We start from the raw sequence: 57,089 nt of genomic DNA, 5'->3' as shown, positions 1-57,089 counted from the left end.
TGAGACCAAGAATCGATGAATACCAGCTTGGTTATCTTTGACAGGAATAATTACAGAAATATTCTGAGGAATAATGGTGCGGGGCTCAGTCAAAAATAAATCGCTTACTGTTGTTTTTGTCTACCTGCTTATAAAAGGCTTATTGACGAATTATACATAACGTCTAGAACAAATTGTACGCATACGGAATCTACCTTTTGAATTATCCATAAGCCCAATAATCGAGTAATAATATGAAGAAGATACTTAGGGTAAAACTATTTTGGTACTAAATACAAACAAGTCTATCGAAAGTAACGAAAAACCTCTTGGCTCATGAAAAAAAGGAGATGTGGATAGAATATTATTTTAGAGGTAAGATCTTTACAGAATTATAAGGCATGAAGCTCACCGAGTGATGACTCAATAGAATTGGTCTATTTGATGTAGCTATGTTGTACCGGCAATCTTAACACCTTATCGTCAATAAAGAAATTGGGCACACAATTATATGATTTTCAGTTTACCAAAGATGGTACTTGAATCCATACGATAAGAAGAGAACAAGATTTTAAGTCAAATATTTAGTTGTTTGAAACACTTGATACCAAACAAGCATATGTCAGTAAATGGAATACCTTCAACAACGACAAAAAGCTTTGCTTAAAAAAGACTCAGACTTGTTTAGAATTGAGGTCAATTTTCCAATCCATTTCCCATCTTTTCAAAAGATGGGAAGCAATACTCAAGGGAGAACTGAGAAGCATCGGTGAATTCTATACAGATATCCAGAACAGTATTCGCCAGCCAGCCTACACATTGGTTAATGCCCGGCTAGGCATCAGTAATAACAAGTTTACCCTTCATTTCTGGGTACAGAATATTACGGATGAGGCCTACCGGCTTTCGGAAATCCGGACAATAGTTTCGGACTCGATCATGTAAATCGTACTATTTGGCAAAGGGCGAGTAAGAGGTAATGCTAGAATATTGTTTTCAGTATATAGTCATATAGATCCTATTAAGTTGGCCTAAGTAATTTACAGGTGGATAATTGAGTGAAAGCTAACAGGAGTATTGATCGGCCAAACATTCTTATCAGTATCAGTGAGGTTTATTTTAAGATAGTACTATTACATTTTTGTTGATTGAGGTGATAGCTGAACCTTATGTTTTACGAACTGTCATGTAAGACATTGCTTTATGGTTTTAATTAATATGCTTTGTTCTCGGTCATCAAGAAGTTGGGAGCACTAACTAATGTAAATTACTTATGAGGCTTTGGACATTGTAAATACCCTTGTGATATCAAGCAAAAAACTTAATAAGTTCTACTTGAAGCTTACTCTATTTTTGATTATTTCGTTCTCATTCTCGTATAGTACAAACGAGATTTCCGATTCTTCCAAATTCAAAAGGGCGATAGTGTCTTTTACCTTTATAATTAGTCATATCTTGTCAATTGAGTTAAGGTAAAACCAAGAGTCCAAAAAATATAGATTTTTGTCTAACGAAAGTGGAGGTTATTAAGGAGGGGTAAAATGAAAAACCCCTATAAGTTAATGACTTACAAGGGTTTTTATTTAATTGTAGTAGCGGGAACAGGACTCGAACCTGTGACCTTTGGGTTATGAGCCCAACGAGCTACCAACTGCTCCATCCCGCGATGTATCAACTTCAGTTGTTTTCCTGAAGTGGGATACAAATGTAGGGACAAATCAATTGTAAACAAGTACCTTTGCGACTTAATTTTTAGAAAAATGAGCAGTCAACCACATAAGGCTGGTTTTGTGAGTATTATAGGTAAACCCAATGTGGGAAAATCCACTTTAATGAATGCCCTAGTGGGTGAGCGTTTATCAATTATCACTTCAAAGGCACAAACAACTCGCCATAGAATAATGGGAGTGCTAAGTGGGGAGAATTTTCAGATTATTTATTCTGATACACCTGGAATTTTAAAGCCGGAATATAAGCTGCATGATTCTATGATGAGCTTTGTGAATAGCTCGTTTGAAGATGCTGATGTAATTCTTTTTGTGGCAGACCTTTACGAGAAATTCGAAGAGGAAAAGCAGATCAATTTTCTAAAAGAAAAGAAAGTCCCTGTTATTCTAGTCATGAATAAGATTGACCTTTCTAAAGGGAGTCAAGCAGAGGATAAAGCGGCCTATTGGCAAGAGATGTTTGATTTCGATGCGGTGATCATGGTCTCAGCATTAGAAAAGCAGAACATTGAGTTACTCTTTGAGAAAATAGTAGACCTTTTACCTGAACATCCAGAGTATTTCCCGAAAGATACGTTGACTGATAAGCCAGAACGGTTTTTCGTTGATGAGATTATCAGAGAGAAGATTTTCTTAAACTATAAGAAAGAAGTGCCTTACAGTTGTCAGGTAGTGACGGGTGAATTTAAGGAGGACGAAAAGATTATAAGGATTAGAGCTGAAATATACGTTGAACGTAAAAGTCAGAAAGGCATAATTATCGGTCACAAAGGTGAAGCGATCAAAAAAGTTGGTATCGAAGCACGAAAAGATTTAGAGACATTTTTCGGAAAGCAAGTGCATTTGGAGACCTTTGTAAAAGTAGAACAGGACTGGAGAAAGAAGGAGTTAAAACTCAAGGGCTTCGGATACTCGAATTAGAATTTCAATTATATGGCAAATATTGTAGCGATTGTAGGTAGACCTAATGTAGGTAAATCGACTTTTTTTAACCGTTTGGTGGAAAAAAGACAGGCCATTATGGATAATGAAAGTGGTGTTACCCGAGATCGGCATTATGGCTATGCGGAATGGATTGGCAAGCACTTTACTGTTATTGATACCGGCGGGTATGTTACCGGTTCTGAAGATGTTTTCGAAGGTGCAATTCGAGAGCAGGTGGAAGAAGCTATGAATGAGGCTTCCGTTGTTGTATTTATGGCGGACTGCCATGATGGAATGACGGGTATGGATAATGACTTCGCCAAAATTGTAAGAGGGTTGAAAAAACCTGTGGTAATTGCTGCAAATAAGGCAGATACTGCAGAGTGGTCGTACCAATCGAGTGAGTTTTATGGACTTGGTTTAGGAGAAGTATTCCCAATTTCGTCTTCTAGCGGATCTGGTACTGGCGAACTGTTGGACGAGGTGGTTAAACATTTTGAAGATGACGGCGCTGAAAATCCTGATGATGGTATACCGAGAATTGCGATTTTAGGAAGACCTAATGCCGGAAAATCTTCCTTCATGAATGCCTTGTTGGGTAAAGAAAGAACCATTGTAACCGACGTAGCGGGAACGACAAGAGATTCTATCAATTCGCGATACAAACTTTACGGTCAAGACTTTATTTTGACAGACACGGCTGGTGTTCGGAAGAAGTCTAAAGTTCATGAAGACATAGAGTTTTACTCTGTTATGAGGGCGCTACAAGCACTTCAAGATTCTGATGTATGTATTATTATGGTAGATGCGATTCGAGGACTTGAAGCCCAAGATATGAACTTGATTAGTTTGGCGCTGAAATACAAAAAAGGCCTAATGCTAATGATGAATAAATGGGATTTGATAGAGAAAGATTCAAACACCATGAACAAGGCCAAGGCTCAGCTGGAAGAAAAGCTCGGTCATATGAACTGGATTCCGCAGATTTTTACTTCAGTAACGCATAAACAAAGGATTTTTCAGTCGATAGAATTAGCGGTTAAAGTCTATGAAAATAGAATTAGAAAGATTTCGACTTCGGCACTTAATGATGCCATTTTGCCACAAATTGATCGTTTTCCACCGCCAGCTTTAAAAGGAAAGCACATTAAGATCAAGTACATTACACAGTTACCAACACATTCACCAACCATTGCTTTTTTCTGTAATCTACCACAGTACATTAAGGCGCCATATGAGCGTTATCTTGAGAATAAGATTAGGGAGAGTTTCGAATTTGAAGGTGTACCGATCAAATTAGTATTTAGAAAGAAATAGTGATTGCCGTAGAAGAAGCATTAAAGGAAAAAGTGCCTCAAGAGGCCTTGTCTTATTGTGTACAGCTTTGGGTGGACGATCCTTTTCAATTCAAACTGTCCAGAGCACGAACTTCAAAATTAGGTGATTATAGGTTCGACCCGAAAACATCAAATCATACGGTTACGGTTAATAGGGACCTAAACCCGTATCAGTTTTTAATTACTTATGTACATGAAGTGGCGCATAGAAAAGTCCACAGACTCAATGCTCTGCAAAAGCCTCATGGGCAAGAATGGAAGCAGAGGTTTCAGCAATTGATGCTTCCTTTATTAAGACCTGAAGTCTTTCCTGACGATATTTTAAGAGCCTTGGCAAGACATATGAAGAACCCAAAGGCAAGTACCGCGGCAGACCCAAAACTGCTTCAAATAGTGTCGGGATATGATGAAAATAAGGACCAAGGACCAACACTTGCAAGCCTTGCAGTGGGAGATGAATTCGTATTTAGAAAAAGGTCATTCAGAAAGATTGAGACTAAAAGAACGAGAGCCCTGTGCCTGGATCTGGGCAATAAAAGAAATTACCTAATTCCAATGCTTGTAGAAGTAGAGCCGCTGAATTAGCCTGTACTAGACTCCCAACCTTCGGCTTATAACGGCATTAACTTGCTCGAAAAGTAACAGTGGCTTCAAAGTTCTCCAGTTCACAATATCTAATTGTCCTCCAAAGTTTACGTAGCTATCAATATTGAAGACTTTCATTTCGCCTTGAATGAATTCAGGAAAATTCATGCCGGTAATCCAGCCTTCTTCAACATCCTCAAACCACTCTTCATAATAGCTGTCGTCCGAGCCATGAAAATTCAAAATATTCTCGCCTATCAGTAAATACTTGTTGATACCATATCCATTGAAATGATCAATGATATTCCTCTTTAGGTACATGATGTCATTGTTCAAAGTATCATTCCATTCACCGATAAACTCAATTATGATAAACCCACGATCGTAATCAGTATATAGAATTTTGATATAGAGCGTTTCTGAGCCCATAAAGTCCCAGTGCGGATCTATATAGTAGCCATAGATATTTTCTGAATATAGATCGAAGTTATATTCCTTTCCATCGTATGGTGAATTGGGGTCTTCCGCTACATTATAGTATTTAAGCCAATTATAATAAGGCTCAATATTATGCATTTGAGTCCTTTATAAAATCGATGACTTTACGAACCGACCCATGTTCTTTCAATAGGCCTGATGCGATTTTATAATTCACTTGAAGCATTTCCATGATCATTTTTGCACCCCGATCGACTAATTTATTGTTCGATAGCTGCATATCAACCATCCGGTTACCTTTTACACGTCCTAGCTGGATCATTACAGAGGTAGAAATCATGTTGAGCACCAACTTTTGCGCTGTACCGGCCTTCATTCGAGTGCTGCCTGTAACAAATTCAGGCCCTACAATTGGTTCTATCGGAAACTCCGCTTCCCAAGCCAAAGGACTATCCGGATTGCAAGTAATACAACCCGTAAGAATACCATGTTCCTTGGCCTTTTTCAATCCATTAATCACATACGGAGTGGTTCCTGATGCTGCTATACCAATGACAATGTCCTTGTGATTAATCAGGTATTCTTGAAGATCTTCCCAAGCCTGCTCAGTACTATCTTCAGCGAATTCTACGCTATTTCTAATTGCCGAATCTCCACCAGCAATAATGCCCACTACCATCCCTTGTTCTACACCATATGTAGGGGGGCATTCAGAAGCATCTACAACACCTAGTCGACCACTAGTGCCCGCACCGATATAAAAGATTCGTCCACCAATTTGCATCCTTGGGATTATCTCCTTTACAAGGCCTTCAATTTGAGGTATAACTTTGCTTACTGATTGGGCAACCGTTTGATCTTCTTGGTTAATGTTAGTGAGTAATTCGTTCACCGACATTTTGTCTAAATCCTGATGGTTAGACTCTGATTCTGTAATATTCATGTTCGTTGTTTTGAGCTTTATGGCACCCTGTTATTGGTGAAACAATGTTAACCCTGCAATGGGCTGTTGTGTTATGTGTTTTATATGCAGCCCTTTTTCTTGAGCCACTGTTCTAAGAATGTCACCAAAGAAATAGGCAACTGATCCGGTAAAATGTATGGGCACCGTTTGGCAGTTCTTGTACTTCAATACATTTTTAGAGAGAAATATATGGAAACCATTAGCGACTAGTTGATACATATACGGATCGCTGATGTGCTTGCCTATAAATTTTGCAAAACTCGCCAAAAATCGACCTGGCATAGGTTCTTGATACATTTTATTCAGAAACCCATCTTTGGTTAGCTCAAATTCGGCTTTGAAGATTTCTCGTAAATGTTGTGGCATGTCTTCCCGATAGTAATCGGTGAGCATCGTCTTGCCCAAGTACGTTCCGCCACCTTCATCTGCCACTGCCCAACCAAGGGAAGGTATATTCTCTACAATAGTGTGGCCATCATAGTTACAAGAATTGGTACCTGTACCGATTATACATGCAATGCCTGGCTGATCGCCGCAGAGCGAACGAGCAGCGGCTAAGAGGTCATGATTAACGTCTATTTTGGCATGAGGATAATAGCGTTTTAAGAGATTGGAAATTTTATCGCGATTATGAGCAGAAGAACAGCCTGTACCATAGTAGTATATGCTGTCTATTTTTTCAGGAACTTGATTGTGTAAATTCTGTATCTCTCTTAGAATTTCTTCTTCACTTTGGTAGTATGGGTTAATCCCTTCAGTCTTTGCCTGAGCAATATCACCGTTCTCGTCAATTACTCGCCAGTCTGTTTTGGTAAAACCGCTATCAGCAATAAGTATTTTCATTCCTCTGTAGAATCGCCTTTTGTTTACTTAGATGACATAAAAACGACTTATTACAGCGAATCCATATCTCTTAGTTGCAAGATATACTTCTCCTGCTCCTAACAGAATTAGTTTATGAAAAAACAGCGATTTTAGTGTAAATGATTACCCGTATTGAGCAAAAGGGTAATTCAGAAATGATATGTACTTAAAAAATGAGGTGTGGTTTATTGTTGTTTTGGTTCGTTTTTTACCACCAACTTTCGGCCTTCTTTCATCCTTGTAAGACGATAAACCTTTTCGCCCAACTGACCTATCGGCATGAAGCCTTTTAAATTTTCAGTTGTTCTTGAAATTCTCATTTGGTCGTTATTCTCTAACTGGCCTAATAAACTGAATTTTTCTCCACTTTGTGTGGTGTAAGAGATCAGGATTTGATCTTTGTAGCGAACTATATTATGTGATTCAACACTTTTACCCCAGGCCTTAACGTTTACAGAATCTCCGTTTAATGCAAGGTCTAAAACAACGTCGAGTTCCGAAGGACTTTCGCCTGCCAATACCCACATACCAGCAAGGTTGGCAACACCATCTTTAAAGTATAATGGCTCAACTTTTGACGATGCGCACCCATTCATAAGGGCCAGCGCTACCACCGCAGCGATGAATTTTAATTTCTTCATGTCAGTTCGATTTCATCAAATCTGGTCATCTCTGACCAGACCATCAAATTCTTTCGATGAATGGAATGAATTCTTCGATAACTGGTAATAAATGTATTCCAATTACTAAAAAAAGCATTCCAAATTCGAATAAATAGATGTGAATGACTTTTGCAAAACTAAGATAAATTTGAAAAAGTTCATCGAATCATCGATAATTTTCTATTTAGCCTAAGCTGATATATGAGTTGCCCAAAAGAGGCTATTCAAATGAAGGTATTGAGAACTTATGCTATAAAATGCTTTTGGCGTATAGAAGGCCGTTGAAGAGGTAGCTGGCTAGCAAAAAAATTAGGAGGTCGCTTAGTTGGCGGCCTCCTAATTGAGTTAGTTATTCTTTTATGGCTGGTTATGATCGCAAAGAGAAGTCACTAATTGCCTAGAATAGGTCACATAAGTCGTCATTATACCGTCCTCCATAACCGTTTCAAAACAAGTGGTGCCAAAATATGTGTAGCAGATATCATGCTCATCGTCGAAGTCCCATCTTCCATAGCTTTCAACCTCAATATTACATTCTGGGCCGGCAAAAGAAGGTAGTTCCATAACTTGTCCAAATACCGTGGCTTCCTTAGGTAGCTGTAGATTTTTTTGAACTCTGTTTTCATCAATTTTGGTTTCAGACACTTTCGCTCGCCATTTGTTTTCTCCGATTTGTTCGAGCGCTATACCGTTTACTTCAATACCAAGAAGCTCAATATTCTTGTGCATTTTATTGACGGTAATACTTTGTTCAAAAGAAATCCCTGCGACCTCCATTTGCCTGTTTTCGATACTGATCTCGCTTTTTTCGGCATTGTCTAGACCAACTTCAGGCTGAATGTCATCTGAGCAGCTAAAAATTGTAATTGACATTGTTAGAATTAATAATAAGTATGTGTGTTTCATAATATTGTATTATATGGTTATAAATAATAAACTAAAATATAATAAAAAGAAACTACTACACGAAATATAATTTTTAGTTAGTATCATTCGTGTTTATTAAAAGAAGAGTATACTAAGGTTTGCGCAAAAGTTATTCGCGCAATTCACCGATAACCTTAAACTTTTTAAAGACAGTTTCGGTATGTGGAGCGTCAGGTAATTCATTAGTCAGGTCTTGACCAGCCCAGTGCTCATAGTGTTGTCCATTTCTCCAAAGCTTAGAGGTGGTTACATCGTAGATTTTTCCTTGATATGCCACCCATATTTCTTCTTTGTCTTGGCCGTTGCGCAATGCTAGTTGACTACGTGAATAAGCCTTAGTCATTGTCTAGTTTATTCATATATGCTCGAATTTGCTCATCAGAGCTGTAAAATGCGAAATCGAGCATTTGTGGACCGAGGCGATGTTGCACCGCCAATTCGTCGGCTTTCTTTTCAAAGCGAAGGCGATACTTATCGGACATTACGTATTGCAAAAGGGTGAATAATGTGCCGAAATATTTACGTTGTTCATACTGTATAAAGTGCGCCATTTCATGACCAAGTGCTGCTACCTGTTGATTTAAAGTAAGCCGCTCCATAAATGAGTTTTCTTGAATCAGGATTTTGTAAACTTTGCTTCGCCTAGGTTTTATAAAATTAAATACGCCAAAACTAGCCTCAACGGGGGCTCCTTTCATGTTCTTAATAATGATTTTTAGCTTTCTATCCTGAAGTTCAGGGTAGTGCGAAATGGCCAAAAGCGTGGCTAACTCCATCCCTTTTTTATTCTTATAAGATACCTTTTTACCGTAGACCTCTCTGAGCGAATCAATCTTAGGCAACCAATCTTCCTCGAGATAAACATCAGGATATTCCGATTGACTAAAAACAGGTCCGCTTTGAATTAGGAGTATAAGAAGAGGGCCTAATAACCTACTTGGTGACATAATAAGTATGGTCTCTTAAGAGGGTGTAAAGAAACTTAACGGTTGGCATGTCACTTTGGATATTATATTTCTCTTTGATCTTTCGTTCAACCATGGTAATCGGTTTTTGATTAGCATCATTTTTAAAGGCTCTAAGAGATTCCTTAATCAACCGAACTTCGTTATCACTGATAGAAGCGGCTTCCACAATTTGTGGTTCGTATTCCTCGTCTACCTTGTCCATTAATACTTTGTTCTGAATGTTTGTCGCGGTAATCTTTTTGATTTTCACCACTGTTGTTCCGGCCAAAAGGTCTCCTGTTCTTTGACCATTTTTAGTCAAGATGATAAAAACAACGCCTAGTCCTACGATCAAAAAATCGATTACTTCCATTAGCCACCTTAGAAAATACGCCCCGAAAGAAGGCGTGCTTCCATCTAGCTTCACCACTTTAATTCTAAGGGCCATTTTACCGGCCGTCTGACCATTCAGAAAAACTTCAGCTAAAAGCCTGTAGAGATAAGCGACTACAACAAGCGTCATGTTCAAGGCTAATCCACCACCTAATCCCGCTACATTAAGGATAAAATTGAACAGCAAGAAGAAACCAAGCATGATACAGAGGTCAATAGCAAATGCCAATAGCCTATCTGCAATACCAGCTATTGGGTATTGAAGCTGAATGTTTTGTGTGGTTTGAATGCTAACAGCTTGCATATGAACTATTATTACCTAATTTTTGAGGAAATACGAATCTAATTATGAGGGAGTCCGCCTTCGTGAAGGCAAATATAAGTAAATGGGAAGAGTTTGAAAGTCTAATTGGAGCCAAGTCCAAGAAGGACCCAGATCAATTAGCCGATCTTTTTATTCAGCTAACGGATGACCTTTCTTACGCGCAAACACATTTTCCTCAATCTGAAATTACGATTTACCTGAATAACCTTTCTACAAAGGTCCATCAGTATATCTATAGGAATAAAAAAGAACGTAAGAATCGGTTTGTTGAATTCTGGAAACTTGAATTGCCAAAGATTTTTTGGGTTCATCGGAAGGAATTCCTGTACAGCCTTCTATTTTTTCTGGGAGCTTGCCTAATTGGTGCTTTCTCTGCCGCTAACGATGATGCATTTGTTCGACTCATTTTAGGTGATCAGTATGTAAACATGACTCTGAATAACATTGAAAGAGGTGTACCGCTCGGTGTTTATGGAGAAATGGCCCAGGCCGATATGTTTGTGTACATAACCTTTAACAATGTTCGAGTCTCTTTCATTGCTTTCGCCATGGGACTTTTGGCTTCAATTGGAACGGTTTTTATGTTATTCCAGAATGGAGTTATGCTAGGGTCTTTCCAGTATTTCTTTTACTCAAAAGGTCTTTTAGTCACCTCGCTACTCACCATCTGGATACACGGTACTGTTGAAATAATATCTATCATCATCGCTGGCGGTGCAGGCCTCATAATGGGTAATTCAATACTGTTTCCTGGTACTTATACACGCATGGAATCCCTTAAAAAGGGAGCATTAACTGGGGCCAAAGTGGTTCTTGGTTTGGTGCCAATGTTTATTTTGGCAGGTTTCTTAGAATCGTTTGTCACGAGGCTTTTCGATATGTCAGATTGGATCAAAGGATTAATCATTTTTGGGTCGCTGGCGTTCATGATTTATTACATTATATTATACCCACGAAAACTTTATAAAGATGTCCTATAATCAACAGATAGAATTTTATAAAAAGCGACAATTTGGTGAAAAGTTGAACGCGACGTTCGTCTTTATTCGCGAGAATGCGCTACCATTTTTTAAGATTCAGCTGATGATTGCTGGTCCAATCCTACTATTGATTGCTATTCTTTTAGGAACCATGGTAGGAGATTTAAACTTTGATTTCCAAAGTGGCTTTACCGCTAACGATATCATCAGCATGCTTGAAGTCTATGGTTTATCACTTCTATCGACAATGGTAACCACTACCGTTATTCCAGCGGTTACGTATGGTTATATGGTGGCTTATCAGGAGAGTGCACCTAAGGACATCACTGTGGCTTCGGTAACTAAAGGTTTTGCGAGTAGATTCTTCAATATTTTAGGCTTCAACATACTGACCTATATCGTCGTGATTATAGCGTCAATGTTCTTTATATTACCTGGTATTTACGTGGCGATAACTCTTAGTTTAGGCGCAGCGATTATCGTAATAGAGTCGAGTAACCCGATTGACGCTTTTAGCCGATCCTTTAAACTGATTTCTGGTAAGTGGTGGAGTACTTTTGGCCTAATCTTAGTCATGGTAATAATAGGCTACATTATCAACCTGTTCTTCGGTATTCCTAGACTGATTATAATGGGTCTTGATGCTTTTACTAGCTTCCAAGAAGATGGTGATATTAATGGTTTGGAATTAATGTCAGGAACGAGCCAAGCCATGAATATTCTCTTTTCATTGTTTGAAACGTTCGGTCAAATCTTGCTCTATACTTTAGTCTATATTACTGTTGCATTCCAGTATTTTAATCTGGTAGAAAGAAAAGAATCTAGAGGCTTAGTTTCCAAAATCGAGCAAATGGATAAGGGCGGCAGCGAGGATGATGAGAATGAAGATTATTAATTCCCTATTTCTCTTATTATTTCTAAGTATTCCGGTCCTTGGTCAAGAAGTCCAATCGGCTGATTCTACAGTTGAAATTCGACAGTTCGATAGCGAGAAATTAGCTACCTATAGATCTGACGCTAAATTTCAGTATCAGGTGGCAAAGCCAGAGCCTCCGAATGCTTTCGAACTATTCATAGAAAGAGCGCAAGCATGGTTTATGAGAATGCTTACTTCTGGTACAACGGGTACCATTATAGAAATTCTCTGGAAATTGGCGTTAGTTGTTGGTTTTATCTTTTTTATCATCAAAATATTCGGAGTAGAGATCACCACTGTTTTTAAGCCTAATAAGGTTAAAAACCTAGATTATGAAGTAAGCGAAGAGCAGCTCGGGCTAATCAATTTTGAAGAAGAAATTGCATCTGCCATCGAACAAAAACAATGGCGGTTTGCCATAAGGCTCACGTATTTAAATGCACTGAAGCTAATGGCCGATTCTGGCTTACTTAAAGTGAAAAAAGGTAAGACAAATCGCGATTATTTGTACGAGCTTTCTGGCAACCCAGCTGAGGCGGACTTTGAAAAACTCAGTTTCATTTTTGACTATACGTGGTATGGTCATTTTGAAGCAAATGATAATATAGCTGCTCAAGCACAAGAGCATTTTTCAAACATTGTTGGTACTAAAAGTAGTGGCAAATGAAAGAAAAGAAATACGTAGTTGCGCTTGTTGTGCTAGTTGCCGTTTACGTTGCTGTAGAAATGCTGAAAGGTAGTTCTTTGGATTGGACACCTACTTACCATAACAAGCATAGTATTCCTTTTGGCACCCTGGTAACGCATGATTTAATGGCAGACATGCTAGAGGAATCTGATGTTGAATCGGCCTTTAAAACAATTTACGAACTAGGCAATGAAGATGAAGATAGAAATCTCCTACTCATTGGAGAGGCAATGGCATTAGATAAAAATGATGTCAGTCAGCTTTTAGCTTATGTAGATGAGGGCAGAACGGTGATTTTATCGGGTAAAGAGTTCAGCGGAGCGCTTTCAGATACATTGAAGTTTATTGCAGTTTTAAAAGACCCTTTAATGACTACCGATTTTGAAGCGATTCAAGAAAGTTTAGCCGGTGAGGATAGAGAGATAATATCAGTAAGCATAGGAGATAAAATAAGTACGCATTCCTTTTCAGGAATGGCTACCACTTCCTCCTTTCCTCGATATAGAAAAGAAAATTTTAATGTTATAGCAACTAACGAAAGCAATGAGCCAGTTTTAATGGAGTATAATGGCCTAAAGGGTAGACTTATTCTCTCCTCTATGCCTTTAGCGCTTACTAACTATTTTGTTCTAAATGAAGAAACCACTGATTTTGCGTCTACGCTGTTGAGTTTTTTCCCCAAAGATGAGCCGGTACTACATGTGGAATACTATCGGCTGGGCAGGTTAGAATCGCAGACCCCGCTAAGAGTGGTGTTGAGCAACCGCTCGCTCCGTTGGGCCATGTTTATATTGCTTTTCACGCTGTTGATTTTCATCTTTTTCGAATCAAAACGAAGACAAAGAATCATTCCTCTTATCGACCCTATGAAAAACTTATCAGTAGAGTTTGTTGAAACACTTGGCAGACTTTACTATCGACAAAAAGATCATAGAAAATTGGCGGTAAAACGTGTGGCTTATTGGAAGGACGTCATTCGGCGAAAATATAACCTAAAGCCATCCAGTTCGAATGAAAATTTCATGCTGGAGCTTTCTAAAAAAACGGGAAAAGCTCAGGAAGATATTGAATTACTTTTGTTATCAGTCGATCAGGTAGAAACAGGAGGCGAAATTAGCCTAGAACAATTGATGAGTCTAGAGAAACAATTAAATGCATTTTACGGAATAGAATAAATATGGAAAATCAGGAATCATTTGAAAACAGGGTAGACTTGTCTAAACTGAAAGAAGGCGTTGCACAAATCAGAGAACAGATCGGCAAGGTTATCGTAGGCCAAAAGCAAATGGTCGACCTCATGATAACAGCTGTTTTGGCTGATGGCCATATTTTACTTGAAGGTGTTCCTGGTGTGGCTAAGACTTTGGCTGCCAAACTCGTTGCTAAGAGTATGGCTGTAGATTTTTCAAGGGTGCAATTCACTCCAGATTTAATGCCTTCAGATGTTTTAGGAACAAGCGTTTTCAATATGAAAACCACTGAATTTGACTTTAAGAAAGGCCCAATCTTTTCAAACTTAGTTTTAATAGATGAGATCAACAGAGCTCCTGCAAAAACACAAGCGGCTTTGTTTGAGGTTATGGAAGAAAGGCAAATAACGGTAGATGGCAAAACTTACAAAATGGAAAGCCCGTATTTGGTGCTGGCCACACAGAACCCTGTAGAACAAGAAGGAACCTATCGCTTGCCTGAAGCACAATTAGATCGGTTTCTTTTCAAAATTGAAATTGGCTATCCAAGCGTGGCAGATGAAAAGGAAATATTACTCCGCGCGGCTAACCGAAAAGGAGATCAATTGGATGATGTTTCTCCAGTAATAAAGGCAAAAGACATAGCGGCTTATAAAGAAACACTCAAAGAAATTATTGTAGACGAAAAGCTTTTAGGGTATATCGCGGAAATCGTAGGTAACACCCGACAAGATCAGTCGATTTACTTAGGTGCTTCGCCAAGAGCATCTCTTGCGCTACTCAATGGTTCTAGGGCATTTGCAGCCATTCAAGGAAGAGATTTTGTTACGCCAGAAGACATTCAGTTTTTAGCCACTCATGTGCTGAAGCATAGAATAATTCTGACTCCTGAAAAAGAAATGGAGGGCATTGCTGCAGAAGAAGTTATACAGCAATTGGTATCAAAAACTGAGGTGCCACGTTAATGCGATTTTACCGCTCCTTTTATATCACCAATAGGTTTTTCTTTGCTGCTGGCACAGTCATATTCCTATTTATAGTAGGCTTTGCTTTACCCGCTATAAGTGCGATTGCAGAAGGGCTCTTTTTTCTTTCTCTTGCCTTTATTCTGATAGATTTATTGTTGCTCTATCGGATAAAAGAAGGTATTCAGTTAGAGCGATTATCTACTGAAAAATTTTCAAATGGAGATGATAACCCCATTCGTTTAATCATTGAAAATCAATATCCAATTAGTCTGAATTTGCAGATAATTGACGAGCTACCTGAGCAATTACAGATTCGAAATCAGGTATTTGAACTCTCACTTATTTCAGGTGAAGTAAAAGAAGTTCGCTATAACATTAGACCTACTAAAAGGGGTGAATATTCCTTCGGTGTGGTGAATGTTTATGCTTCTACTTTTCTAAGTATTGTGCGCAGAAGGTATCGGCTGGGAGAAGAAAAGGACGTTGCCGTATACCCTTCTTTCATTCAAATGAGAAAGTATGAATTGCTTGCTATTTCTAATCAACTCCAATCATTTGGGGTGAAAAAGATTCGAAGAATAGGGAACAATATGGAGTTTGAGCAAATCAAAAACTATGTTGCTGGTGATGATTACAGAAAAGTAAATTGGAAGGCTACTGCGAGGAAAAACGAGCTGATGGTTAATCAGTATCAAGACGAAAGGTCCCAACAGGTTTATTCAGTTATTGATAAAGGCCGTGTTATGAAAATGCCTTTTGAGGGATTGAGTCTGCTTGATTACGCAATAAATTCGAGCTTAGTGATTTCTAATATTGCCTTAAAAAAAGGCGATAAGGCCGGTATCATAACATTCCAACATAAAGTAAATTCAGTATTGCCTGCTTCTTCTAGAAATATGCAACTGAACTTGATTTTAGAGCACCTCTATAAGCAAAAGACAGGTTATAAAGAGACAGATTTTTCGAAGCTTTACATTACGCTTAAACGAAAAGTTACTCAGCGATCGCTTGTGCTCTTGTATACCAATTTTGAATCAGTTTCGGCACTGAAAAGACAGCTTCCCTTTCTAAGGAAAATAAGACAGCAACATTTATTGGTTTGTATCTTTTTTCAGAATACCGAGGTAGAAAAACTAATTGATTCACCAGCCCATGATATTGAGGAGGTTTATACAAAGGGTATTGCTGAGCAATTGGCATTTGAGAAGAAACTGATTGTAAAAGAGCTAAAAACCCATGGCATCCATTCAATACTTACGCCGCCAAAAGAACTCAGTGTAAATACTATCAATAAGTACTTAGAGCTAAAAGCAAGAGGTTTGATATGAGGAAATACAAACCAATGTTTATGGGGGTAGCCATTGTTATTACCTTGGCCATATTGTGGAATGCGTTTTCTCAACCAGGACTAGATGATTTTAATTCTACTTTTGAGGAGGTTCATTTAAGCAGAAACGAAAATAACACAGGACCAGTAGACCGCGTGTATATTGTAACCACGAGTGATAGTCTTTTCAGTGAGATGGAATTGTACGGCAAATTGATGCCCTATAGCAAGCAAGGAACTACCAAAGTTTACTTTTTTCATGAAGACAAACCTTATCCCAAGAAAGGTGTTCGCGGTAAAGTCAATTTCGATCAAAAGTTTGAGGAATACTGCCTAGCGCGGTATTATAAGAATAGTTACGGTGCCATTAGCTTCTCGGTGTTTCCTTTCAGGCCTTAAGCGTTTACTTAATAAATACTGAACAGCAAAAGATTATTAATCATGCCCAGTAGGGTAAAGCTATCTTCATGCGTATCATTAATGCAATCGCAATAGTTTAGATTAGTAAGAAATTAAGATCAGTTTTTATTTTAATGACCCAGTAGAAGCCCTTGGTTTGGATGGAACGAAGGGCTTTTCTTATGCCTTTAAATCAACTTTCCCTGCGCCTTAATCCACCTTTCTGGGAAGTCGCCATGTGTAGCGCCTACATAGTCTTTATAGCCACAGGGTATATAGGCGCGGTCTAAGAAATTTTCTCCATAATTAACGAGCATCCACCATTTTTCAGATAGTCGGCTTTTGTAGAAAGTCATTGTATCGTCAGTACCTTCAAAACTTACCGTGTACTTCGTGTAATTCTCGGAATTAAACTGACCAGTATCTTTTCGGTTGTAATATCCATCGATGAAATACCAAACCATTGTAGCCATTACCGAGGCCGTTTTTAAAACATCATCATCTAGCGAAGGATGATACCCATGAAAGCCGACGGAAGTCATTTTTTCATTAATTCCTGCGTACCAGGTCAGCTGACAGGCCTCTTCTCCAGAAAGGCCAAATGGTTGAGCCGATGGGTTTCCAGGGGCATCTGAAGACCTAATTGCAGAAATGTCAAAAGTCAGCATGTCGGCCATCCTAATCAGTGGTTCAGCTTGCTTAATGTCATATCTGAGTTCACCAAGCCTCAAAGATTCAAAGTAAAGCTTATCTAGTGCTTTCATCTGATTAGCATCAATCAGGTATGATTGATGCGCTAAATGGCTATAGCTGAATAAGTAATTGGGTTGGTGAGTAAGTAAGTCATTTAAAAACTGATTTGATGGCTCACCCTCTGATTCCATGTCTAAAAATGCGTCCACGTTTATGACAGAAATTAGCTTTTTCGACTGTTCGTAGCCTTTGTATTGGCCAAGCGCTAAATCTTGGTTTCCACCAATTAATATTGGAATTACACGTTGAGAAATGAGAAACTCGCAAACCTCTCTAATTCTGGCTTGTGTATCTTGAGCAGAATCGCCGGGTTGAATATTACCAAGGTCTGCCATGCGGTAATTGGCCTGACTTCTCTTTAGGTTGAATAACTTACCTCGTATTAAATCCGCGTCACCACGAGTATTTATTCCAACCAGCGCTAAGTTCATTTGCGAAATATTGAAATCGTCACTTTGAAGCTGTTTAAAGCTATGACCTATAGCATTATTGGGGCCATCAAATTCGAAAGAGGGCGGGGTGAAGAATAGTTTGAGGTTCATCTGGGGAGAAATAAAATCTTTAAATAAAGATAGAACATTTCTGAAGGCTAGAAAAGGGCAATATTACATCCATCTTGTTGTAAGCGAAAGCAGAAACTTTCGAGTAGTTCCCATAAAAAAGCCCCACCAAAACTGGAGGGGCTTATAAAATTTTTGGGAGAAGATTATCCTCCGAAATCATCAAATGCAACATTCTCATCTGGAATACCCCAGTCGTCGCACATTTTCAATACTGCAGCGTTCATCATTGGAGGACCACAGAAATAGAATTCGATTTCTTCAGGAGCATCATGCTTACTTAAGTACTGATCGATAACCGCTTGGTGAACGAAACCCAAGAAACCATCTCCTTTAGAATCATCAATGTCTTTTTTCTCAACCCAGTTATCTTCAGGAACAGGTTCAGAAAGAACTAAGTGGAATTTAAAGTTCGGAAACTCTTTTTCTATTTTCCTGAAATCGTCAAGATAGAAAAGCTCTCTTTTTGAACGTCCACCATACCAGTAAGTCACTTTTCTACCCGTTTTCAAGGTGTGGAATAAGTGGAAAAGGTGAGATCTCATAGGTGCCATTCCTGCACCACCACCAATGTATAGCATTTCCGCTTCGGTTGGTTTAATGAAGAATTCACCGTAAGGACCTGAAATAGTTACCTTATCGCCTGGTTTTCTTGTAAACACATAAGAAGAACAAATACCTGGGTTTACATCCATCCATTTGTTATTAGCCCTGTCCCAAGGTGGCGTTGCAATACGAATGTTCAGCATTACAATATTCCCTTCTGCAGGGTGATTGGCCATAGAGTATGCACGGAAGATTTCTTCCTTATTCACCATTTTTAAATCCCAAAGGCCGAATTTATCCCAGTCTTCTTTGAATTTATCATCACCAGCTGGATCGTCTGGTAGCGGTCTGATGTCCATGTCTTTGAACTCACAAACAACAGGAGGAACATCTACCTGAATATATCCACCAGCTTCAAAGTCTAGTGTTTCTCCTTCAGGAAGTTTTACCACAAATTCTTTAATGAATGAAGCCACATTGTAGTTGGACACCACTTCGCATTCCCACTTTTTAATACCGAAAATTTCTTCCGGAATGTGAATACGCATGTCTTGCTTCACTTTTACCTGACAAGAAAGTCTAACACCTTCTTTTTGCTCAGATCTGCTCAAGTGTCCTACCTCTGTTGGCAAAACGTCTCCGCCACCTTCATTGATTGTACACTTACACATAGCGCAAGTACCACCACCGCCACATGCTGATGGTAAGAATATTTTTTGTCCTGAAAGTGTATTCAAGAGCGTAGAGCCTGCTGCTGCTACAATGGGATTAGCTTCGTCTCCATTTACAACGATTTTAACATCGCCGGATTGGACTAATTTGGACTGAGCATACAGTAAAATTAGTACCAACAATAGGATGACTACTGAGAACGCTACTATTGAAGTAATAATGATAGATGACATCTATTAATCGATTTTAAATCAACAATTTGAATCTAAACTGACCCTTTCCGTCAGGGCTACAAATATATTCACTAAAAGGTTAAATCTGTAAGCGAAATGGAAAAAAGATGAGTAGCCTAAAACGAGACTAAACCGTGATTTTTTCCAGTAGCACTTGACCTTTTTTTAAGTCTTCAATTTCAGCACTTAAGGACTTTACACAAAGGTTCCCCAATTGTCTTTGATGACTATTCTCGCAGAGAACAACATTGTTATTTGGATTGTTTAGCCATTTTTCTTCTAATAGCCTTGAAATACAAATATTGCCAACAACGTAACTATGATCAAAACTGAAATATTTGTCATGAATTGAGTCAAAATCTCTTAGCTCAATGTCTTTAGGGCTGCTAAAGCTTACATATACTTTTAGCAAGGATTGGTTACTAAACGGTAATTGACCCAAGTTGTAGAACTTCTTGTATTCGTACTGATAGTTATAACTAAGGGCTGAAATGTCTGATAAAACAGCTGCTCCAGTAGGTAAACTTCCCGCGCCCTTTCCAATAAATAATTGCTCGTCGCAAAAATCACCTTTTAGGGTTACCGCATTAAATTCATTTTCGACTGTGGAAAGGCTGTCTTCGTTGAGAACAAATTGTGGTGCCACAAAAGCATAAATTTTGTTTTCTATACGTCGGGCTTGCGCCACCAATTTCACTTTAAAGCCTTTTTCTCGAGCATATTCTAAGTCGGTATTTTTAAGGTGGTCAATACCAAGGTTTACTATGGCATCGGGTTTTACATAAATACCGAAGGCATGGGTTAACAAAATGCTTAGTTTGTATTTAGCATCGAATCCTTTAACATCAAGCGTAGGGTCAGACTCTGCAAAACCTAAATCTTGGGCTTGGCGCAACGCATCATTATAATCCAGGTTTTCTTCGAAGACCTTTGTCAGTATGTAGTTGGTCGAACCATTGAAAATACCCTTCACCTCTTGAAGTGGTTCATGGCCAAAATACTCTTCCAATGTTCTTATTATGGGAATACTCCCACATACGGCACCTTCATAAAGAATGGCCTTGCCTGTTTGTTGTTGAAGTTGAACTAAGTATTCTAAGTTTTCAGCAACCATTTTCTTATTAGCTGTTACTACCGATTTGCCATTTTTCAGTGCAGAAGTCACTATTTCTAGTGCTGCTTCAGCATCGTCAATCAGCTCTACAATCACATCTACACTCGGGTCAGTTAGTATTTCTTCCTTTTGGGTAGTAAACAGACCTTCCTGAAGGCTTCTAGATTTGTTGGCATTCTTAATACAGATTTTCTTAATCTCTCCCGCGAAATTTTTTGAGTTGTTTAAAGTTTCGTAGAGTCCTTGACCCACACAACCAAAACCGAAAAGGCCTATGTTGATTTTTTTCATCTGTGTTTGTTTAAAAAGTTAGCCAGAAGGCCAGTTATAGTTTTAGCTTCCACCAAGAAGCCATCATGACCGTAATCTGATTTTATAAAATGTAATTCTGATTTTTTGATGTTTTCGGCGAGCTCAACTTGCTCTTCCTTAGAAAAGAGTAAATCTTCCTCAATACCTATTATTAATGCCCTTGCATCGATTCTCTCTAGCGCTTCTGAAATGGACTTGTATCCTTTACCAACATCATGAAAATCCATGGCCTGACTCAAAGTGTAGTATGTTCTAGCATCGAAACGGTTTCTAAGTTTTTCGCCTTGGTACCGCTGATAACTTTCCGCATCACTGGCCGACTCAAAATTTGCCTGATCGACTTGTGATATGTTATAGATTTTATCAGTTCTATATGAAACCATGGCCATAGCCCTTGCTGCTTCTAGGCCTTTCCAGCCTCCTTTAGGTGAACTAGAATAGAAAGAAGGGTCTGCTTCTATCGCCATTCGTTGTGCCGATCTGATCGCAACTCCCCATGGAGAGCTCTTTGCAGAACTAGCAATAAGGGCGATATGCTTAAAAAGTTTCGGTTCCTGAACAGCCCATTCGACAATTTGTTGCCCGCCCATTGACCCACCAACACCTAAATGAATTTGATCAATTTCTAAATGAGCTAGTAGAAGCCGATGCGCCTTTACCATATCTTTAATAGTAATTGCTGGAAACGATCTCAGGTATCTTTCTCCTGTTTCAGGGTTAAAGTTTTTAGGCCCTGTACTGCCATAACATGAACCAATTATATTGGCGCAGACTATAAAATACTTTTGTGGGTTAATAACATCTTTTTGGCCGATTAACCCTGGCCACCACTGAATGGGGTTAGCATTTGCCGTGAGTGCATGACAAACCCATACTACATTATCGCGTTTGGCATTTAGTTGCCCAAATGTGTGGTAGGCAATTACCACTTCTGATAGTTTCTTGCCATTTTCCAAGATAAAGTCACCTTGGATTTTTAAATATTTAAGCGAGGGGTTTTCGATAGGCTGAGCTTCAACTGACCCCGTCTTTATTTCTATAGACATTGTCGATTTGCTTTAAGTAAGAATTGAGAGAATGATCAGATAATTGACCTAATAATAATTTTCCTATTGCAAATAATACAGGCAATAGAATGGGCTATTAGATGATGATCTTCTGAAAGATGCGAATGCTCGCTTGAAATTAGATTTTGCATAAATACCAATTTATATTCTCCTGAATGTCACTCGACACTCTCTAGGATCAGGATTTAGCACCTTTCTCTGTTTAAAGAGATGGTTGCTAGCGCTTCGAAGAGCCTGTCTCTCCACGCTTCTGTATAAATCGATTCATTTCGAAGCCCTGTTTGGGCAGAATTGAATGACTTGCACTGCAAACCTAGCAGCACTTATTGATGTTTCAAAAAAGAATTTGAAAAATTTAAAGGCTATTTCAACATTCGAAGGAGCGTTGTAAGCTTATTTTTTAAATCTCTACGATCGACGATAAAGTCTAAGAACCCATGGTCTAAAACGAATTCAGAGCTCTGAAAACCTTTTGGCAGGTCTTTTCCGACAGTATCTCGAATAATTCTTGGGCCAGCAAAGCCGATTAAAGCACCAGGTTCAGCGATATTGAAATCGCCTAGCATGGCATAAGATGCAGTGACACCACCTGTTGTTGGATCAGTTAATAGAGAAATGTATGGAATACCCTCTTCAGCTAGCAAGGCTAGTTTAGCAGAAGTCTTCGCCATTTGCATTAAAGAATAGCCTGCTTCCATCATTCTGGCGCCGCCGGACTTTGAAATCATAAGGAACGGCGTCTTTGTTTTGATGGCATAATCAATGGCACGTGCAATTTTCTCACCTACAACAGAACCCATAGAACCACCAATAAAGGCGAAATCCATACAAGACACGACAATATCTTCACCATTCATTTTACCATAGGCAGAACGAACGGCATCTGTAAGATTACTTTTGGCTTGACCAGCTTTTATTCTCTTAGGGTAAGGTTTGCTGTCAACAAATTTTAGTGGATCACCCGAACTCAATTTTTCGTCTAATTCAGTAAAATTGTTTTGGTCGAAAAGAATCTCGAAGTACTCTTTTGAGCCAATTCGAACATGAAACCCATCTTCTGGGCTCACATAGGCATTGTTTTTCAACTCGCGCGTATGAACAATTGTACCTGAAGGGGTTTTGAACCAAAGGCCATCAGGAGCATCTTTCTTCTGATTTGTTGGTGTTGTTATACCCTTAACTTTTCGCTGAAACCAAGACATATTACCTGTTAACGTCCAAAAATTTTTAGAGACAGGCAAAAATAGGCTAAAACTACTCATCGGCCAAAAGAATAATTGAAACAGCGAGGAGCGAAAAACTTGTTAAAATACTTGGGCAAGTATAATAATGTCTTTTCCTTTGTGGCGGAATGAACGTTCATTCCGCATTAATATGGTTGATAAAAAGACACTTGATAAACGAAGTCTGATTCTAGAATCGACGCTAAAACTGCTAACAGAGCATGGTTTTCATGGTACACCTATTTCCATGATTGCTCAGCAAGCGGGCGTCGGAGCCGGAACTATTTACCGGTATTTCGAGAATAAAGAGCAGTTGATTAATGAATTATTTACCGCTATCAAAAGGCGTGTAATTAAGGCAATGCTCCAGGATTATCGCGAGGAGGGTAGTTTTAAAGAAAGGTTTAAGCACTTGTGGAGAAACTTGATCAATTACTGTATTGAGAATCCTGAAGAGTTTCATTTTGTTGAGCAATATAGGTATGCGCCCTTTGTCAGTAATGTTACAAGGGAAGAGAGCTTTATCATCTTGGCGCCTATTATGTCTTTTTTCGTTGAGTCCAAAAGGGCAGGAGCTATGAAGGATTTACCGCTTTATACTATAGTTTCTTTACTCTATGGCCCCATCGTGTCATTGTCAAAATTGCATATCGACCATAATCAATCTTTAACTGAAGAGCGTATCGATCAGGCTGCGGAGGCCTGTTGGGATGCTGTTCGAAAATTTGAATAGTGAGTATGTCAAGTGTTGTAATAAGTGGAGTTGGTAGTTGTATTCCTGAAACAATAGTGCGTAACGAGGATTTCTTGAATTCAGAGTTTTATCAAGAGAACGGGGAGCCTTTCCAGGACGAGAATTCTGAGATCATTAGAAAGTTTGAGAAGATAACTGGCATAAAAGAAAGACGTTATGCCAAACCTGGCCAGAAGGCATCGGATTTAGGTGCTATTGCCGCGAAGCGTGCCATTGAGAATAGTGGAATCGACGCGAACGACCTCGATTATATCATCTTCGCACATAATTTCGGTGATATGCAAAAGGATACGAACCGAATTGATATGATGCCTAGTTTGGCAGCAAGAGTTAAAGGACAGCTCAATATTTCGAACCCTTCTACTTCTTGTTACGACATCATTTTTGGCTGCCCGGGATGGGTTCAAGGCGCTATTCAGGCTACGCAAATGATTCGTTGTGGAGATGCAAAGCATGTTTTGGTTATAGGTGGTGAGACTTTAAGTCAAACTGTCGATCCGCATGATAGAGATTCAATGATTTTTGCCGATGGTGCTGGTGCTACTATATTTTCTCATTCTGATAATGAAAAAGGCGGATATATTGCTCAGTGTTCAAGAACCGATGCATCTGAGGAATTATGCTATTTAGCTATGGGGCCTTCTTATAAGACTTCCTTGAATGATCATGGAGGCAGTTACATAAAAATGAAAGGCCGTAAAATTTATGAATATGCACTTACAAATGTAGCAGGCGCTATGAAGTGTGCTATAGAAGGTGCTGGTCTTGACCTAAAGGATATCAATAAAATATTGATTCATCAGGCGAATGAAAAAATGGATGAGGCTATTCTACATAAATTATTCAAGCTTTACGGTGTTATGGGAGATTCAAAAAAACTAATGCCCATGACCATTCAAACACTGGGTAATAGCTCTGTCGCTACGATTCCTACGATGTTGGATTTAATTCTAAAGGGGAAACTGGATGATCATACTTTAGAATCCGGCGATAATGTGATTTTTGCATCTGTTGGTGCAGGGATGCACATCAATGCAATGGTCTACCAAATGCCATAATGTACCAGGAACAAAAAAAGAAGGCCAATTCACAGGATTGGCCTTCTTTTTTTGGTTTTTAAACTTTTAAAGACTTGCTAAAGCAGCTTCATAGTTAGGCTCTTGCCCTATTTCTGGAACTTGTTCTGTGTAAATAACAGACCCTTCAGCATTGATAACCACAATACATCTTGAGTGAAGACCACCAAAGGCACCGTCAGTTATTTCCAAACCATAGTCTTTTCCGAATTTACCTGTGTTGAAGTCAGAAAGCATCACAACATTTTCGATACCTTCAGCGCCGCAAAATCTTCCTTGAGCGAAAGGCAAGTCACGCGAAATACAAAGAACACTTGTATTGTCGAGGTCGGATGCCGTTTTATTGAAGTTTCTAATAGAAGCGGCACAAACGCCAGTATCAACACTTGGAAAAATATTGAGTACTAAGTTCTGTCCTTGAAAATCGGAGAGTGATTTTGAAGATAAATCTACTGCCGACAATTGAAAATCTATTGCAGCATCGCCAACCTTAGGCAATTCGCCATTTGTAGTGGTTGGGGTTCCGCCAAGTGTAATTTGAGCCATTTTAAAGGGTTTAATGTTTAATAATTGCTGTTTGTTGATTGCTCGAAGCGACTGATTTATGAAAAGTCGATAAATCTTTAATCTACTTCTTCATAATCAACATAATCTCCCCCCTTAAAGTTATCAGATGACTTAGGATTTTTTTTCGAAGGTGCATACTCAACATTCACATTGCCATCAGTTGGTTTCTTCTGTTCTCTTCTTCCTGAGAAGTTTTGCTGCGGCTGGCCACCATTCATCATTCTGGACATAAAGCGACCAATGCTTCTAAATATCCAGTAGAATACGATAATTGGTAATATGTATTTGAGTATGTAACCCATTTATCTACTTAAGTAAAGATTTCGTTTCGAATAAATATCAAGGAAATGATCGTCCATAAGGTCTTCAATAAAATAGATGGCTTCACCAGTCGATTTCATTTCAGGGCCTAATTCCTTATTTACATTAGGGAATTTATGGAAAGAGAAAACGGGTTCTTTGATGGCATAACCTCTTTTAACTGGTTTGAAATCAAAGTCTGTTACCTTATTTTCTCCGAGCATTACCTTAGTGGCATAGTTCACATAAGGTTCTTGATATGCTTTTCCTATGAATGGAACGGTTCTAGATGCTCTTGGGTTGGCCTCGATGATATAAACTTGATCATCTTTTACAGCAAACTGGATATTTATTAGTCCTTTGGTCTTTAGCGCTAGCGCAATTTTCTTCGTATGTGCTTCAATCTGTCTGATCACAATGTCACCCAAACTATAAGGAGGAAGTAAGGCATATGAATCGCCAGAATGGATGCCTGCAGGTTCTACATGTTCCATGATTCCTATGATGTATACATTTTCTCCATCACATATGGCGTCGGCTTCAGCTTCTTTAGCACCTTCCAAGAAGTGATCTAATAATACTCTGTTACCGGGAATATCTTTTAGAATATTCACAACATGTTCTTCAAGCTCTTGCTCGTTGATTACGATTTTCATACCCTGACCGCCCAATACATAAGAAGGTCTTACGAGTAGTGGAAAACCAATCTCTTTAGAAAGCTCTAGTGCATCATCAGCATCCTCAATTACTCCAAATTTTGGATATGGAATATCATTTTCGGCTAAAAGCGTTGAAAAACGACCTCTATCTTCGGCAAGGTCAAGTGCTTCATAGCTGGTACCGATGATTTTAATACCATAACGATCTAGTTTCTCAGCAAGTTTAAGTGCCGTTTGACCACCAAGTTGAACGATTACACCTTCTGGCTTTTCATGCAGAATAATGTCGTAAATGTGTTCCCAGAAAACAGGCTCAAAGTAAAGTTTATCTGCTGTATCAAAATCAGTGGATACTGTTTCAGGGTTACAGTTAATCATGATGGTTTCATAACCGCATTCCTTCGCGGCGTATAAACCATGGACACAACAGTAGTCAAATTCTATTCCTTGACCAATTCGGTTTGGCCCTGAACCTAGAACTATGATTTTCTTTTTGTCAGTCGATTCAGATTCATTTTCCTCATCGAAACTGGAGTAATAATATGGTGTTTGTGCTTCGAATTCCGCAGCACAGGTATCCACAAGTTTGTACACTCTTTTAATGCCAAGATCATGTCTTTTGTTAAAGACTTTACTTTCTAGGCAGTCTAGTAAGTGGGCGATTTGCCTATCGGCATATCCTTTCTCTTTGGCTATTCTTAGTAGCTTCTCTGGAAGTGTATCAAGGGTATGCTTTTGAATTTCATTTTCAACGGTAATGAGCTCTTCTATTTGCTGTAAGAACCATTTGTCGATTCGTGTTTTCTTTTGGATAGTCTTAAACGGAATACCAAGTTTGAAAGCGTCGTAAATATGGAAGAGTCTATTCCAACTCGGGTTTTCTAGACTGTATAAGAGTTTAGCCTGATCTTTTAGCTCTTTGCCATCTGCACCAAGTCCATTTCTGCCAATTTCTAGTGACTGACATGCTTTTTGAAGGGCTTCTTGGAAGTTTCGACCGATGCCCATGGCTTCACCCACAGATTTCATTTGCAGTCCAAGCTTTCTTTCCGATCCTTTAAACTTGTCGAAGTTCCAACGAGGGATTTTCACGATCACGTAATCTAAAGCCGGCTCAAAGAAGGCTGAAGTTGTACCAGTGATTTGGTTATTTAGTTCGTCGAGGTTATATCCGATGGCTAGCTTAGCCGCTACTTTTGCAATGGGGTATCCTGTTGCTTTCGATGCTAGTGCAGAGGATCGAGATACACGTGGGTTAATCTCAATTCCGATGATTTCATCAGTATCTGGGCTCACCGAGAACTGTACGTTACAGCCGCCTGCAAACTGACCAATGGCATTCATCATGGTGATGGCCATATCTCGCATTCTCTGGTACGTTGTGTCAGGAAGCGTCATGGCTGGCGCCACAGTGATAGAATCACCTGTGTGGACCCCCATTGGGTCAAAGTTCTCAATAGAACAAATGATAATAACGTTCCCAATGTTATCTCTCAATAGTTCAAGCTCGTACTCTTTCCACCCTAAAATACTTTGCTCTAAGAGCACTTCGTGAATAGGCGAAGCATTCAATCCTCTAGTCAGTAGTTCGTCGAATTCGTCTTTTGTATTCACAAATCCACCACCATAACCTCCTAGTGTATAAGAAGGGCGGATTACGAGTGGGAAGCCTATTTCTTGTGCGATTTCTTTTCCTTTTAGAAATGATGTTGCGGTTGATCCCTTACAAACACCTACACCAATTTCTTTCATTTTGAGACGGAACTTTTCTCTGTCTTCCGTAGTCTCAATCGCTTTAATGTCTACGCCAATTATCTTTACATCATATTTCGTCCAGATTCCTGCTGCATCACAATCAATGGCCAGGTTCAAGGCAGTTTGCCCTCCCATAGTAGGTAGAACGGCATCTATCTGATGCTTTTCTAGAATTTCAATGATTGATCTTTTAGTAAGTGGCTTTAGGTAAATATTGTCGGCCATGACAGGGTCTGTCATAATGGTGGCTGGATTTGAGTTAATCAAAGTAACTTCAATGCCTTCTTCCATTAGGGATCGAGAGGCTTGAGAGCCAGAGTAATCAAATTCACATGCTTGTCCGATGATGATGGGGCCACTACCTATGATGAGAATGGACTTAATGCTGTTATCTTTTGGCATACTATTTTAAGGGATGTTCGGGTTGACTTAGGTACAAATTGGCACAAAGTTATAGCGTTTAGCCAATAATCAAAATCTCAAATTCATTAATGAATAAACATACCTTTTTTTACTCGATTTGAGCTCATTTGTAGAGGGTAGAAAAGTAAAAATGATTATTTTGCTTGTTGATTGATTTTTGAAATAATTAAGACCATGAGAAATATAAAAGGAATAAAAAGTGCACTAGCCTTATTGGTTATGGTACTGTTTGTTGTTGGGTGTGCAGCGTCAAATACAGCATCTACAAGTGCATCGGCAAAAAAGGCCAAAAAGGAGAAGGCTTATGACCCAACCGGGACATGGGAATATACTGTAGAGACTCCCGATGGAGCTAATGGTGGTAAGTTTATTATTGCCGGTAACCCAGGTGCTTATTCTGCTTCATTAGAAACAGATCAATTTGGCACACTTGAGTTGCAAAATGTGGACGTTCAAGGCACATCAATGACGGGTGATATAGAAGTGATGGGCAACAGTGCGAGCGTTGAATGTGATTTTGACGGGGAAACCATGAGTGGAGCGATTTACTTCGGAGAAGATGCATTTCCACTAGAAGGAAAAAGAATTAGCAAGTAAATATTTGCGAGCTTTAAAAAAGAAAGGCGAACCAGATGGTTCGCCTTTCTTTTTTATAACACTTGTAGAATAGCTTAAACGTTAAGCGCTCTATTATCTGTAGCGGCTAAACAAGCTTCTTTAAATGCTTCTGTATAAGTAGGGTGAGCGTGAGACATTCTAGCGATATCTTCTGCAGATGCTCTAAATTCCATAGCTACCACCGCTTCAGCAATCATATCGGCAGTTCTGGCACCGATCATATGTACACCAAGAATCTCATCAGTTTCTTTATCGGCAAGTACTTTTACTAAACCGTCTATGTCCATCGATGCTCTGGCACGGCCTAAAGCTCTGTAGGGGAACGAACCACTTTTATAGGCTCTACCACTGGCTTTTAATTCCTCTTCCGTATGTCCTACGGCGGCTACTTCTGGCCAAGTATAAACTACGCCTGGTATTAAGTTGTAGTTAATGTGAGGTTTCTCTCCATTGATCACTTCAGCGACAAAAACACCTTCTTCTTCAGCCTTGTGGGCAAGCATAGCACCTTTAACCACATCACCAATGGCATAGATGTTTTCTGCAGATGTTTTCAATTGCCCGTCTACTTCAACCCTACCGCGGTCGTCCATTCTGACGCCGGCATTTTCAAGGCCTAGCCCGTCGGTGTATGGTTTACGACCTATAGAAACGAGACAATAATCCCCTTTAATGTCAACGATTTCGCCCTTCTTATTCTCAGCCTTAACGGTAACTGTTTTAGCAGTTCCTTTTACTTCAACCACTTTATGACCTAGATAGAATTGGAAGCCGAGTTTCTTCAATGATTTTTTCAACTCCTTACCCATAGTTTTATCCATGGAAGGAATAATATCGTCCATAAACTCAACTACCGATACTTGAGCGCCAAGTCTTGCGTAAACCGAACCTAATTCCATGCCGATTACTCCGCCACCAATAACAATCATATGTTTTGGTATTTCTTTCAAAACTAAGGCTTCGGTAGATGTGATCACTCGTTTTTTATCGATCTCGATAAATGGTAATGATGCTGGCTTAGACCCTGTTGCGATAATGGCCTTGTCTGTTTCTATTTTCGTTTCCTTGCCTTCGGCATCGGTAACTTTAATTGTGTTTTTATCTATGAATGATCCTAATCCGTGAAAAACATCAATTTTATTCTTTTTCATCAAAAAATCAACGCCACCAGTTACCTGGTTCACCACTTGGGTTTTGCGCTCAATCATTTGTTTGAAGTTGACTTTTAAGTCATTTAACTCAATGCCATGCTCTTTAAAGGTATGGGTAGCATTGTGATAATGTTCCGAAGAATCGAGCAATGCTTTAGATGGAATACAACCAACGTTTAAGCAAGTACCCCCAAGTGTGTTGTATTTTTCAACGATAGCCGTTTTCATGCCCAACTGAGCACATCGGACAGCGGCAATATAGCCACCAGGTCCAGAACCAATTACTGTTACATCGTATTTCATTCTCTTCGTAGTTAGTACTTCGTACTAAGTATCTAGTACTTAGACCAAGTGATTTTTTAATCCTTTTGTCATAAGAATAAGTTGGGTTACTTGATCGCAAACTTTATCCCTTAATTCTTTTTGTAAGTAGCCAACTTCAAATGCAATTATGATTTGAGTCTCTACTTCATGCATCGAACCGATTGCAATACCTAAAAACTGATTGAACTCTTTATTTGAATTTCTTCCAGCTCCTTCAGCTATGTTTGAGGCAATTGAAACACTGGCTCTATTTATCTGACTTTTTAAACCAAACTTTTCTTCCGAAGGGAAGCTAGAAGTGATTAAATAAATCTGTTTTGTAAGAGAAATGGACTTCTTCCATATCTCTAGCTCTTTGTATTTATGCATCTATTGGTCTATTTACTCGGTACATTATACACAGTACTTTTAACAGATTATATGCCTAATAAAAGTCGTGTTGGATCTTCTAATAGCTCTTTTACGCGAACCAAGAAACTCACAGATTCTCTACCGTCAACTATTCTATGATCATAAGACAGCGCTACATACATAATCGGTAGAATCTGAACTTCACCATTAACTGCCATTGGGCGCTCCACAATGTTGTGCATTCCTAAAATGGCTGATTGTGGGGCATTAATGATCGGTGTTGAAAGCATAGAACCGAAAATTCCTCCATTGGTAACTGTAAAAGTTCCTCCAGTCATTTCATCAATGGTAAGCTTACCATCTCGCGCTTTAGTTGCCAAGCGAATGATCTCTTTTTCTACCTGATCGAAACTCATCGATTCTGCATTTCTAATCACAGGAACCATAAGTCCTTTTGGTGCTGAAACGGCGATTGATACATCAACAAAGTCATTGTATACAATTTCGTTGCCTTCGATTCTTGCATTTACAGCAGGCCATTCTTGAGCGGCCATTGTAACTGCTTTTGTAAAGAAAGACATGAAGCCTAACCCTACTTCGTACTTCTCTTTGAACTTTTCCTTGTATTGTTTTCTGATGTCCATGATCGGCTTCATATTTACCTCATTGAAAGTGGTTAACATGGCCGTTTCGTTTTTCACAGATACTAATCTTTTGGAAACAGTCTTTCTCAGAGAGGTCATACGCTCTCTTCTTTCATTTCTGCTTCCTGGTGCGGCTACAGGCGCAGGAGCATCTTCTTGTTTGGCTGCTGCAGCTGGCTTCGGAGTTGACATCTGTGCTTTTTCAGCATCTTCTTTGGTAATGCGCCCGTCTTTGCCAGTACCTTTTATGGTAGACGTATCTATTCCTTTTTCAGCTAAAATTTTAGCTGCCGCAGGGGATGCATGTCCAGTAGCATAGGTCTCGTTGCCTGAAGCTGTGGATGCTGCGCTTGTTTCGGAAGAAGCTGAAACTGGTGCAGACTCTTTGGCAGGAGCACCACCTGTCATTACTTCAATTTTACAGATAAGTGCACCAATTTCGATGGTATCATCTTCTTGAGCGACAATCCTGAGAATTCCATTGGCTTCTGCAGGAAGCTCGAAAGTTGCCTTGTCAGAATCGACTTCGGCAATTATCTCATCCAATTCAACAAAATCACCATCAGCTTTGAGCCAGCTTGAGATAGTCACTTCAGTGATTGATTCTCCTACAGTTGGAACAATCATGTCCTTAATCTCACCAGTGGATTCAGGTCCTTTTGCAGGCTCTGATGAAGAAGTCGCTTCGCTTGGAGCAGTTTCTTCTTTGGCCGTACCTGCTGAATCGGTATCGATAGTACATATTAGTTCATCTATTTCTAATGTATCGCCTTCTTGAGCAACAATATGGAGCGTTCCAGCTGCTTCAGCGTTTAATTCAAAAGTGGCTTTGTCTGATTCAAGCTCACAGATGATTTCGTCCATTTCGACTTGATCACCTTCTTGCTTGAACCACTGTGCAATGGTTACTTCCGTGATTGATTCACCAACTGCAGGGACTTTAATTTCCAAACTCATTTTTCTATGGGTTTAAGCAAAAGCTTTGTTAATAATATCTTCTTGTTCGGCGGCATGTACTTTAGCATAACCTGTGGCTGGAGATGCGCTGGCTTTTCTAGAAATTAAAGTCAACGATTTTTCCGAATATGCTCTTTGGACAAAATTCCAATAGCCCATATTTTCAGGTTCTTCCTGTAGCCAAATATATTCGGCGTTTTTGTACTTGTCGAGTATTTTATTTACCTGGCTAACCGGGAAAGGATGAAGCTGTTCAATCCTGATGATGGCAACATCTTTTCGTTTGTCTTTCTCTTTTCTTTCAAGAAGATCGAAGTAGACTTTTCCTGAACACATGATTACTTTCTTCACCGATCGTGCAGTAACACTTGTATCAGGAATTACTTCTTGGAAACTTCCTTTCTCAAAATCTGCTAATGGAGATACCGCCTTAGGGTTTCTCAGCAGTGATTTTGGTGACATTACGATCAGTGGCTTTCTAAACTCCCATGTGAGTTGTCTTCTTAAGGCATGGAAAAAGTTAGCTGGAGATGTAATGTTAGCTACCACCATATTGTACTCAGCACTAAGCTGAAGATAGCGTTCAGGTCTGGCATTTGAATGCTCGGGTCCTTGTCCTTCATAACCATGCGGTAGTAATAAAACTAAACCATTCATTCGCTGCCATTTCGTTTCAGAACATGACAAGAACTGATCTATCATTACTTGTGCGCCATTCGCAAAATCTCCGAATTGTGCTTCCCAAATAGTTAGTGCATTTGGATTGGCCATGGCATATCCAAATTCAAAGCCCATTACGCCAAATTCTGAAAGTAGTGAGTTATAGATTTCAAATTGGTTAGGCGCGCCTTCAATATGATTTAAGCTATTGTGCGCCTCATTTGTATTCAAGTCGCGAAGTACTGCATGACGGTGCGAAAAAGTGCCACGCTGTACGTCTTGGCCCGTAAGTCTCACTTTTTTACCGTCGGCGAGCAGTGATCCATAGGCCAGAAGTTCACCGCCAGCCCAGTTCAACATTTTATCTTTGAAAAACATGTCTTTGCGTTGCTTCAACTGTTTTTCAATCTGCTTAATCGGCTTAAAGCCTGAAGGAATAGAAGTAAGTGCCGTAGCTACCTTCTGGATTGTATCATTTGAAATTCCTGTTTCCGGAGAACTTTCAAAATCAGCAGGTGTAGATCTTCTAAGGTTTCTCCACTCTTCTTCAAGTGGCTGATAGGTATATGGAAGCGGTTTCTGCTTTACCATATTCAACCTGTCTTGTAATGTTGCACGGAACTCTTTGTCCATGTTTTTGGCCAATGCAGCTTCAACTGCTCCTTTTTCGATTAGTGTTTTATTATAAACTTCTCTCGGGTTGGGATGCTTAGATATAAGATTATAAAGTGATGGTTGTGTAAACTTGGGTTCATCACTTTCGTTATGACCATGCCTTCTATAACACACCATATCCACAAAAATATCTTTATGGAATTTCTGACGGTACTCTACAGCAAATTGAACACAGAAAACAACAGCTTCTGGATCGTCACCATTGACATGAAGTACAGGGGCGTCAATAATTTTGGCCACGTCCGTAGAATAGATGCTTGATCGAGCATCATCGAAGTCAGTCGTAAAACCAACCTGATTGTTAATGATAAAGTGGATAGTACCCCCAGTGAAATAGCCATCGAGGTTGCTCATTTGAACTACCTCGTACATAATCCCTTGGCCAGCTGCGGCAGCATCACCATGGATTAAGATCGGCATTACTTTAGATCTATCTCGATTGTATTCTTCATCGCCTTTTGCTCTTACAAAACCCTCTACTACTGGGTTTACAGCTTCTAAATGAGAAGGGTTTGGCGCTAGTTTAAGTTCAATGGTTTTGCCATTTGGCGCAACTACTTGGCTTGAAAAACCCAGGTGGTATTTTACATCACCGTCACCCATGGTAAGGTCAGGTGTTGCACCTCCTTCAAATTCATTAAATATTTGCTCGTAGGTTTTACCCATAATATTAGCAAGCACGTTGAGTCTTCCTCTGTGTGCCATACCAATCATTACTTCTTCCAAACCTAGTTCTGCGCCTTTATTAATAATTGCGTCTAATGCGGGAATTGTAGTTTCTCCACCTTCTAGAGAGAATCTCTTTTGGCCTAAATATTTGGTGTGCAGAAAGTTTTCAAAAACTACAGCTTCATTCAGCTTGGAAAGTATTCTTTTACGCTGATCAGCCGAAGGGTTGAAGCTAAGTGCGTCTTTTTCGATTTTTTCGCGGAGCCACTTAAGTTGTTCAGGGTCGCGAACCGACATATACTCGAAGCCGACTGTGCCTTCGTAAATGTATTTAAGCGTCTCAATGATTTTTCTGAGTGTGGCCTTACCGATTCCTATTTCTGCTCCAGAAATGAATTCAGTATCTAAATCTGCATCCGTAAGGTTAAAGTATTGCAGGTCTAGGATTGGCTTTCTGTCTTTTCGCTCTCGAACCGGATTGGTTTTAGAACGAAGGTGTGCCCTTGTTCTGTAGGCGTGAATCAGGTTCCTAACTTGTACTTCTTTGTCTGAAATACCAGGTGTTGTGGAGGTGGTAGAAGCAGCAGCCTTTCCGTTTGGCAGCATCGGATATTCTCCCTGTGCAAACTCAAAACCTTCGAAGAATTTCCTCCAGCCTTCATCTACGCTTTCAGGATTGATTTGGTATTGCTGATAAAGGCCTTCTAGCGCTTTTGGATCGGCATTACTCAGATAAGTATAATTGTCCATGGTAAAGTATTCCCATTGCTATACGGCAAATGTACAGGAATGGTTTTGGCTTTAAAAACCGTATATGCGGGTTTACAAATTTGTTTGAACATGATGCTAATTACAAAGTTTAAAACAGATAAAAATATATTAAAACTTGGTAAAGTTATTTAATAAATATAATATTGAAATAGAAATTAAAAATAGATAAAAATGAAAAAGAAAATTTATAGTTCATCCGTGCTCATGCTATTGTCAATGGGCGTTTTTGCTTTTGGCTATTCACCAGATATTTGGTCTTATTGTATGGATGGGACTGCGCAATACCTTAAGGGGGAGAAAGCTCCTCTTACCGGATATTGTGTGATTATTGGTGAGAGGGAAATTGAAAATAATACAGTTTACATATCAAAATGTAAACATGAAGGTGGAATGTTTGATGATCCAACTTGTACTGGAAATGGTGTTTTGCAACCGATTCTTAGATAGATTAGTTAGAGTTTACTTTCTAGCTATTTTAATGCTTTTATCCGTGAATTTTGGTTATAGTCAGGAAGAGAATCATAAACCTCCTAGTCTCCTAACCTTGAGCTTGGATAGTAATACTGCCGGGCCAGATTTTAGTCAAGAAGGAGGGTTTGTTTATAAGGATGGACGGGTTTACTACTTGAATGTTTTGAGCAGAGAGATTAAGGTCTTCGATTTTAAATCTGGAGAAATAGTAAGTTCGATAGGCCTTGAAAGGGCTGGGCCTAATTCGGTTGGTCCTGAGCCAAGTGCTTTTTTCCTTCATACTAAAGACTCTATTTTTATTTACTCCGATTTTTTCGGCGACCGCGTCTCGCTTATTAATAGTAAAGGTGCTGTATTGAGTCGCTTCGATTTGTCTAAGCCTGATGCCAATGAAGGTGGTGTTTTAGGTGGTGTTGTTCCATCAGGAGTTGGATCCTTTACCCTTATGGGATCGAGTCTTTTTGTTTCAAGGAGCACTTATTCTTTGAAGATTTTAAGGAGAGTGATGCCGATGTTGAAACTTAATTTAGTGGATAAAGAATTAGAATATAAGAGCGCCCCCCTTTTATATAGTGGTTTTCTTGATCGTGTACCTCAATACGAGTCTTTCTTAAATCCAGATGTTACGAGCGACAATGCTCGAGGTTTGTTGCTTATTAGTTATCCTTTGGATCATGCAATTTATGCCTCGGATGACGGTTTTATCAGCTTTCAGAAACACAATTTGAAGAGTAAGTATTTGCCAGATAAGCCCACTCTTTTACCGAAGCCACTTACGGAGTTTAAAGGTTCAAATGAGTATAGAGAGACACTCCAAAATTATGGTTTTGGGATAACGGTAGGATATTATAAAAGCTTATTATTTAATAAATATAGGAATACTTATTACCGAGTAGCAATCATTCCACATGATGCAAAGGAGTTCAGAGATTATCGGAATGGCACGAGAGATAAACTTAGTTCTACGCTATATGTGGTCATGACAATTAATGAGAATTTTGAGGTGATGAGTGAGAAGGTCTTCTCTAGTAAAGAGCTTAATCTTCATGGTGGACTCTTTATGAGTCCTGAAGGTCTTTGGGGTCTAAAGCATCAAGGAGATAACGAAGATGTATTGGAATTTGAATTATTAAAATAACTGAATTATGAAAAAGAAATTGTTTATTGCTGTCGGTGCTCTATGCACCATTACCGCAATGGCTACTGTCCTTCCTTCAAATCCTATTGAGGATTATTGTTTAAAGGGTGGTGGTGTGCGTCAAAACGCTGGAACATGTAGAATTACTGTAATAGGAGCCGAGTCTGAAGTTGAAGGTTATGAAGGTGTAATCGTTGATGTATCTTTCTGTGATTTTGACATGGACCCCACTTCTCCAGAGTCAGTTGGTTGTGCAGGGAATGCTATGGGCGGTATAATTAGACAATGATTAAAAGGTCTTTAATAGGTTCCCTGTTTCTTCTTGTTTCTCTTTGGGTGCCGAACCCTTTGAAGTCTCAAGAATTCAAGATACTCAGAGAGTTAGTTTTACAATTAGATAATGAAACTGCATATCCCTTCGCTTTAGGTGGCCGTTTTCAATATTGCGCAGATATAAATGCAATAGCGTACTTAAATCGTCTATCAAGATCGATAAAATACTTTGATTATGCGTCTGGAAAAACTTTGGCATTAGAAACAAAACTTCCTTCAGAGGGTCCAAATGGGTTTGGTATGGATCCATACTATTTTGACTACCAGAATAAAGATTCTATTTTCTTACTTTCTGCAGGTACGAACTTTAAAATGTTCTTACTAAATAGCTTGGGAAAAAAGATTAATACTTTTCATTACGATAGTAAAGATTATGAAAGTGTGCCGTTCCCAAAAGCATCTAGAACCACTGGTGCTCTTTTATTTAAATACCCGTATATGTTTATCGCGGTACACATTGGTAAAAACAAGGAACGAAATAGTGTCTCACCCATTATTAAACTTGATTTAAGAAATGATAAATTTGAATACCTAGAAGAACCTCTGCCTTATGAAGAAATTGATTTGAATCGTTTGCCTGGTTCAAATCAACCTGAATTCTACTATTCTAGTATTGCTTCTGGAATTAGGAACGATGAATTTGTGGTCAATTATCCAATGGAAGATGATTTACTATTGGTCTCTAGCGAAGGATACAAAAATGTGAATTCAAAGAGTTCAAAAATTGGCAATTTCAAATTTCTTAGTAGAGACCTTGAAGATTACATATCTCGCGAATTTCCTTTGCTTGATGTGGTAGTTAATAGTGCTAGATATCTTGGTATACTATACAATCCGTACTTGAGTCTCTATTACAGAATTGGAAAAGCTGAGGGTGACACTGGAGACTTGAGACGATCCTTGAATGGAGAAAAAAAAGGAAGGTCGTATCAGTACGTTGTAACAGTTTTGGATGCTAAGCTCAATATTATTAACGAAGAATTATTCAATTATAAAAACGCTTTTTTTGAGAGGGGTGTATTTGTTTCTCCGGATGGATTGTGGACTTTAAGTTCTGATTCAAGCAATGAAGATGAGATTAAACTTAAATTAATGGGTTTTGATAATTAGTCAGCAAAAATCTAATATTTGCATCAAGTCTTTCCTTTGTATAATACTTTGTTTTGGTCTTGTTAACTGCGAGCGATCTCTTCATTTAGATTATGAGTCTTTGCTGAAGGCTTCTTCTGTTGAAATGCCAAAATCAGAAAGGTTTCTATTAATTGTGCCTCAAAATGGTTGTTCAAACTGCATAAAAAAGGCGTATGATTTCATTTTGTCTAATTATGACAATACGAGAATAAGATTCTTTTTTACTCATTATTCATCTAGGAAAGCTGTCAAAGTGAGGTTTAGGACATTAGGCGTTCAAGATACTTCTAGGCTTGACTTTATTGATTTAGGTATTGCTAAGGATCACGGGGTTTCACTTTTTTATCCAACTCTAATTGAGTTAAATGAAGATTCTACTTTCAGAAAAGCGCTGTTAATGAATGCTGAAGACTCTTCAGATTGGAAAGAATTGAATAGTCGTGTAAATGAGTAAAGAGTCAGTAACTAATCGATCGTCGTTCATTCAACGGCAAAGATTATTTTTTTGGACTTGCGCCTCGATATTCACTTTAGCTTCATGCAGCCCCAAGAATGAAATTTCTTTAGTTGAATATGAGCTAGAAGTGACAGATTCTATCCAGTTTCTTTTCGATGAGCATACTATTCAACCCTCCACTTCTACTGGAATCTTCCAATACTTACCAGACGAAAACAGTGTTGCCTACTTAAATCAAAGAGCAAGAATTTATTCGACGAGGGAACAATATGTTCCCTACCAAAGGTCTATGCAGTTCTTTGATCTTTCTTCAGGAAAAATGTCATCATCGTTTCCTTTAAAATGGTCTGGTCGAGAAAGAATCATAAATGAGATTCAGAATTTTTATGCTGCTTCACCAGACAGTATATGGGTTTACCCTGCTAAGTTTGGTAAAGATTTAGGTATGGATATGCCTATTGCGCTGCTTAACGGCAAGGGGGAAGTTGAATTTAGAGTACCCATGCGGGGTGATAGAATGCCCGTTCCTACACCTTATGGCCTCGGCGGAATCGCGCAACGAGGGAATGAACTTATTATTTCATCTTGGATCGCGTGGAAGGAAAACCGAATGCGTTCTCCTTTTACGAATTTGAAAATTAGAAATGCGGAATTGGGTGTTATAGATTATAAACCGATTCCTTATCAAGACTTTAATATTTACTTATACCCTGGTAAACGCAGAGAGCCAAGTACTTCTTGGAGTAGCTATGGCGACTTAGCTCAGGTGAGCAGTGTAATAAATCAAAAGAACGAGTTAGTCTCAAATTTCCCACTTGATCATCGCCTTTCTATCCAAAGTAGTTCAGGGAAGGTAAGGCGCAAAAGCTTGCCTAGTCAGTATCTTAGTGACTTTCCAATTCTCGAAACGAAACTTAAGACTAATAAAGAGCTTAGAATTCAGGCAAAAGCCTCTGGACGTTATATAGTGGTGCTTTACGATCAGGAAAATGAGCTGTATTATAGGGTAGGAAGAATGCCGCTTGACGATTTAGAGCCACTTAACGACTTTAGGTTTCAGCCAACCTATATCTACTTTGTTATGGTAATCGATTCAAATTTTAACCTAATAAAAGAGAAGGAGTTTAGGTCAGCCGAGTATTTGTTTGAAAAAGGTCTGTTTGCAGCCAAAGGAGGGTTGTTTATATTAAAGAATGATAGTCTACCAGACCGAATGATCTTTCATAAGTTAGAGTTGGTTAAGAGAGATTAATTTGATTAGTAGGTAATGTTTTTGTTAATCCAAAAAATACTTACCTTTGCAGTCCTTTTTCGAGACGTGTTCTTGGAAAAGTGAGGACGAGATCCTCATAACAACTTTAAAAGTTATATGGCAGTAAAAATCAGATTGGCCAGAAGAGGCCGCAAGAAAAGAGCAATGTATGATGTAGTCATTGCTGACGCTAGAGCACCACGTGATGGACGCTTTATTGAAAAAATTGGTACTTACAACCCAAATACAGACCCTGCGACGATTAACATCGACAATGACAAGGCGTTTGATTGGGTAATGCAAGGTGCACTTCCTACTGATACCGTAAGAGCAATGCTTTCTTACAGAGGTGTTATGTTCAGAAAACACTTACAAGTAGGTGTAAACAAAGGCGCAATTACGCAGGAAGAAGCTGACAAGAAATTAGCAGCATGGATTGAGTCTAAGGATTCTAAGATTGAAGGTAAAACTGAGCAGTTGGCTAAATCTAAAGCTGATGCAAGAGCCGCAAGATTAGAAGCTGAAGCTAAAGTAAGTGCAGCGCGTGCTGAAGCAATTGCAGCAAAGAATTTTGTTGAGGAAGAAGTTGTAGAAGAAGAGGTTGTTGAAGAAGCACCTGAAGAAACTGCAGCACCTGAAGTAGAAGCAACTGTTGAAGAGGTACCTGTAGTGGAGGAAGCTCCGGCAGCAGAAGAAGCACCAGCAGCAGAGGCTCCGGTAGCAGAAGAGGCTCCAGCTACTGAAGAAGCTCCTGCAGCCGAAGAAGAAAAGAAAGAAGAGTAATCAATAGCCATGACCGTTGATGACTGTTATCAATTAGGTTACGTTGTCAAAACGCATGGTTTAAGAGGTGAAGTTCAGATTTTTCTGGACGTAGATTCACCAAATCAATACAAGAAATTGGAATCAGTGTTTGTTCTTAATGGACAAAGGCTGGTTCCTTTTTTTATTGAGTCCATTAGCTTTAATGGCGCCAAGGCAATTGTGGCTTTTGAAGATATTCATGAGTTGGCAGATGCACAGGCGCTTAAAGGGAAGGAACTTTATTTGCCATTGTCGGCCTTGCCTGCTTTAAAAGGCAAAGAGTTTTATCTTCACGAAGTGCTTGGGTTTTCTCTAATAGACAATGAAAGCCAAAAAGACGTCGGTACCATTGAAAATGTGATCGAATCTGGACCACAGCTTCTTTTTTCTATTGTGACAGCCGACGGAATAGAAATTTTGATTCCGTATCATAAGAACCTGTTGAAAGATCTGAACAGAGAGGCTAAGTCAATGACTTTAGCTATTCCAGAGGGTTTACTAGATGTTTACTTGAACAACGATGAGGATTGACATCATTACATGTTTGCCAAAGTTGTTAGAAAGTCCATTCGGTCATTCCATTTTACAGCGTGCACAAGACAAGGGTTTGGTAGAAGTAGTGGTTCACGATCTTCGTGCCTACGCGGTCAACAAGAAAAAGCAACTTGATGATTACGCTTACGGTGGAGGCGCTGGAATGGTAATGCTTATTGAACCTATTGATAAGTGCATTTCGGCCCTAAAAGAAGAAAGATCTTACGATGAGATCATTTACATGACCCCCGATGGTGAGACTTTTAACCAGCAAGTAGCCAATGAGCTATCCTTAAAAGGTAACCTCATAATACTTTGCGGCCATTATAAAGGAGTAGACGAACGGGTTAGAGAGCACTTTATTACTAGAGAGATAAGTGTTGGTGATTATGTGCTCTCTGGTGGTGAGCTAGCAGCGGCAGTTGTTTCTGATGCTATAATTAGGCTGATACCCGGTGTTCTGTCAGATGAAACTTCTGCCTTGACGGATTCTTTCCAGGATAGTTTGTTAGCACCACCAGTATATACAAGACCGGCAGAGTATAAAGGATTGAAAGTGCCAGATGTGCTTCTTTCCGGTCATGAGAAGAAAATTGAAGAGTGGCGTTTTCAAAAATCAGTGGAAAGAACAAAGAAAAGACGCCCAGACCTGTTGGATGAGTAAAATTTTTTAATCCAGTATCAGGAAATAAAAAACTAATACCTATATTTGCAGTCCAATTTTGGGAACACCAGATTAATACATTGAGATATGAGCGATCTTATCAAGTTTATAGAGGAAGAAAGTAACGAAAGAAGGGCAGCATTACCTGATTTCGCGCCAGGTGATACTGTTAACGTTCACGTTAAAATTAAAGAAGGTAATAAGGAAAGAATCCAGCAGTACCAAGGTACTGTATTACAAAGAAAGAACGCTGGTTCTAACGGCGAGACTTTCACAGTAAGAAAAATTTCTGGTGGTATCGCAGTAGAAAGAATTTTCCCTCTACTTTCTCCTAGTCTTGACAAAATTGAAGTGTTAAGAAAAGGTAAAGTAAGAAGAGCTAAGCTTTACTACTTAAGAGGTAGACAAGGTAAGGCAGCTAGAATTAAAGAACTTATCGCAAGAAAGTAATTTAGCTTTCTGAAAAGAAATCAAATCCTCAGCTTGTATTCAGGTTGAGGATTTTTTTATGTCCGACGATGGATAAGCAAAAGTCTTTTTGATTATCTCCGCCATTTTGTCACTTATTTAAAAAAGGCTCGTTAATTGCAATTAGGAGCAAAATTAGCAATGAAAACTATTCCATTTCAGAAATATCAAGGCACAGGTAACGATTTCGTGATGATCGATAATCGGAAACTTGTATTTGATAAAACTGATCTATCATTGATTAGCCACTTATGCGATCGAAGATTTGGTATTGGTGCCGATGGCGTCATACTGATTGAAAATTCTGAGTCATCCGATTTTGAAATGATCTATTTCAACCCTGACGGTTCTCAATCGCTTTGTGGAAATGGGAGCCGGTGCGCTGTCATGTTTGCCAAGGCACTAGGTATGATTCAAAATGAGACAGTGTTTCTTGCAATTGATGGTATTCATGAGGCTAGCATCACAGGGGATGAAGTTTCCCTTTTAATGCATGACGTGTTGGAGTTTGAAGCAATTGGCGATGATTACCTCATTGATACAGGTTCACCGCATTATCTGCGATACGTTAGCAACACGGATGAAATAGATCCTGTTATGGAAGGCAGAAAGATTAGATATTCAGGTCGGTTTGCTGATCAAGGCGTCAATGTTAATTTTTTGGAGCAGATTAATGACAATGCTTTAAAAATTCGCACTTATGAAAGAGGAGTAGAAGGCGAGACATTGTCTTGCGGAACAGGTTGTACAGCTGCAGCACTTTCATTAGGCCTAAAAACAAATACCAACGAAGTGTCATTAAAGGCCATAGGAGGCGATTTGAAAGTGTCTTTCGACAAACAAGATAGTACTTTCAAAAACATCTATTTAATAGGTCCGGCAAAGAAGGTTTTTTCAGGAGAATTTACCGTATAAGTTTATCTTAAGATGCCTTCTTTATTTATATACAAGAAATTAACTTTAGCACATAAACATTCAATATGAGCATTTTTACGAAAGGGATATCGAAGCTTTTCGGGAGTAAGTCTGAAAGAGATATAAAGGAGGTTACTCCTTTAGTGAAAGAGATCAATAAGGTGTACGAAACCTTATCAGGCTTAAGCGACGATCAGTTACGTGGAAAAACACAAGAATTTAAAGATCAGATTGCTAAAGACCTTAAATCTGTTGACGACGAAATAGCTGCCCTTCATGAGAGAATAGAAAAAGAACCAGATCTAGACATTCAAGAGAAAGAAAGCATCTTTCAGTCGATAGATAAACTAGAAGACACAAGAAACGAAGAGCTCGAAGTTGTGCTAATGACAATTTTACCTTCTGCATTTGCGGTAGTAAAAGAAACAGCTCGAAGGCTAAAGGAAAATGGAAAATTGGTTGTAACAGCCAATATGATGGATCGCCAACTTGCTTCGAATGGTGATCACATTGAAATTGCTGGCGATACAGCCACATGGCATAATGAATGGATGGCTGCAGGAACCCTCGTTAAGTGGGAAATGCTCCACTACGATGTTCAGCTCATTGGTGGTATCGTTCTCCATAAAGGTAAAATTTCCGAGATGGCTACAGGTGAGGGTAAAACCCTTGTAGCGACGCTTCCTGCCTATTTGAATGCACTGGCCGGAAGAGGAGTTCATGTTGTAACGGTTAATGATTATCTGGCGAAACGAGATTCAGAGTGGATGGCACCTTTGTTCCAATTCCATGGAATAACAATTGATTGTGTCGATAAACATCAACCAAATTCAGAACCAAGAAGAGAAGCATATCGTGCTGATATTACTTATGGTACAAACAACGAATTCGGTTTCGATTACCTAAGAGATAACATGGCACGGGAAGAAGGTGAACTTGTACAGCGCAAGCACCATTATGCCATGATTGATGAGGTCGATTCAGTGTTAATTGATGAAGCCAGAACACCATTGATTATTTCAGGTCCCGTGCCTAGGGGAGATGAGCATGAGTTTTACGAAATAAAGCCGAGGATTCAGAAATTGGTAGAAGCTCAGCGAAAGCTTTGTGGCCAATACTTAAATGAAGCTAAAAAGCTAATTAAAGAAGGTAAGGAAGATGAAGGTGGCCTTGCGTTATTCAGAGCTTTCAGAGGCTTGCCTAAATACAAGCCTTTGATTAAATACCTAAGTGAAACAGGAGTAAGGTTAATACTTCAAAAAACCGAGAACTTCCACTTAGCAGATAATCAAAAAAACATGCCTCAGGCCGATGAGCCACTGTATTTCACAATTGATGAAAAGAGTAATGCCGTAAACCTTACGGAAAAAGGTACTGATTTAATTACAGGAGAGGGTGAAGATCCAATGTTCTTCATCTTGACTGATATTGGCGATATCGTAGCCCAGTTTGAGAAAGATACCTCTTTAAGCGACGAAGAGAAACTCAAGCAAAAAGACGAAGCGATAAAGGACTACACAGTAAAAGCACAGCGAATTCATACGGTAAATCAGCTACTCAAAGCGTTTACTATGTTTGAGCGAGATACTGAATACATTATTGCAGATAACAAAGTTAAGATTGTTGATGAGCAGACTGGTCGTGTAATGGACGGTCGACGTTATTCAGACGGATTACACCAAGCTATCGAAGCAAAAGAGAATGTTAAAGTAGAAGACGCTACGCAAACCTACGCCACCATTACATTACAGAACTATTTCAGAATGTACCATAAACTGTCTGGAATGACGGGTACGGCTGAAACGGAAGCAGGTGAATTCTGGGAAATCTACGAATTGGACACTGTTGTAATTCCTACAAACAGACCTATCCAAAGAGATGACAGACAAGATAAAGTCTATAAAACAGTTAGGGAAAAGTTTAATGCAGTAGTTGATGAAATTATAGAGCTTACTGAACAAGGAAGACCTGTTTTGGTAGGTACAACATCGGTAGAAATATCTGAGGTTTTGAGTAGAATGCTAAACCTTAAAAAGATCAATCACCAAGTACTAAATGCGAAACAGCATGCGAGTGAAGCAGATGTAGTAGCTGCAGCAGGTAAACCAGGGACTGTGACTATTGCCACGAACATGGCAGGTAGAGGTACTGATATTAAACTGCATCCGGATTCTAAAGCCGCAGGTGGCTTGGCCATTGTAGGTACTGAGCGCCACGAATCTCGACGAGTCGATAGGCAGTTAAGAGGTAGAGCAGGTCGTCAGGGTGATCCAGGATCCTCACAGTTCTTTGTTTCTTTAGAAGATAGTTTAATGAGGCTATTCGGATCAGATAGAGTTGCTAAGCTAATGGATAGAATGGGACTTCAAGAAGGCGAAATGATTCAGCATTCTATGATTACCAAGTCTATAGAAAGAGCCCAAAGAAAAGTAGAGGAAAATAACTTTGGAACCCGTAAAAGGCTATTGGAATATGATGATATCATGAACCAACAGCGTACAGTTATTTACGATAGAAGAAGGAATGCACTAAAAGGGGAAAGACTTCAGTTAGATATTATGAACATGGTTTATGATACTTGTGAAGATATTCTAGATAACAGCAAAGGTGCTGAGGATTTCGATGCATTTAAACTGAGCTGTATCTCGGTACTTGGTATGGATTCCAAAATAGACGAAGACAGGTTCAAAAATACTGATCTGAATACGCTTGTTAATGATCTGTATGATGAAACACTTGAAGCTTACCGAGGTAAGAACAAAGCAATTTCTGATCGAACATTACCACTTTTGAAGCAAATTCAGAAAGAAAGAGGCGCAACTATCGAGAATATACTCTTACCATTTAGCGATGGTAAACGTCAGATTGGTGTGCCGGTGAATCTTGAGAAAACAATTGCAACGGAGAACCAAGAAATGGTTAAAGCCATGGAAAAAGCAATTACCCTAGGCGTGATTGACCAAACATGGAAAGAACACCTTCGTGACATGGATGACCTGAAGCAGTCCGTACAAAATGCAGTTTATGAGCAGAAGGATCCATTGTTGATCTATAAATTTGAAGCATTTGAAATGTTTAAAGTCTTCTTATCAAAAGTGAATGAAGACACCATGTCTTTCTTAACTAAATCTGATATTCCTACAGAAGACCCTAACCGAGTTCAAGAAGCGAGATCGGCCAGTAGACAAAGCTATAATGAGTCGAAAGAAGAATCGAGAAGTGCATTGGCAGGAAGACAGGACACGAGAAACAGACCTCCTGTTGAAAAAGTAGCACCTATCAAGTCGGAAAAAGTTTATGGACGAAACGATAGAGTTTCAGTTCAGTACCCAGACGGTTCTGTGAAAAAAGACGTTAAATTTAAGTCTGTAGAAGATGACATAAAGAGTAGTAAATGTGTGTTGATTGATGAATAAGGTCTTTTTAAATATCGTTTTAGTATTGCTAGTTGTAGGACTTGGCTCGGCAGGTTGTTCGAAAGCATCAATTCCTCAAAAAACAGCAAAGCAAGCGGTAGATCTTAGTTATTCGGAAGATCTCTCTCAATACAACCCGCAAGTGGAAAGTATAGAGGTTGAATCTAATGCTGAAGAACAGAAAATCATTCAAAATAAGCCATTAGTATCCCGATTCGATATTTCAGATAGTTTGAACAAGCTTTTAGATTCTGTGAGAGTTGGCAATGATTCGATTAGAATGGTTAGTGGATTTACTGTGCTTGTTTATTCGGGAAATGACCAAACTGAAGCAGGCCGAGTACGAAATAGACTTTTCGATATTGTGCCAGATATGGATGCTCGATTTAGCTACAAATTACCAACCTATTTCGTGAAAGTAGGTCAATTCTATCAGCAAGTAGAAGCACAAACACTTTATAGAAAAATCAGAAGTTATTACCCCACTGCATCAATTGTTCCGGATAAATTCCCCATCGAGCAATGATTTCAGTAAATGAGATAAAAGCACTGGCTAGCCAGTACGCTGACGACATCATTCGAATGAGGAGGCATATCCATGCTAATCCAGAACTTTCCTATGCTGAATTTGAAACGGCCAAGTATGTAGCAGAGCAATTACGGAACATGGGAATCGAGCCTCAGGAAGGTGTAGCTGAAACGGGCTTGGTTGCTTTAATAAAAGGGGTTGACCCTTCCTCTAAAGTTATTGCCTTACGCGGAGATATGGATGCCTTGCCAATTCAAGAAGCGAACGACATACCTTATAAGTCTAAGAATGATGGTGTAATGCATGCCTGCGGGCACGATGTTCATACGGCATGTTTACTTGGTGCCGCGAAGATCTTGAATGAACTAAGGGATAAATTTGAGGGAACAATTAAGCTCGTTTTTCAACCTGGTGAGGAAAAGAACCCAGGTGGAGCTTCTTTAATGATTAAAGCCGGAGCCCTAGAAAATCCTAAACCTAATAGAATGATGGGGCAACATGTGATGCCCTTTATTCCTGTTGGTAAAGTTGGTTTTCGTGAAGGTCAATACATGGCCAGTGCCGATGAAATTTACCTGACCGTAAAAGGAAAAGGAGGACATGCTGCATTGCCAGATAAGGTGATCGACCCAATACTAATTGCATCTCATATTCTTGTAGCATTACAACAAGTGGTAAGCAGAAATGCGGACCCTAAAAAACCTACAGTACTATCTTTTGGTACAATCAATGGTGGGCAAGCACAGAACATAATCCCGGATGAAGTGAAAATTTCGGGTACTTTCCGAGCGCTCAATGAGGAGTGGAGGTTTGATGCGCATAAAAGAATTAAAGCCATTGCGCAAGGTGTTGCCGAAGGTATGGGTGGAAGTTGCGATGTAAATATTGACGTGGGTTACCCATTTTTAAGCAATGATGTACAGACCACGAAAGTGGCTAGAAAGGCCGCTGAAGCTTATCTAGGATCAGAAAACGTAGTGGATTTAGATTTATGGATGGGAGCAGAAGATTTTGCCTACTACACGCATGAAGTGCCATGTACTTTCTATAGACTAGGCACAGGTAACGAAGCGAAAGGGACTACAAATGGTGTTCATACGCCAAATTTCAACATCGATGAGGATGCTATTGAAATTGGTATTGGTATGATGGCATGGTTGACTGTTAATCAGCTCGATCAAATTTGATCTTCTTCGCTGTATTTTCCGACAGCACTTTGACTGATATTCAATAAATGATCACCGATCGTCTCTAGACTAGCTATGATGTCCTTGTAGATTATTCCCTCTTTCACAGAGTATTCTTGTGCTTCAATGGATTTGAGGTTCTGCTTGTGAAGCTTAATTACAAACTTATTGATCTCCTCTTCTTTCTTGATTGCTGCTTCATCGCTTACATCTGATAAGTTATCCGTATTCAGGTTTTGCGAGACTATTTCAACAGCTTCTGCCAGAAGGTTGTGCAGTGCTTCAAGCTTATCTTTTTGTTTCGTATTGAGGACATACTTCTTATTATCTAGCCTTTCGCAATGTTTCACAAGACGGAGGTACTCATCGCCAGTACGCTCAAATTCGGAAGCGATACTCAAGATATCTCTAATCTCATTGGAGTTTTTCTGGCTTAGTTCTTCACCAGTTATTCTAATTACATAATTAGAAACTTCCTCTTCAAATTTATCTGTTGTTTGCTCAAGGTCAGCTATTCGAGACTTGTAATTCTGACTCTTAGATCTATCGTCCGACAGTAATAACTTTTTAGCATTTTTAGAAAGACTTGCTAGTACTTTTCCAAACTGCCTGATTTCCATTTTAGCTTCTTGTAAAGACAAACTTGGCGTCTTTACCATTGTACCGCTGATGTAGTTCAGTTTGAAAACTTCATCATCTGAATCATTAGATGGAATAATTCTGATCACCACTTTCGCGATGAAATTTACAAACCACACTAGTAGTAAGGTGTTGAGAATGTTAAACAGCATATGAAAAGCCGTCAGTCCATTGTTAATGGAATCAACATCCGCAAAAGGAGAACCTAAATCTAAAGACTGTACAATCCCGTCGATCAATCTTAAGAATGGATTAAACAGAATTAACATCCACAATACCCCCATAAGGTTGAATATGAGGTGTGCTCTTGCGGCACGTTTGGCATGTGTATTACCTATTACCGCGGCAATGTTTGCTGTTACGGTTGTTCCAATATTCTCTCCTAAAACGATGGCAGCAGCCATTTCAAAAGGGATTATTCCTTTGCTACAAAGTGTCAGCGTAATGGCCATAGCGGCACTAGAAGACTGAACAACTATGGTTACAATGGTTCCAACAATCACCATTAATACCGTTGAGAAGAAACCATACTCACCAAGGCTACCAATAAACTCTTGAGTTTCTGGTGGAAGATCGTTTGGAACTAAATCTTTTAAGGCTCCTAGGCCAATAAAAAGTATTGAAAAGCCAATTAAAAATTCACCTAGGTATTTCCATCTTTCCGTTTTTGAAAACAAGAATAATGGTACCGCAACCATTAATAATGGTAGCGCAAATGAAGATATACTAAACTTGAAGCCAAATAAAACTATGATAAGCGCCGTAACAGTGGTGCCTATATTAGCTCCCATAATAACACCTATAGCTTGTTTTAGGTTAAGCAATCCAGCATTTACGAAGCTTACGATCATAACCGTAGTAGCACTTGAACTTTGGATTACTGAGGTTGTAAAGAAACCCGTCATTACTCCGCCAAAGCGCGTATCGGTCATTTTACTTAAGCCACTTCTAAGCTTATCTCCAGCTACTTTTTGGATGCCTTCACTCATGACTTTCATGCCATAAATGAATAAGCCAAGTGCGCCAAAAATCTTAATCAGGGTGAGAATCAACGGTTCTTGTTCAGGAGACATTGCGGAAATTCAGAATAGCGTTTGATTGTTGGTATATAACACTGATTTGAAGTGGGTAACACAAAAATATCATTCTTTTTCAATTATCTGAACCAAGACTAAATATTGGCGTCAGATAGTGTAAAGAATTTTGGACATTTAAAATTCATAAAACACTGAAATACAGAGGAATAAGATAAATCAATATTTCGAGAGAATATAATTTGTTAACAAATGCTTTACATGGTCTAAAGCTTAAATGATCCATAATGCGCTACTTTTGATATTCAGTTTTCAAGGCGTGATAAAACACCTCAGTGGGAGATAGTTATTTTAAAATATTAGATCGAAAACCTTACGGTTTACTCCTCTCCACGGTCCTCTTTCTGTTGGCCGTCGGTCTGTTCTTGCTTGCAATAGAGCTTGTAAGTGGTTCGGTGTTGATCCTTGGAAAAGAAAGTGTCGAATCAATTCTTTTAGTAACGTCCAATCCTTTTATTGGTCTATTTATTGGTCTTCTCGCAACAGCACTTATACAGAGTAGTTCTACAGTTACCGCTATGACGGTTGCTATTGTAGCCTCAGGTTCGCTTTCTTTGGCCAATGCAATTCCAATTGTTATGGGTGCGAATATTGGTACCACTTTAACCAGTACACTCGTTTCATTAAGTTTTATTACGAATAGAAATGAGTTTAGAAAAGCTATTTCTGCCGGGACAATCCATGACTTCTTCAATATTTTCACGGCACTTATTGTCTTTCCATTAGAGTACTATTATGGAGCCTTAAGTTTCTGCGCTACTCAGCTTACTAGTCTATTTGGTGTAAGTGGAAATAGCTCCGGGTTTTTGAATGAAAACGTTGAAGGAGGCTACTCAAGAATTACGGATTTTCTCTTAAGCGTGCTGCCAGAAAATATCATTACGCTTGCTATTGGGTTAGTGCTGCTTTTCATATCTATTAAGTTTTTATCGACGATTATTTACTCTCAGCTGATTGGTCCTTCAAAGGATAGACTCAAGAAATACGTTTTTAATGACCCTTATCGTTCTTTCGGATGGGGAACATTGATAACTGCCGGTGTTCAGTCAAGCTCCATTACAACTTCATTGATTGTGCCTTTAGTGGCTTCTGGAAAAGTAAAACTGAATAATGCTTTCCCTTTTATAATGGGAGCAAATATAGGAACAACAATAACAGCGCTTTTAGCAGCTTTTAATAGATCAGAGGCCGCAATAAGTTTGGCATTTGTGCATTTGTTATTTAACCTGATCGGGGTGTTGATTTTTCTACCATTCCCAATGATCAGAAAAATACCTGTTTTAATCGCTTACCGGTTTGGTACACTAACTTTTGATTCGCGTTTATTTGGCTTCTCATATATCATCGTCTCATTCTTTTTACTGCCTTTTACATTGATTTATTTCAGTAGAAATACACCTGATGAAGAATCAATTGGATATGAAATAAAATCCCCTGAGGCTGTATATAACAGGCGAACATCTCTTTTTGAGCTCAAGGAGAATGATCTACAGGCAGCGGACTTTTTTGCTGCCGAAGAAAATACCATGATGTCACCTCTTGGCTACTCACATGTTGAAGTAGATGAATTGCTCTTTTGGGTTACAGAAAAGCCCGCTGCCTCTAGGTAGTTAGTTACCATCTGTTCGGTAATTATTGTTTCTTATTTATATCTTGCTTTAAATCCAGATTAGTTTGAAAATTTTAGATTTAGATAAGCTAGTAAGCAACTTAACGGGGTATATAGAAACCAAAATTGAGCTCGTTCAAATTGACGTTAAGGAAGAACTGACAGAGAAAATCACGAAGCTAGTGACATTTGCTATTATTGCTCTGTTCGTCTTACTCAGTGTTTTATTTTTATCTTTTGCCATAAGTGCCCTGCTCAATGATTACCTAGGCTATCCGTTTTTAGGGTATTTAATCGTTGGAGCGTTCTATTTATTACTGGGCGTTGTGTTTTTCTTACTGAAGGGTAAGGTGCTTGACAACGTTAAAGCACGCATGAGCGAAGAAAGCGAAGAAGAGGAGGAACTTGTTTAATTGATATGTCGAGGAAAGAAGAGCTACAAAAAGCAAATGATAAGATCAAGAACTCACTAGAAACACAGTTGAGTGATCTTAAGCAGAATATGGATAATGTAGGTAAAGGAGCCCTTATTATTGGTGGGGGCTTACTAGGAGCTTATCTGTTAACGAATACACTCACAAAGTCCGATAAGAAGAAAAAAACCAAAAAAGTCAAAAGAGATAAAGATGCTTCCTTTAACCAAAAGGACAACTTGTTGATGTCAACTGTAAAAGAACAGGCCTTTGTATTTTTATTGGGTCTTGCGGCAGAACGATTGACTTCCTTTTTAAACGAACTTGAAAAAGATGAAAAAGAATAGTGTTTGGAACTCTTTTGACAAAGCCAGAGCGCAAGGCAAAAAGTCACTAGCTGTTCTTTTTGATCCAGATGATACGGACGAGCGTAGCTTGATTGAAAGCTTAAACGTTTGTTTAGAAAATAACGTGGATTACCTTTTTGTAGGAGGAAGCTTGGTAACAAGCAATAACCTACACGAAGTAGTAAGCATGATAAAATCATATACTGATATACCATGCGTTCTGTTTCCAGGAAACGCTATTCAAATAGACGCTTCAGCAGATGCTATCCTTTTCTTGTCTCTTATTTCAGGAAGAAATCCTGAACTGCTGATAGGTCAGCACGTAGTTGCCGCACCAGTGGTTAAACGAAGTAACTTAGAAGTAATTCCAACGGGATATATGTTAGTGAATTCTGGTAAACCGACTAGTGCATCTTATATCAGTAATTCTCAACCTTTGCCAAACGATAAGCCAAGCCTTTCGGCAAGTACTGCATTGGCAGGGGAGATGCTTGGTTTTAAATCCATATATATGGATGCTGGAAGTGGTGCGGAAGAGCCTATTAGTGCCAAGGTAATAAAGGCTGTGCGCAAAAGTTTGAGTGTACCCTTGATTATTGGAGGTGGGCTTAATTCAACCACTAAAGCAAAGCAGGCTCTAGATGCCGGTGCTGATATCATTGTTATTGGCAATGGGGCACAAAAAAACCTCAATCTAGTGAATGAGGTTTCTGGTCTTGTTAAGTTTTATAATGAAGCCTTAAACGTTAATTAGGCTTTCTCTTCTCCTCATTTTACCCGCTGGTATACCAAACATCATTTTGAACCTTCGGCAGAAATAAGCTGTATCTTTATATCCTACTTCTCTACCAATATCGCGAATGCTTTTCTTGGTAGTTCTTAGTAAGTCAACCGCAGCTTCCATACGTTGGTATTCGATATAATCCTGAGGATTAATACCTGTCAGCATTTTGAAATACTGGCCTACGTAATCTTCAGAAACGTTAGCTACTCTAGCCAATACTTTGTTAGATAAATCACCACCGATGTTTTTCTTAATATAGTTGAAGATATCGATCAGCCTTGGATCCTTAAAGTAAGTACTGTTGGTTACTAGTTGCTCAACAAACAGCCTGTTGTCTAGAATATACCTGATCACCTCTACAACTAGATATTCGGTATTAACTTTTATAATTCTATTCTTACCTGGTCTTATAGAATTGTCTTCTGCGATGATTAATCTTATAAGGCTAGCTAATATACTCGATTTGCGAATTGCAAACGGAGTAATGTTTAGTGAAGAAAAGAAGTTGACTGAGTCAAATACTTTCGCTTCAAACATAACTTGACTAAAACCATCTACATCGAAATCGTTGATTTCAGAATCGTTGGCGTTTTGAAGGTATTTTTTCTTGTTGGTAATAAACTCATCATTTGATATAGCCTGAGATGTAACAGAACCAAATGATATAGAAAGTGATTTACCACCAGGTATGAAAAGCATATCGCCTTCAGATACTTTTTCCTGATCAGGCCCAAAATATACATCACCATTATTGATGATAATTATGGTATTTTCAACGTCGTAGTAATTATCAATAGTAACAGACTTAGCTATCTTAATATTTCTACTCTTAATGTAACGAACCCCAAGTGACTCGATAATTTTATTATAATCTTCCATGTTTCTTTAAGAGATTTTTGAAAAACAATACTCTAATGCGTGTACTAAAGTATTTAATCGTATAAAAGATTCCAAAAAAAATGGCCATTGCCAATAAAATATATGTCAATGGCCATATTTATATGATTATTCTTTTTATTTCAGTAATTCTCGAGAGATTACTATTTTCTGAATTTCAGAGGTTCCTTCGTAAATCTGTGTGATTTTTGCATCTCGCATTAAACGTTCTACATGGTACTCTTTGACGTATCCATAGCCCCCATGAACTTGTACAGCTTCTACTGTAGTGTCCATGGCCACTTTCGAAGCAAATAACTTTGCCATTGCGCTCGCTTTACCGAAGTCTTTCTTCTGGTCTTTTAAGTGAGCCGCTTTTAAGCAAAGTAAGCGTGCCGCTTCAATTTCTGTGGCCATATCAGCCAACTTGAACTGAATTGCTTGGTGTTGGCTAATTGGTTTCCCAAACGCTTTACGCTCTTTGGAGTAAGCTAGTGCTAACTCGTATGCTCCCGATGCAATTCCAAGTGCTTGAGAAGCAATACCTATCCTACCACCATTTAATGTAGACATGGCAAACTTAAAACCGAACCCATCGTCACCGATTCTGTTTTCCTTAGGCACTTTCACATCTGTAAACATTAATGAATGCGTGTCGGATCCTCTAATACCCAGTTTGTCTTCTTTTTTACCAACTACAAAACCATCCATGCCTTTTTCAACAATCAGGCAATTGATGCCTCGGTGTCCTTTTTCACGATCGGTTTGGGCTATTACTAAATATATAGATGCTGAATTACCATTGGTAATCCAGTTTTTAGTTCCGTTTAAGATGTAATGATCACCTTTGTCTTCAGCTGTAGTTTGTTGTGAAGTTGCATCAGAACCAGCTTCAGGTTCTGATAAACAAAATGCACCTATCTTCTCACCCGTAGCGAGTGGTCTTAGAAATTTTTCTTTTTGCTCTTCAGTTCCAAATTTCTCAATTCCCCAGCAAACAAGGCTATTGTTTACAGACATACAGACACTGGCAGAAGCATCGATTTTGGAAATTTCTTCCATTGCTAGGACATAAGAAATGGTATCCATTCCGCCTCCGCCATACTTAGGGTCAACCATCATCCCCATAAAACCAAGCTCGCCCATTTGTTTGACTTGCTCAGCAGGAAATTTTTGGTGTTCATCTCGTTCAATTACTCCAGGTAAAAGTTCAGTATTGGCGAACTCTCTGGCTGCATCTCTAACGGCAATATGCTCTTCTGTTAATTCGAAATTCATTCGGAAAATTTTAGCTAACGATTGTTAGGCAAAGGTAATCAATTCAATAAAATTTGCTAATCATTTCCTAGGAATGCCATAGCATAATAGAGTAACATCGCTAAAGAGCCGAGGGCTGCTACTAAATACGTACGTGCAGCGGCATTTAGGGCGTCTGCGGCCATATCATGCTCAGTTCCATTGACTATGTTTCTTTCATCAATCCATGCTAAAGCCCGTTTTGTGGCATCGTATTCTACGGGTAGGGTCACAAAGGCAAAAACGGTAAAGACAGAATAAACACCTACAATCAAAACACCAGCGGTTTCATATGGTAGAAATGATGCGCCTACACCAAAAATCATAGCAAAGAATAAAATATTCAGGATTTTGCCACTCAATGCTTGAATTGGTACCAAAGCTGAGCGCATTTTGAGTGGTGCATAGGCTGTAGCATGTTGCACAGCATGTCCGCATTCATGTGCTGCAATCGCTGTAGCCATTACTGATCTTCCGTTGTAAACATCTGGACTTAAGTTTACTGTTTTATCAAGTGGGTTATAATGATCCGTGAGTCTACCTTGAACAGAAAGCACTTGAACATCATCTATGCCGTTATCTCTCAGCATAAGTTCAGCAACCTCTTTTCCAGACAATCCCATTTGAAGTCCTACTTGAGAATATTTTTTGAATTTTCGTTTTAAGCTGCTTTGTACAGCCCAGCTAATGATCGCTATTCCGACGATTAACGCTATAAATAATGGGTCCATATTTCTAATTTTTTATTTTCTCTATAATATTCGTTGTGGAATATCCATCCACTAAATCAATGGTGTTTACTGTTCCACCATTGGCAATTACGCTTTTAGCGCCTACAATGTTTTCAACGTTGTAATCGCTGCCTTTTACCAAAACATCGGGTAAAAGATATTCTATTAGCTCTTTAGGAGTTTCTTCCCCAAAAACAGTCACTCCATCAACAAATTCTAAAGCAGCTAACATTCTAGCTCGTGCTTCTTCATTATTAATTGGTCTGTCTTCACCTTTTAGGATTCTAACTGACTCGTTGGAATTCAAGCCAATCACGAGTCTATCGCCTTGTGTTCGGGCTTTTTCTAAATAGTCAATGTGTCCTAAATGTAGAATATCGAAACAGCCATTGGAAAAGACAACTTTCTGATTTTCAGATTGCCATGCTAGAACCTTAGTTTTAAGGTCTTGTCTATTAACTATCTTTTGCGCTGTCTGTTTCAATTTGCTTTTTCTTTCTGAAGTTGAGAATTACTAAACTAAGAAAGCCAATAATTATCACGGTCACAAGTTGTGAACCTTGTGAGATAACAGCAAAAACATAACCATCTTCATAGGCTATGCCAAAAGCGACAAGTATACCTGCG

At 39.0% G+C, this 57,089-nt stretch carries 59 protein-coding genes, 1 tRNA gene and 1 riboswitch (2 of these 61 only partly in view); of the genes, 32 read left to right on the top strand and 28 right to left on the bottom strand.

Annotation, left to right across the window (positions count from 1 at the left end; translation table 11 throughout):
• On the bottom strand, window positions 1–93 hold the start of the coding sequence (locus JXQ92_RS16370) for a glycosyltransferase (RefSeq protein ID WP_421987718.1). The gene continues 759 nt to the left of window position 1, outside the view; only the first 93 of its 852 coding nucleotides appear in the window; the start codon lies at window positions 91–93; the stop codon falls past the left edge of the window.
• A gap of 474 nt (window positions 94–567) precedes the next feature.
• Between JXQ92_RS16370 and JXQ92_RS16365 the strand changes: the two genes are divergently transcribed.
• A complete protein-coding gene (locus JXQ92_RS16365) occupies window positions 568–924 on the top strand; it encodes a hypothetical protein (RefSeq protein WP_421987717.1) in 357 nt (118 codons plus the stop codon).
• A gap of 648 nt (window positions 925–1,572) precedes the next feature.
• Here JXQ92_RS16365 and JXQ92_RS16360 read toward each other — a convergent pair.
• Window positions 1,573–1,645, bottom strand: a tRNA-Met gene (locus tag JXQ92_RS16360).
• Between the two features lie 94 nt (window positions 1,646–1,739).
• Here JXQ92_RS16360 and era point away from each other — a divergent pair.
• The 3 genes from era to JXQ92_RS16345 are packed head-to-tail and all read left to right on the top strand — an operon-like array spanning window position 1,740 to window position 4,552.
• Window positions 1,740–2,627, top strand: coding sequence for a GTPase Era (gene era / locus JXQ92_RS16355; protein WP_421987716.1), 888 nt, complete (start codon window positions 1,740–1,742; stop codon window positions 2,625–2,627).
• Window positions 2,628–2,639: 12 nt separating this feature from the next.
• The gene (der, locus tag JXQ92_RS16350) at window positions 2,640–3,947 is read left to right on the top strand and encodes a ribosome biogenesis GTPase Der (RefSeq protein ID WP_421987715.1); all 1,308 of its coding nucleotides are present in this window, start codon (window positions 2,640–2,642) and stop codon (window positions 3,945–3,947) included.
• Window positions 3,947–4,552: a transcription elongation protein SprT gene (locus JXQ92_RS16345; RefSeq protein WP_421987714.1), complete on the top strand. Its 606-nt coding sequence runs from the start codon at window positions 3,947–3,949 to the stop codon at window positions 4,550–4,552. Before der ends, JXQ92_RS16345 begins: the two co-directional genes overlap by 1 nt.
• A gap of 6 nt (window positions 4,553–4,558) precedes the next feature.
• Here the strand turns inward: JXQ92_RS16345 and JXQ92_RS16340 are convergent, their stop codons facing one another.
• The 8 genes from JXQ92_RS16340 to JXQ92_RS16305 all read right to left on the bottom strand — a co-directional run bounded on the left by JXQ92_RS16340 (window position 4,559) and on the right by JXQ92_RS16305 (window position 10,051).
• A complete protein-coding gene (locus JXQ92_RS16340) occupies window positions 4,559–5,128 on the bottom strand; it encodes a hypothetical protein (protein WP_421987713.1) in 570 nt (189 codons plus the stop codon).
• Complete coding sequence (gene murQ, locus JXQ92_RS16335; RefSeq protein ID WP_421987712.1) at window positions 5,121–5,933, bottom strand: N-acetylmuramic acid 6-phosphate etherase; 813 nt, start codon at window positions 5,931–5,933, stop codon at window positions 5,121–5,123. The genes JXQ92_RS16340 and murQ overlap by 8 nt, the downstream gene beginning before the upstream one ends.
• Window positions 5,934–5,963: 30 nt before the next feature.
• Window positions 5,964–6,797 (bottom strand): BadF/BadG/BcrA/BcrD ATPase family protein, encoded by an 834-nt coding sequence (locus tag JXQ92_RS16330; RefSeq protein ID WP_421987711.1) that lies wholly within the window; start codon window positions 6,795–6,797, stop codon window positions 5,964–5,966.
• 206 nt (window positions 6,798–7,003) lie between these two features.
• Window positions 7,004–7,459 (bottom strand): hypothetical protein, encoded by a 456-nt coding sequence (locus JXQ92_RS16325; protein WP_421987710.1) that lies wholly within the window; start codon window positions 7,457–7,459, stop codon window positions 7,004–7,006.
• Window positions 7,460–7,837: 378 nt separating this feature from the next.
• On the bottom strand, window positions 7,838–8,353 hold the full coding sequence (locus tag JXQ92_RS16320; protein ID WP_421987709.1) for a hypothetical protein: 516 nt from the start codon (window positions 8,351–8,353) through the stop codon (window positions 7,838–7,840).
• Window positions 8,354–8,516: 163 nt separating this feature from the next.
• The gene (locus JXQ92_RS16315) at window positions 8,517–8,750 is read right to left on the bottom strand and encodes a cytochrome b5 domain-containing protein (RefSeq protein ID WP_421987708.1); all 234 of its coding nucleotides are present in this window, start codon (window positions 8,748–8,750) and stop codon (window positions 8,517–8,519) included.
• Entirely contained in the window at window positions 8,743–9,354 is a 612-nt protein-coding gene (locus JXQ92_RS16310) for a hypothetical protein (RefSeq protein ID WP_421987707.1), read from the bottom strand. Before JXQ92_RS16310 ends, JXQ92_RS16315 begins: the two co-directional genes overlap by 8 nt.
• A complete protein-coding gene (locus JXQ92_RS16305; protein ID WP_421987706.1) occupies window positions 9,341–10,051 on the bottom strand; it encodes an RDD family protein in 711 nt (236 codons plus the stop codon). Before JXQ92_RS16305 ends, JXQ92_RS16310 begins: the two co-directional genes overlap by 14 nt.
• Window positions 10,052–10,095: 44 nt before the next feature.
• On the opposite strand from JXQ92_RS16305, the gene JXQ92_RS16300 reads away from it, so the two are divergent.
• The 7 genes from JXQ92_RS16300 to JXQ92_RS16270 are packed head-to-tail and all read left to right on the top strand — an operon-like array spanning window position 10,096 to window position 16,540.
• Window positions 10,096–11,052 carry a stage II sporulation protein M gene (locus JXQ92_RS16300; protein ID WP_421987705.1) on the top strand — a complete coding sequence of 319 codons (957 nt, stop codon included), beginning with the start codon at window positions 10,096–10,098 and terminating at the stop codon, window positions 11,050–11,052.
• On the top strand, window positions 11,042–11,947 hold the full coding sequence (locus JXQ92_RS16295; protein WP_421987704.1) for a hypothetical protein: 906 nt from the start codon (window positions 11,042–11,044) through the stop codon (window positions 11,945–11,947). Before JXQ92_RS16300 ends, JXQ92_RS16295 begins: the two co-directional genes overlap by 11 nt.
• Entirely contained in the window at window positions 11,934–12,635 is a 702-nt protein-coding gene (locus JXQ92_RS16290) for a DUF4129 domain-containing protein (RefSeq protein ID WP_421987703.1), read from the top strand. The genes JXQ92_RS16295 and JXQ92_RS16290 overlap by 14 nt, the downstream gene beginning before the upstream one ends.
• Window positions 12,632–13,831 carry a DUF4350 domain-containing protein gene (locus JXQ92_RS16285; RefSeq protein WP_421987702.1) on the top strand — a complete coding sequence of 400 codons (1,200 nt, stop codon included), beginning with the start codon at window positions 12,632–12,634 and terminating at the stop codon, window positions 13,829–13,831. The genes JXQ92_RS16290 and JXQ92_RS16285 overlap by 4 nt, the downstream gene beginning before the upstream one ends.
• 2 nt (window positions 13,832–13,833) lie before the next feature.
• Complete coding sequence (locus tag JXQ92_RS16280) at window positions 13,834–14,811, top strand: AAA family ATPase (RefSeq protein ID WP_421987701.1); 978 nt, start codon at window positions 13,834–13,836, stop codon at window positions 14,809–14,811.
• Window positions 14,811–16,142 carry a DUF58 domain-containing protein gene (locus JXQ92_RS16275; protein ID WP_421987700.1) on the top strand — a complete coding sequence of 444 codons (1,332 nt, stop codon included), beginning with the start codon at window positions 14,811–14,813 and terminating at the stop codon, window positions 16,140–16,142. The genes JXQ92_RS16280 and JXQ92_RS16275 overlap by 1 nt, the downstream gene beginning before the upstream one ends.
• Entirely contained in the window at window positions 16,139–16,540 is a 402-nt protein-coding gene (locus JXQ92_RS16270) for a hypothetical protein (RefSeq protein WP_421987699.1), read from the top strand. The genes JXQ92_RS16275 and JXQ92_RS16270 overlap by 4 nt, the downstream gene beginning before the upstream one ends.
• Before the next feature lie 188 nt (window positions 16,541–16,728).
• On the opposite strand, the gene JXQ92_RS16265 is transcribed toward JXQ92_RS16270, so the two are convergent.
• The 5 genes from JXQ92_RS16265 to accD all read right to left on the bottom strand — a co-directional run bounded on the left by JXQ92_RS16265 (window position 16,729) and on the right by accD (window position 22,999).
• Window positions 16,729–17,835: a formimidoylglutamase gene (locus tag JXQ92_RS16265; RefSeq protein WP_421987698.1), complete on the bottom strand. Its 1,107-nt coding sequence runs from the start codon at window positions 17,833–17,835 to the stop codon at window positions 16,729–16,731.
• 164 nt (window positions 17,836–17,999) lie between these two features.
• A complete protein-coding gene (gene nqrF, locus JXQ92_RS16260) occupies window positions 18,000–19,304 on the bottom strand; it encodes an NADH:ubiquinone reductase (Na(+)-transporting) subunit F (protein ID WP_421987697.1) in 1,305 nt (434 codons plus the stop codon).
• Window positions 19,305–19,431: 127 nt separating this feature from the next.
• Entirely contained in the window at window positions 19,432–20,709 is a 1,278-nt protein-coding gene (locus JXQ92_RS16255) for a homoserine dehydrogenase (RefSeq protein WP_421987696.1), read from the bottom strand.
• The gene (locus tag JXQ92_RS16250) at window positions 20,706–21,776 is read right to left on the bottom strand and encodes a homoserine O-acetyltransferase family protein (RefSeq protein WP_421987695.1); all 1,071 of its coding nucleotides are present in this window, start codon (window positions 21,774–21,776) and stop codon (window positions 20,706–20,708) included. Before JXQ92_RS16250 ends, JXQ92_RS16255 begins: the two co-directional genes overlap by 4 nt.
• Before the next feature lie 159 nt (window positions 21,777–21,935).
• A riboswitch (SAM riboswitch) is annotated at window positions 21,936–22,058 on the bottom strand.
• 101 nt (window positions 22,059–22,159) lie between these two features.
• The gene (accD, locus tag JXQ92_RS16245) at window positions 22,160–22,999 is read right to left on the bottom strand and encodes an acetyl-CoA carboxylase, carboxyltransferase subunit beta (RefSeq protein ID WP_421987694.1); all 840 of its coding nucleotides are present in this window, start codon (window positions 22,997–22,999) and stop codon (window positions 22,160–22,162) included.
• Between the two features lie 172 nt (window positions 23,000–23,171).
• Here accD and JXQ92_RS16240 point away from each other — a divergent pair, with 172 nt between their 5' ends.
• A complete protein-coding gene (locus JXQ92_RS16240) occupies window positions 23,172–23,753 on the top strand; it encodes a TetR/AcrR family transcriptional regulator (protein WP_421987693.1) in 582 nt (193 codons plus the stop codon).
• A 5-nt stretch (window positions 23,754–23,758) separates the two neighbouring features.
• Entirely contained in the window at window positions 23,759–24,832 is a 1,074-nt protein-coding gene (locus JXQ92_RS16235; protein ID WP_421987692.1) for a 3-oxoacyl-ACP synthase III family protein, read from the top strand.
• Between the two features lie 66 nt (window positions 24,833–24,898).
• On the opposite strand, the gene tpx is transcribed toward JXQ92_RS16235, so the two are convergent.
• The 3 genes from tpx to carB all read right to left on the bottom strand — a co-directional run bounded on the left by tpx (window position 24,899) and on the right by carB (window position 28,533).
• Entirely contained in the window at window positions 24,899–25,396 is a 498-nt protein-coding gene (tpx, locus tag JXQ92_RS16230; protein WP_421987691.1) for a thiol peroxidase, read from the bottom strand.
• A 77-nt stretch (window positions 25,397–25,473) separates the two neighbouring features.
• Window positions 25,474–25,719: a DUF4834 family protein gene (locus JXQ92_RS16225; protein ID WP_421987690.1), complete on the bottom strand. Its 246-nt coding sequence runs from the start codon at window positions 25,717–25,719 to the stop codon at window positions 25,474–25,476.
• The gene (gene carB / locus JXQ92_RS16220) at window positions 25,720–28,533 is read right to left on the bottom strand and encodes a carbamoyl-phosphate synthase large subunit (RefSeq protein WP_421987689.1); all 2,814 of its coding nucleotides are present in this window, start codon (window positions 28,531–28,533) and stop codon (window positions 25,720–25,722) included.
• Window positions 28,534–28,728: 195 nt separating this feature from the next.
• On the opposite strand from carB, the gene JXQ92_RS16215 reads away from it, so the two are divergent.
• A complete protein-coding gene (locus JXQ92_RS16215) occupies window positions 28,729–29,151 on the top strand; it encodes a hypothetical protein (RefSeq protein ID WP_421987688.1) in 423 nt (140 codons plus the stop codon).
• Between the two features lie 74 nt (window positions 29,152–29,225).
• Here the strand turns inward: JXQ92_RS16215 and lpdA are convergent, their stop codons facing one another.
• From lpdA to JXQ92_RS16195, 4 genes are read right to left on the bottom strand one after another with little or no spacing between them, the layout of a single operon-like run.
• The gene (lpdA, locus tag JXQ92_RS16210) at window positions 29,226–30,626 is read right to left on the bottom strand and encodes a dihydrolipoyl dehydrogenase (protein WP_421987687.1); all 1,401 of its coding nucleotides are present in this window, start codon (window positions 30,624–30,626) and stop codon (window positions 29,226–29,228) included.
• Window positions 30,627–30,665: 39 nt separating this feature from the next.
• The gene (locus JXQ92_RS16205) at window positions 30,666–31,016 is read right to left on the bottom strand and encodes a four helix bundle protein (RefSeq protein WP_421987686.1); all 351 of its coding nucleotides are present in this window, start codon (window positions 31,014–31,016) and stop codon (window positions 30,666–30,668) included.
• 47 nt (window positions 31,017–31,063) lie between these two features.
• Window positions 31,064–32,599, bottom strand: a complete 1,536-nt coding sequence (odhB, locus tag JXQ92_RS16200; RefSeq protein ID WP_421987685.1) for a 2-oxoglutarate dehydrogenase complex dihydrolipoyllysine-residue succinyltransferase — start codon at window positions 32,597–32,599, stop codon at window positions 31,064–31,066.
• Between the two features lie 12 nt (window positions 32,600–32,611).
• On the bottom strand, window positions 32,612–35,353 hold the full coding sequence (locus JXQ92_RS16195) for a 2-oxoglutarate dehydrogenase E1 component (protein ID WP_421987684.1): 2,742 nt from the start codon (window positions 35,351–35,353) through the stop codon (window positions 32,612–32,614).
• A 192-nt stretch (window positions 35,354–35,545) separates the two neighbouring features.
• On the opposite strand from JXQ92_RS16195, the gene JXQ92_RS16190 reads away from it, so the two are divergent.
• The 14 genes from JXQ92_RS16190 to JXQ92_RS16125 all read left to right on the top strand — a co-directional run bounded on the left by JXQ92_RS16190 (window position 35,546) and on the right by JXQ92_RS16125 (window position 48,673).
• A complete protein-coding gene (locus JXQ92_RS16190) occupies window positions 35,546–35,821 on the top strand; it encodes a hypothetical protein (protein WP_421987683.1) in 276 nt (91 codons plus the stop codon).
• A 103-nt stretch (window positions 35,822–35,924) separates the two neighbouring features.
• Window positions 35,925–36,983, top strand: a complete 1,059-nt coding sequence (locus JXQ92_RS16185) for a DUF4221 family protein (protein WP_421987682.1) — start codon at window positions 35,925–35,927, stop codon at window positions 36,981–36,983.
• A 7-nt stretch (window positions 36,984–36,990) separates the two neighbouring features.
• On the top strand, window positions 36,991–37,272 hold the full coding sequence (locus tag JXQ92_RS16180) for a hypothetical protein (RefSeq protein WP_421987681.1): 282 nt from the start codon (window positions 36,991–36,993) through the stop codon (window positions 37,270–37,272).
• Window positions 37,269–38,426 carry a DUF4221 family protein gene (locus JXQ92_RS16175; RefSeq protein WP_421987680.1) on the top strand — a complete coding sequence of 386 codons (1,158 nt, stop codon included), beginning with the start codon at window positions 37,269–37,271 and terminating at the stop codon, window positions 38,424–38,426. Before JXQ92_RS16180 ends, JXQ92_RS16175 begins: the two co-directional genes overlap by 4 nt.
• A 274-nt stretch (window positions 38,427–38,700) precedes the next feature.
• Entirely contained in the window at window positions 38,701–38,901 is a 201-nt protein-coding gene (locus tag JXQ92_RS16170; protein ID WP_421987679.1) for a hypothetical protein, read from the top strand.
• Between the two features lie 130 nt (window positions 38,902–39,031).
• A complete protein-coding gene (locus tag JXQ92_RS16165; RefSeq protein ID WP_421987678.1) occupies window positions 39,032–40,156 on the top strand; it encodes a DUF4221 family protein in 1,125 nt (374 codons plus the stop codon).
• A 117-nt stretch (window positions 40,157–40,273) separates the two neighbouring features.
• A complete protein-coding gene (locus JXQ92_RS16160) occupies window positions 40,274–40,939 on the top strand; it encodes a 30S ribosomal protein S16 (protein WP_421987677.1) in 666 nt (221 codons plus the stop codon).
• A 9-nt stretch (window positions 40,940–40,948) separates the two neighbouring features.
• A complete protein-coding gene (rimM, locus tag JXQ92_RS16155) occupies window positions 40,949–41,491 on the top strand; it encodes a ribosome maturation factor RimM (protein ID WP_421987676.1) in 543 nt (180 codons plus the stop codon).
• Window positions 41,481–42,158, top strand: a complete 678-nt coding sequence (gene trmD, locus JXQ92_RS16150; RefSeq protein ID WP_421987675.1) for a tRNA (guanosine(37)-N1)-methyltransferase TrmD — start codon at window positions 41,481–41,483, stop codon at window positions 42,156–42,158. Before rimM ends, trmD begins: the two co-directional genes overlap by 11 nt.
• Window positions 42,159–42,245: 87 nt before the next feature.
• Complete coding sequence (rplS, locus tag JXQ92_RS16145) at window positions 42,246–42,608, top strand: 50S ribosomal protein L19 (RefSeq protein ID WP_421987674.1); 363 nt, start codon at window positions 42,246–42,248, stop codon at window positions 42,606–42,608.
• Window positions 42,609–42,767: 159 nt separating this feature from the next.
• On the top strand, window positions 42,768–43,541 hold the full coding sequence (dapF, locus tag JXQ92_RS16140) for a diaminopimelate epimerase (protein WP_421987673.1): 774 nt from the start codon (window positions 42,768–42,770) through the stop codon (window positions 43,539–43,541).
• 65 nt (window positions 43,542–43,606) lie between these two features.
• Entirely contained in the window at window positions 43,607–46,957 is a 3,351-nt protein-coding gene (secA, locus tag JXQ92_RS16135; protein WP_421987672.1) for a preprotein translocase subunit SecA, read from the top strand.
• Window positions 46,950–47,483, top strand: a complete 534-nt coding sequence (locus tag JXQ92_RS16130; RefSeq protein WP_421987671.1) for a hypothetical protein — start codon at window positions 46,950–46,952, stop codon at window positions 47,481–47,483. The genes secA and JXQ92_RS16130 overlap by 8 nt, the downstream gene beginning before the upstream one ends.
• Complete coding sequence (locus JXQ92_RS16125) at window positions 47,480–48,673, top strand: M20 metallopeptidase family protein (protein WP_421987670.1); 1,194 nt, start codon at window positions 47,480–47,482, stop codon at window positions 48,671–48,673. Before JXQ92_RS16130 ends, JXQ92_RS16125 begins: the two co-directional genes overlap by 4 nt.
• On the opposite strand, the gene JXQ92_RS16120 is transcribed toward JXQ92_RS16125, so the two are convergent.
• The gene (locus JXQ92_RS16120) at window positions 48,664–50,385 is read right to left on the bottom strand and encodes a Na/Pi cotransporter family protein (protein WP_421987669.1); all 1,722 of its coding nucleotides are present in this window, start codon (window positions 50,383–50,385) and stop codon (window positions 48,664–48,666) included. The two genes, JXQ92_RS16125 and JXQ92_RS16120, sit on opposite strands and share 10 nt — an antisense overlap.
• 296 nt (window positions 50,386–50,681) lie before the next feature.
• Between JXQ92_RS16120 and JXQ92_RS16115 the strand changes: the two genes are divergently transcribed.
• From JXQ92_RS16115 to JXQ92_RS16100, 4 genes are all read left to right on the top strand, one after another.
• A complete protein-coding gene (locus JXQ92_RS16115) occupies window positions 50,682–52,016 on the top strand; it encodes a Na/Pi symporter (RefSeq protein ID WP_421987668.1) in 1,335 nt (444 codons plus the stop codon).
• Between the two features lie 64 nt (window positions 52,017–52,080).
• Window positions 52,081–52,428, top strand: a complete 348-nt coding sequence (locus JXQ92_RS16110; protein WP_421987667.1) for a phage holin family protein — start codon at window positions 52,081–52,083, stop codon at window positions 52,426–52,428.
• 5 nt (window positions 52,429–52,433) lie between these two features.
• Window positions 52,434–52,775: a hypothetical protein gene (locus JXQ92_RS16105; protein ID WP_421987666.1), complete on the top strand. Its 342-nt coding sequence runs from the start codon at window positions 52,434–52,436 to the stop codon at window positions 52,773–52,775.
• Entirely contained in the window at window positions 52,762–53,529 is a 768-nt protein-coding gene (locus tag JXQ92_RS16100) for a geranylgeranylglyceryl/heptaprenylglyceryl phosphate synthase (RefSeq protein WP_421987665.1), read from the top strand. The genes JXQ92_RS16105 and JXQ92_RS16100 overlap by 14 nt, the downstream gene beginning before the upstream one ends.
• On the opposite strand, the gene JXQ92_RS16095 is transcribed toward JXQ92_RS16100, so the two are convergent.
• The 5 genes from JXQ92_RS16095 to JXQ92_RS16075 all read right to left on the bottom strand — a co-directional run.
• Entirely contained in the window at window positions 53,515–54,438 is a 924-nt protein-coding gene (locus tag JXQ92_RS16095) for a helix-turn-helix domain-containing protein (RefSeq protein ID WP_421987664.1), read from the bottom strand. The two genes, JXQ92_RS16100 and JXQ92_RS16095, sit on opposite strands and share 15 nt — an antisense overlap.
• 135 nt (window positions 54,439–54,573) lie before the next feature.
• A complete protein-coding gene (locus tag JXQ92_RS16090) occupies window positions 54,574–55,713 on the bottom strand; it encodes an acyl-CoA dehydrogenase (protein ID WP_421987663.1) in 1,140 nt (379 codons plus the stop codon).
• Window positions 55,714–55,769: 56 nt separating this feature from the next.
• Window positions 55,770–56,462: a zinc metallopeptidase gene (locus JXQ92_RS16085; protein WP_421987662.1), complete on the bottom strand. Its 693-nt coding sequence runs from the start codon at window positions 56,460–56,462 to the stop codon at window positions 55,770–55,772.
• Window positions 56,463–56,466: 4 nt separating this feature from the next.
• A complete protein-coding gene (gene rfaE2 / locus JXQ92_RS16080) occupies window positions 56,467–56,946 on the bottom strand; it encodes a D-glycero-beta-D-manno-heptose 1-phosphate adenylyltransferase (RefSeq protein ID WP_421987661.1) in 480 nt (159 codons plus the stop codon).
• Window positions 56,918–57,089 carry the 3' portion of a lysylphosphatidylglycerol synthase transmembrane domain-containing protein gene (locus JXQ92_RS16075; protein ID WP_421987660.1) on the bottom strand. It continues 845 nt past the right edge of the window, so only the last 172 of its 1,017 coding nucleotides appear in the window; its start codon lies off the right edge, out of view — the gene reads right to left on this strand; its stop codon occupies window positions 56,918–56,920. Before JXQ92_RS16075 ends, rfaE2 begins: the two co-directional genes overlap by 29 nt.

This window comes from Roseivirga sp. (genome assembly GCF_049099775.1).
Lineage (GTDB): Bacteria > Bacteroidota > Bacteroidia > Cytophagales > Cyclobacteriaceae > Roseivirga.
This window is presented reverse-complemented; position numbering and strand designations above follow the sequence as displayed.

What these genes read in the sequence shown, in the direction of transcription:
- era (WP_421987716.1), top strand. Translation starts at nt 1,740, where the DNA reads ATGAGCAGTCAACCACATAAGGCTGGTTTTGTGAGTATTATAGGTAAA.
- der (WP_421987715.1), top strand. Translation starts at nt 2,640, where the DNA reads ATGGCAAATATTGTAGCGATTGTAGGTAGACCTAATGTAGGTAAATCG.
- JXQ92_RS16340 (WP_421987713.1), bottom strand. Translation starts at nt 5,128, where the DNA reads ATGCATAATATTGAGCCTTATTATAATTGGCTTAAATACTATAATGTA.
- murQ (WP_421987712.1), bottom strand. Translation starts at nt 5,933, where the DNA reads ATGAATATTACAGAATCAGAGTCTAACCATCAGGATTTAGACAAAATG.
- JXQ92_RS16330 (WP_421987711.1), bottom strand. Translation starts at nt 6,797, where the DNA reads ATGAAAATACTTATTGCTGATAGCGGTTTTACCAAAACAGACTGGCGA.
- JXQ92_RS16325 (WP_421987710.1), bottom strand. Translation starts at nt 7,459, where the DNA reads ATGAAGAAATTAAAATTCATCGCTGCGGTGGTAGCGCTGGCCCTTATG.
- JXQ92_RS16320 (WP_421987709.1), bottom strand. Translation starts at nt 8,353, where the DNA reads ATGTCAATTACAATTTTTAGCTGCTCAGATGACATTCAGCCTGAAGTT.
- JXQ92_RS16315 (WP_421987708.1), bottom strand. Translation starts at nt 8,750, where the DNA reads ATGACTAAGGCTTATTCACGTAGTCAACTAGCATTGCGCAACGGCCAA.
- JXQ92_RS16310 (WP_421987707.1), bottom strand. Translation starts at nt 9,354, where the DNA reads ATGTCACCAAGTAGGTTATTAGGCCCTCTTCTTATACTCCTAATTCAA.
- JXQ92_RS16305 (WP_421987706.1), bottom strand. Translation starts at nt 10,051, where the DNA reads ATGCAAGCTGTTAGCATTCAAACCACACAAAACATTCAGCTTCAATAC.
- JXQ92_RS16300 (WP_421987705.1), top strand. Translation starts at nt 10,096, where the DNA reads ATGAGGGAGTCCGCCTTCGTGAAGGCAAATATAAGTAAATGGGAAGAG.
- JXQ92_RS16295 (WP_421987704.1), top strand. Translation starts at nt 11,042, where the DNA reads ATGTCCTATAATCAACAGATAGAATTTTATAAAAAGCGACAATTTGGT.
- JXQ92_RS16290 (WP_421987703.1), top strand. Translation starts at nt 11,934, where the DNA reads ATGAAGATTATTAATTCCCTATTTCTCTTATTATTTCTAAGTATTCCG.
- JXQ92_RS16285 (WP_421987702.1), top strand. Translation starts at nt 12,632, where the DNA reads ATGAAAGAAAAGAAATACGTAGTTGCGCTTGTTGTGCTAGTTGCCGTT.
- JXQ92_RS16280 (WP_421987701.1), top strand. Translation starts at nt 13,834, where the DNA reads ATGGAAAATCAGGAATCATTTGAAAACAGGGTAGACTTGTCTAAACTG.
- JXQ92_RS16275 (WP_421987700.1), top strand. Translation starts at nt 14,811, where the DNA reads ATGCGATTTTACCGCTCCTTTTATATCACCAATAGGTTTTTCTTTGCT.
- JXQ92_RS16270 (WP_421987699.1), top strand. Translation starts at nt 16,139, where the DNA reads ATGAGGAAATACAAACCAATGTTTATGGGGGTAGCCATTGTTATTACC.
- JXQ92_RS16265 (WP_421987698.1), bottom strand. Translation starts at nt 17,835, where the DNA reads ATGAACCTCAAACTATTCTTCACCCCGCCCTCTTTCGAATTTGATGGC.
- nqrF (WP_421987697.1), bottom strand. Translation starts at nt 19,304, where the DNA reads ATGTCATCTATCATTATTACTTCAATAGTAGCGTTCTCAGTAGTCATC.
- JXQ92_RS16255 (WP_421987696.1), bottom strand. Translation starts at nt 20,709, where the DNA reads ATGAAAAAAATCAACATAGGCCTTTTCGGTTTTGGTTGTGTGGGTCAA.
- JXQ92_RS16250 (WP_421987695.1), bottom strand. Translation starts at nt 21,776, where the DNA reads ATGTCTATAGAAATAAAGACGGGGTCAGTTGAAGCTCAGCCTATCGAA.
- accD (WP_421987694.1), bottom strand. Translation starts at nt 22,999, where the DNA reads ATGTCTTGGTTTCAGCGAAAAGTTAAGGGTATAACAACACCAACAAAT.
- JXQ92_RS16240 (WP_421987693.1), top strand. Translation starts at nt 23,172, where the DNA reads ATGGTTGATAAAAAGACACTTGATAAACGAAGTCTGATTCTAGAATCG.
- JXQ92_RS16235 (WP_421987692.1), top strand. Translation starts at nt 23,759, where the DNA reads ATGTCAAGTGTTGTAATAAGTGGAGTTGGTAGTTGTATTCCTGAAACA.
- tpx (WP_421987691.1), bottom strand. Translation starts at nt 25,396, where the DNA reads ATGGCTCAAATTACACTTGGCGGAACCCCAACCACTACAAATGGCGAA.
- JXQ92_RS16225 (WP_421987690.1), bottom strand. Translation starts at nt 25,719, where the DNA reads ATGGGTTACATACTCAAATACATATTACCAATTATCGTATTCTACTGG.
- carB (WP_421987689.1), bottom strand. Translation starts at nt 28,533, where the DNA reads ATGCCAAAAGATAACAGCATTAAGTCCATTCTCATCATAGGTAGTGGC.
- JXQ92_RS16215 (WP_421987688.1), top strand. Translation starts at nt 28,729, where the DNA reads ATGAGAAATATAAAAGGAATAAAAAGTGCACTAGCCTTATTGGTTATG.
- lpdA (WP_421987687.1), bottom strand. Translation starts at nt 30,626, where the DNA reads ATGAAATACGATGTAACAGTAATTGGTTCTGGACCTGGTGGCTATATT.
- JXQ92_RS16205 (WP_421987686.1), bottom strand. Translation starts at nt 31,016, where the DNA reads ATGCATAAATACAAAGAGCTAGAGATATGGAAGAAGTCCATTTCTCTT.
- odhB (WP_421987685.1), bottom strand. Translation starts at nt 32,599, where the DNA reads ATGAGTTTGGAAATTAAAGTCCCTGCAGTTGGTGAATCAATCACGGAA.
- JXQ92_RS16195 (WP_421987684.1), bottom strand. Translation starts at nt 35,353, where the DNA reads ATGGACAATTATACTTATCTGAGTAATGCCGATCCAAAAGCGCTAGAA.
- JXQ92_RS16190 (WP_421987683.1), top strand. Translation starts at nt 35,546, where the DNA reads ATGAAAAAGAAAATTTATAGTTCATCCGTGCTCATGCTATTGTCAATG.
- JXQ92_RS16180 (WP_421987681.1), top strand. Translation starts at nt 36,991, where the DNA reads ATGAAAAAGAAATTGTTTATTGCTGTCGGTGCTCTATGCACCATTACC.
- JXQ92_RS16175 (WP_421987680.1), top strand. Translation starts at nt 37,269, where the DNA reads ATGATTAAAAGGTCTTTAATAGGTTCCCTGTTTCTTCTTGTTTCTCTT.
- JXQ92_RS16160 (WP_421987677.1), top strand. Translation starts at nt 40,274, where the DNA reads ATGGCAGTAAAAATCAGATTGGCCAGAAGAGGCCGCAAGAAAAGAGCA.
- rimM (WP_421987676.1), top strand. Translation starts at nt 40,949, where the DNA reads ATGACCGTTGATGACTGTTATCAATTAGGTTACGTTGTCAAAACGCAT.
- trmD (WP_421987675.1), top strand. Translation starts at nt 41,481, where the DNA reads ATGAGGATTGACATCATTACATGTTTGCCAAAGTTGTTAGAAAGTCCA.
- rplS (WP_421987674.1), top strand. Translation starts at nt 42,246, where the DNA reads ATGAGCGATCTTATCAAGTTTATAGAGGAAGAAAGTAACGAAAGAAGG.
- dapF (WP_421987673.1), top strand. Translation starts at nt 42,768, where the DNA reads ATGAAAACTATTCCATTTCAGAAATATCAAGGCACAGGTAACGATTTC.
- secA (WP_421987672.1), top strand. Translation starts at nt 43,607, where the DNA reads ATGAGCATTTTTACGAAAGGGATATCGAAGCTTTTCGGGAGTAAGTCT.
- JXQ92_RS16130 (WP_421987671.1), top strand. Translation starts at nt 46,950, where the DNA reads ATGAATAAGGTCTTTTTAAATATCGTTTTAGTATTGCTAGTTGTAGGA.
- JXQ92_RS16125 (WP_421987670.1), top strand. Translation starts at nt 47,480, where the DNA reads ATGATTTCAGTAAATGAGATAAAAGCACTGGCTAGCCAGTACGCTGAC.
- JXQ92_RS16120 (WP_421987669.1), bottom strand. Translation starts at nt 50,385, where the DNA reads ATGTCTCCTGAACAAGAACCGTTGATTCTCACCCTGATTAAGATTTTT.
- JXQ92_RS16105 (WP_421987666.1), top strand. Translation starts at nt 52,434, where the DNA reads ATGTCGAGGAAAGAAGAGCTACAAAAAGCAAATGATAAGATCAAGAAC.
- JXQ92_RS16100 (WP_421987665.1), top strand. Translation starts at nt 52,762, where the DNA reads ATGAAAAAGAATAGTGTTTGGAACTCTTTTGACAAAGCCAGAGCGCAA.
- JXQ92_RS16095 (WP_421987664.1), bottom strand. Translation starts at nt 54,438, where the DNA reads ATGGAAGATTATAATAAAATTATCGAGTCACTTGGGGTTCGTTACATT.
- JXQ92_RS16090 (WP_421987663.1), bottom strand. Translation starts at nt 55,713, where the DNA reads ATGAATTTCGAATTAACAGAAGAGCATATTGCCGTTAGAGATGCAGCC.
- JXQ92_RS16085 (WP_421987662.1), bottom strand. Translation starts at nt 56,462, where the DNA reads ATGGACCCATTATTTATAGCGTTAATCGTCGGAATAGCGATCATTAGC.